Below are 57,671 nucleotides of genomic sequence, written 5' to 3'. Positions count from 1 at the left end.
TGTGGGTAGAGATTACGTCCCCTGATGATAATTAAATCTTTAGCTCGTCCAGTAATAAAGAGTTCGCCATTATGCAGAAAGCCTAAATCTCCAGTTCGTAAAAATGGCCCTGACGCTCCGTTAACTCCCGTGTCTTGGAGGTAAGCGTGGAAAGTTTGCTCTGTTTCTTCTGGTCGGTTCCAGTAACCATGACCAATACTCGGGCCTGATACCCAGATTTCTCCAACTTCATCGGGATCACAGCGAGTTAAAGTTTCTGGATTAGCAATTACAATATGCTGTTGTGGTACAACTTGACCACAACTAACTAATGCTATTGAATTTTCTTCATTGGTAGCTGCATCAATTATATGATTGCTTTCTAAAGCAGTTTTTTGTAAAGTCTTCGTTGTTACTAAAGCATTTTTGACACTACCAGTTACCATTAATGTAGCTTCTGCCATGCCATAGCATGGGTAAAAGGCTTCTGGACGAAAACCGCATTCAGCGAAGGTAGTTGCAAACCTCTCTAGAGTCTCCTGACGAATTGGTTCAGCGCCATTAAAAGCAACATTCCAACTACTTAAATCTAGGGTTGAACGTTGTTCTGGGGTAATTTTTTCAATACAAAGTTCATAAGCGAAGTTGGGAGCGCCACTAGTAGTCCCTCTATAACGAGAAATTGCTTCTAACCATCGATAGGGACGTTGGAGGAAAGCAGCAGGCGGCATCATGATACAAGGAAAACCGCCGTAAAGAGGTTGCAGCACTCCGCCAATCAGACCCATGTCATGATAAACAGGTAGCCAAGTGACAAACTTACTGCTGGAAGAATGTTCCATGTATTGGCGAGTCACGACAGCATTATGTAGTAGGTTGCCATGACTGAGCATTACACCTTTGGGTGTGCCGGTAGAGCCAGATGTGTATTGCAAAAATGCCAGTGTGTCTGTATTGATCAGAGGCTTTTGCCAACCCTCTTCTATACCAGGAGTGAGGTTGTCAGTGGCTAGCCAATGAATATGATCTATATCAAATTTATCGGCAAACAAAGATTGTACCTGAGACAAAATGCCACTTGTCGTTAGGATTATTGCGGCTTGTGCATCTTCTAGAATCGCTAAAATTCTGGGGGTGTTGCGTTGGTTGCGTGGTGGATAAGCCGGAACTGCTACTACATCGGCATACAGACACCCGAAAAAGGCGGCAAGATATTCTAAACCTGGGGGATAAAGTAGTAACGCACGCTCTCCACTTAAACCTAAGCTTTGCAGTTGAGATGCGATCGCTCGGCTACATCTATCTAGCTCTTGATAGGTCAGGCGATCGCTTTCTGTTTCCCCATCAGACAAGAATGTGTAACTCAGTTGTTTAGCCTGGCGGCTACTTCTATAACGTAAAAGTTCAACAACAGTAGAAAATTCGCAAATGCCTTCAAAGGCATTACTGCTTTGAGTATTCTGATGTTCAGGCATTGAGATGCACACCTAATTCTGGAATGTAACTGTCATAAGCGGTTTAGCTGAAAACTGTACTAGAGGTTTGTAGACTTCTTGACCAAAGTCAGATTCACGCACAGTCTTGGGTAATGGGCAAGTTTAGCGATCGCTAGAGTTCATAAATAAGAATCTTACACACAGTCTTGCAATTTATTCTCAATATTATCTATATCACATTAACGCAAATGATTCTCTTTTAATTTTTATTTTCACAGAGTTCTATTAAATTTTTATCCTAGTTACTCCCTCTTTTTCGTAAAACATCATTCTTCAGATAGATGCCTTATACTTGCTTTTGACCAATCAATTGCTTTGCTAGCCATAGCACGGCACGATAAGATCCATCAAAACTTTGAATTACCTCTAAAATCATTAATGTAAATATTTTGTCCTAATATATAGAAAGCGCAGTATAGTAATACACTTAAGATTAGCTAGAATACGTATATTAGCTTATCTAGGTTTATTGACATAAGTACTCAAAAAAATATATCTCTTTTAACTACTTTTTGATAATGTAATAGTCTAATCTTGATAAGACTAGTGCTAATAAATTTTAGTAAGCATCTAGAAAATCAATTATATCAGGGTGTTAACAGCTTATTAACCATGTGTGAGGAAATAGATGAAACCAGTGCTGTTACTTAAAAGCCTGTTACTGACAGGCTCATTTGCTTTATTGTTAGCAACTTCCGCTTGGGGTGAAGAAGTACAACTTCCTAAAAAACAGCAAGAAACAACTTCTAACGATCAAGAGGCGATTTCTAAACAAACTGCAAATCAACCCTATAGCCTCGCAAAAAGAGCATTAAAACACAGAACCAAAAGCACTCAAAAGCTAGTTCAAGCATCGGTAGTTGTACAAGTTACCGGAGTCAGACTCAACTCAGTCGATAAACAACTGGAGATAATTTTAGAAACGGCTCAAGGGGAACAGTTGCAACCTCTCAGCAAAAGTGAGGGGAATAATTTTATTGCAGATATCCCCAACGCTCAATTGCGTTTATCGACTGGTGAGGTATTCAGTCAAGAAAACCCATTTACAGGAATTACAGCAGTTACTGTAAGCAACTTAGATGCGAATACAATTCGGGTAACTGTAACGGGTAAAGCAAGTGCGCCAAAAGTAGAGCTATTTGATGATAATGAAGGCTTAATTTTTGGGGTGATACCAACTATATCCACTAGCCAAATACCACCAGCAGAACAACCAACCAGTGAGACTCCCCAAACCCAACCAACACCGTCAACAGAACAACCAACAACTGAAACGCCTTCAGAACCACCTACAGCCGAGACACCTGAGAATGAAGAACCAATTGAATTGGTTGTGACAGGTGAACAAGATAGATATCGTGTACCAGAAGCATCAGGGGCCACTAGAACCGATACCCCAATTCGTGATATTCCCCAATCGATTCAGGTAATTCCTAGACAGGTTTTAAAAGACCAACAAATTACTAGGCTCACAGACGCAATACGTAATGTTAGTGGTATTGTAGAAGGCGATTCTTTTGCAGGAACAGTTGATAATTTCAATATTAGAGGCTTTGATTTTAATTCAACTTTTCGAGATGGTTTTAGAGAACCTGGCGATACATTGCGAGAACTTGCCAATATTGAGCAGATAGAAGTCCTCAAAGGGCCTGCTTCTGTGTTATATGGCAATGCTGAACCAGGAGGAATCATTAACTTAGTCACGAAAAGACCTCTGAGTACGCCCTATTATTCGGCTGATTTCTCTGCGGGCAACTTTAGTTACTATCGTCCTAGTATTGATATTTCCGGCCCACTCAACCCAGATAAATCATTACTATATCGACTGAATGTTGCTTACGAGAATGGTAGTAGTTTCCGAGATTTTGTAGATAGTGAGCGTTCCTTCTTTGGACCTATATTTGACTTAAAGCTTAGTGATAAAACTAACTTATTAGTTAATGTAGATTATCTTAAAGATGAGCGCACATTTGACCAAGGTTTAGTTGCTTTTGGTCGAGGGATTGCTGATATTCCCACTAGCAGATTTTTAGGTGAACCAGGAGATAGGCGCGAAGTAGAAGAGGTAAATGTTGGCTATCGGCTAGAGCATCGTTTTAATGAAAATTTAACACTCCGCAATGCATTTCGATACACTTCAAATGATAGCTTTGATTACCGCGCTCAACCTTTAGACCTCGATGAGGGTACTGGTGAATTATCGCGTAACTTTCGATCCAACGATGACTACACTGAAAGGTACTCTTTACAAACAGATCTTGTTAGTAAATTTACGACGGGTTCAATCCAACACACACTTTTAGTTGGACTTGATCTCGCCAGACAAAAGAGTGATGGCTCACAGAGGCGGCTCCCTGGAGGATTAACTCCATCTATAAACATCTTTGACCCAGTTTACAACCTTATCTCAAGGCCAGGTCTTTCAGAACTAACAAATGTAGTTAGAGATGGTAACTCCAAAACAGAGACATTGGGCATCTATTTGCAAGACCAGATAGCATTTTCAGACAATTTTAAGCTGCTGATAGGTGGGCGTTTTGATACTGTGGATCAAAACCAGTTCAATAGGCTCTCTGAAACACGTACTATTCAGTACGATGAAGCCTTCACTCCCCGAATTGGTATTGTATATCAGCCAATTCAACCAATTTCACTCTATGCTAGTTATAGTCGCTCGTTTGCACCAAATTTTGCTCAAAGTGCTGATAACACATTTTTGGAGCCTGAACGCGGTACTCAATATGAAGTGGGCGTCAAGGTAGATTTAAATGATAAACTTTCAGCAACTTTAGCAGCTTACGAAATTACCAAAACCAATATTGGTACGGCTAATCCTAATGATCCTGATGGCTTTAGTCTGCCAATTGGAGAACAGAGAAGCAGAGGGATTGAACTAGATGTTGCTGGTGAAATTCTACCTGGGTGGAATATTATTGCTGCTTACGGTTATACAGATGCGATCGTTACTGAAAGCAATGATTTTCGAGTTGGTTCTAGAGTAGCCAAGGTACCGGAACACAAAGCTAGTTTATGGACAACTTATCAATTTCTCCAAGGTAATTTGACAGGTTTAGGCTTTGGTTTAGGTTTGTACTACCTTTCAGATAGAGTAGGTGGTGATCTCCCTACCCTTGATTCTGACGATACTTTTACATTACCTAGCTATCTGCGAACTGATGCCGCAATTTATTACAAGCGTGATAACTGGAGAGCCGCCATCAATATCGAAAACCTGTTTGGCACGAGGTATTTTGAGTCATTTAACTTTGGCAGAAATACAGTAATTCCAGGCGCACCGTTTACGGTGATAGGGACAATTTCGTTTGAATTTTAGTTAACACTATAGGAGCCACTACGTTTGTCGCCATATTTATAGACGCGTAGAGGCTTTCTATTGCTTCATTCACAGTGTGAAGAAGAAAGAGGCCAAAGTATGAAAATCAAGCTCCCTATCAAACTGTTTTTACTAGGAATTATTACTATTGCTTTACTTTGGGTAAGCCATATCTATCTTTTTCCAAATCAGCAAATTCAAGGTGACAATAACTCAGCTAGTTCTCAATTACCAGTAGCTACACGCGTAGTCAAACACGCTTTGGGTGAAACAAGAATTCCTGTCAAGCCACAGCGAATTATTGTATTAAATGATGTTGGTCTTTTAGATCCTGTTCTATCTCTGGGTGTCAAACCAATTGGTACAGTAAGTTATTTTCCACAGTACGAATTTTTATTCCGTGGTGTAACCAATGAAGAAGCAGCTGGTATTGAGATAGTTGGTGATGGAAATCAGCCTAATTTGGAAAGAGTTATTTTGCTCAAACCCGATTTAATTTTGATGCGTGAATACCAGAAAAGTTTCTATAAACAATTATCAGCGATTGCACCTACAGTTGTCGTAGATTTACCGGGTCTAAATTACTCTTTTAAAGAAAATCTCCGTTTTATTGCTCAAGTACTAGGTGAGAGTGAAAAGGCAGAAAAAGTCATCGCTCAATACTATGAACGAGTTAAAAAGTTGCAAAATTTAATGGGTGAGCGTCTAAAAAATATAGAAGTATCAGTGATTAATCTTTTTGGAGAAAATCTCATCGCTACATATTCAGATAATGAAACTTATAATCAAGTTTTCCAAGACATTGGTATCAGACTTATACCTACACTAGTAAACCAAAAGGAAGATACTTTAGTATCGAGTATTGAGGTATTAAAAAAGTACGATGCAGATATTTTATTTGTCATGAATGATACTCAGCAATTAACACAAACGTTTTTCAAAAATCCTCTTTTAACTACGCTCAAAGCAGCACAAAATAATCAAGTGTATGAAGTCCAAGTAAATAGATGGTGGACATTCGGTTTTTTTGGAGTCAATAAGCTACTTGATGACTTGTTTAAATATATGGTTCAGTCATCATCTTTGTAAATATTCAACGCTCAGAATCCGGTTCAAGAAGGATAGCTATGGTGAGTTCATAATAATTGTTGTCTAAGCTAAAATTTCTGTAGTTCGAGTTTATCCTAATAATATCAACATTTATTTACGTGATTCTTTCTGCGGAACTGTTTTGCAAGATGCTGGATTATCTCGTCCAGAATCTCAAAATTTAACGGCATCAAAAGCAAAAAATTTATTTAATAATCCGATTCAAATGTCCATCAGTAATGAATTAATCGAAAAAGCAGATGGTGATGTAATATTTATATGGACGGCTGAAAATAATGTCAAAGGCAATCAAACAGCGCAAAACAAATTAGATCAGCTTAAATTAAGTCCCCTGTGGAAAAATTTAAAAGCTGTAAAAGAAAATAAAGTTTATTTGGTTTCAAGTTACTGGATTGGGAGTGGTATGTTAGCTGCAAATGCAATTATTGATGATTTATTTAAGTATCTAATTAACACACCTTGATTTATTCGGAAGTAGTCCGAACGTCGCCAATTTAGTGTTTGAATAGTTGTTTAAATACTTTTTATAAAGTACTCAAGTATGAAATTTCATAGTTTATTTGTTTGTAAATCATGTAGTGCTGTTCTCGACCACGAAGAAGCAGACGATCGCGCCGAGGGAAATCAACTCTTACTGAAGCTGCTAGAGACTCAAAAAAATAATTTTGCTTACAGCACTCTCAATATAGAGCCTGTGGGATGTTTGTGGAGTTGCGTTAAAAAATATTCTTGTGCTGTTAGCTTTGTTTGTCCACAAAAATATACATACCATTTTGTGGATTTGACAGAAGAAAATATCACTGAGTTGTTGGAATTCAGCCTGCTTTATCAAGAAAGCCAAGATGGGTATGTTTTACCGCCGAAACTACCTGGGAAACTGCGATCACATTTGCTAGTACGCATCCCTCCTACACCTGAGGCGATCGCTTAGTTGATATAGTCAAAAATTTAACTCTTGACCTTTGCTAATAATTTGATCTAACTTTCCTTGCGCTGCTATTTTACCTGCCTTTAGTAGAATGATTTGGTCGGCGCGACGTAAAACAGAACGCCGATGGGAAACCACAAGACAAGTTGGTATCCAATTTTCTTCTTCACTTGTATTGTTAAATATTCTTGACCATAAAGCTAATTCTGTTTCTACATCCAATGCACTAGAAAGGTCATCAAAAACCATCAATTCCGGTTTACGAACGAACATTCTAGCAGCTGCTAAACGTTGCAATTGTCCACCAGATAGCCTAACTCCTTTTGCTCCTACTAAAGTTTCCATTTTTTCATTCATGGCGGCTAAATCTTGCTCAAACACAGACATTTTTAGCGCCTTTTCGATTTCATAATCATCTTTATCTAAACCCAATAAAAGATTTTCTCTGAGGCTATAACTAAAGAGTTGGGGGATTTGAGGAGTATAAGCACTATGAGGTGGTACAAAGAAATTAATAGGGTCTTCTACTAAACAGCCATTCCAATAAATAGCACCTGATTGCTTGGGTAATAATCCTAATAAAACTCGTAGTAGTGTAGTTTTACCAGAACCAATGCGACCAGTAATGACAGTCAAACTACCGCGCTCTAGCTGAAAGCTTATGTCTGTTATTCCTTGGTTAGTACCAGGATAGTGGTAAGTGAGGTTAGATATGGTTAACACTTGTAAGCGATCGCTCTTTTGCCTTTGTGGTTGTTCTAAGGGTGGCAGTGATTGTTTGCGATTGCGTAGGTTATTCAGATAAAGTGGGTTTTTGGCGACCAAAGTATCTGCTGTCACACCAGAAAGCAAAGCTGTCATCCGTTCAAAGGAGACTTCGGTTTGCTTGTACAATGCCATGAATCTCCCTAAAGAGTTGAAAAAGCCAGTGACAAAGGAAAGATTATAAATAAACAGAGCAAAGTCACCTACAGTCAGTTTACTAGTTTGACTCTGAATTAACACAGAAGCTAGCAGTAAAATTAAACCCGTCCCTAGATTTACCATGTTTTGAAATACTGAATCTAACATGGCATTTAATAAGCTATCTCTCACCATCACTTGGCGGCGTTTGTCGTTGAGAGTGCGAAAATGATGTAACATATCTTGTTCTGCACCAGCTACTTTAATCGCTTGCACCGAACTAAACATTTCGCCTAAAATTCCTGTCACCTTTTCTGTTGCTTGGCGACTAGCTTTGCGGTATCGTTTGATGTAAGTTTCTGCTTTTTGAATAATTGCGATCATCGCAACTAAAGGCAGAAAAACAAACAAAGTCATTTGGACATTAACACTTAATAAAATCACCAAGCAGAGAACAGCAAATATTCCTTCACCAAGTAGTTCCGATACCCATGCTACATTGTCTTCTATTTGTGTAGCATCATCACGAAAATAACTAATAATTTCACCTTGAGATACAGCTTTTTCCGCCTCACTGCTAACAATCATAGGTTGAGCATTAGGATTGTTTAACAAACGTTCTAAAAGATTGCGTCGCAGCAACGAACTCATGGTAAAACGGTGCTGAGTTTTGGTTAAGCGCCCTGCAAATATTGTCACAACATGTCCTAAATTCAAAGCCAACAACAATGCAATCCAAGCTAAAGGTGTTAACCCAAATTGTGCTTTCCCTGTTAGGCTATCAAAGAATTCTCGGATAATTAGCCCAGGAATTGCAGGCAAGCCCGTAATTAAAATCCAGAAGCAGGTGTCAATTATATAGAGTTTTGGCTGATAGCAAATTAGGTTCCATAATAATTTCCAGCCTTGTGGTTTTTTGTTTGTTGACAACATAATAATTCGTAATTTGTAATAGTCTATGGCAAGGCTTGCGCTTACGTAATTTGTTATTAGAAGAATGTTAGATAAATTGGCATATCCAGAATTAAACTAATAAATCTGTCAAACCAGTCTTGAGTAACTGAGCAAAGCGCGAATTAGAGTTTTGAATTAATTCTTCTCGCAAACCATATTCGCTTGCTCGACCTTTGTCTAAAATCAGAATTTGATTTGCTCTTTGCACGGTTGCTAATCGGTGAGCGATAATGATGCCGGTACGCCCAATTAGTAGCTGATCTATAGCTTTTTCAATGAGTTTTTCTGTTGTTGGATCGAGGCGTGAGGATGCTTCATCTAAAATTACTAGGCCAGGGTCTTTGAGAAAAACACGGGCAAATGCTAACAATTGCGCCTGTCCTGCTGATAAGCCGCTACTATCAGGCCCTAATTCAGTGTCTAAGTCTTTAGGTAATGAATGTAGCCATGCAGATAATCCCAGCATCTCTAAGGTTTGATAGATGCGTTCGTCGCTGATATTTTGGTTAAAAAAGGTGAGATTGTTGCGGACTGTGGTTTGGAATAACTGCACATTCTGAGTTACTAACCCGACATGCTTGGGTAAATCTGTTAAGGGAGTCTGGTTGATGGGTACATTCCCTAAGCAAATTGTGCCTGATTGTGCGTCATATAATCTCAGCAACAAGCGTGCTAAAGTGCTTTTACCGCTACCTGTACGTCCTAATAGTCCCAATACATGATTGGGCGGTAAATGGAAAGATATATCTTGCAGGATCAATTCTGGTTTTGTCTCTTGCTTTTTGATGCGTAGACTCGTGGAGGCTTGTCCTTGGACATCGCTATAGCTAAATGAGACATTTTCAAATGTAACAGAAAGTGCGCCATGAGGAAGTCGCTCTTTGCCTCCTGCACTCAGTTGTGATTGTACTTGAAATAAGTCTTGGATACGATAAATGCTGGCTTCTGCCTGTTGAAGCTCTTCTAACTGAGTGCGAATCTGCTCAATTGGTTCGCTAAGAAGAGTAGTGTAGTAAAAAAATATATATGCAGTTCCGATAGTGATCGCTTTTTGATTCCAAAGGTAAAGAGCTACAGCCAAAGCAATGACATTACCTAGCGTGAATATACCGTTGGTTGTAGTCCAGAGAATAGTATCAGCAAAGCGTGCTTTGTGATAAGTTGGTAGCCAACGGTGCAGAATTTTGTAAAAGCGATGCATAACATAAGTTTTCGCACCATTTGCTCTTATGTCTTCAATGCCTGTTAGTTGCTCACCCAAAAATCCGAAAAACTCTCCATTGACTTGGCGATAGCTTCCCCAATGAGGAACGGCAATGGAACGCAGACGAATTAGGATAGATAATGCTGTGAGGGCGAAAAATGAAATAGTTATACCAGCTCGCCAATCTTCGGCGAACATCACCACAATCACACCCAAAATTAGTAGCAAACTGCCTAAGATGTAAACGCTAAATTTCGAGAAAAATTTTGAAAGGTTCTGAATATCACCGTCCACTCGTTCCACTAATTCACCAGGTGTTGAAACTTTGTGAAAAGATAAATCGAGTTTCAGGCAATGTTCAACTAAATCAGCACGTAAGGCATTAGTAGCTGTCCAAGCAACGTTTTCACCGTAGTATGTAGCCACAATTGACATTAATTGCATCACTAAAGCTACACCGATAAATAGAAATGCGGCGGAGAACAAGTTTTGCACTGAACCGCCTGCTACAGCTGTATCAATGAAATTACGTAGAATTTGCGGGTTGAGGAGTTGCAAGCCGATACTAGCTAATAGAGCGATCGCAAACTTGGCAACGCGCCCCTTTTGGGGCTTGAGATAGTCTATCAATAAATTCCAAAACTGTTCTAGACCAATTTTCATAACGTCGCCAAATTTTAGCCAGGATTGTCCCGAAAGTTATAATTTAATCAAAACTAATTGAGAAACTTATGCAAAAGCAGTATACTATAAAAACGACTGTTAACCTAGCAATAATTCTTTTTAAGTAATTTAGTACTAATAAATTCCATTAAAATTATGATTTGCTGACTTTAGCAGTGCAAAATACCAAAAACTCATTTATAAAAATCCGAGCGACTGTTGAAACAATGAGCAACGGGCGATTCTTTTTAATGTTTTATGGTGTGTAGGTCAATTTGAATATGGTAATCAACCAGATCCGTAACAAATGCCGTTTCTGTTCCGAAGTTTCCCAAGCTAATGGTGAAGACCCTATCGGCTCTGCCATAGCAGTTGAACAATATTTAATTATTGAAGCTCCACAACCCTGGCCAGTTGAGATTTGGATTGAAACCGAACCAATGCCGCAAGGAGTGTTGGACGCATTGAATTTTGTTTGGGAACATGGTAGAACAATTCGGCAACTGGCGATCGCTCCAGATCAGGAGTACTCTATACCTGGTTACAAGCATGTATTTCACTACCATAGACCAGCAGGATTATTTGCTGAGTATGAGAAACAAGCATTTCTCGTACCCGATGCTGAGATTGGCGCTTTAGCACTAGCTTTAATAAAAGAACCAGAAAAGCTACCAGATTTTGAACAGTATCGGCAAAAAAGTAATCATCTTAGAGAATTACTTGTTTGCAACCACGGTAACGTTGATGCTGCTTGTAGCAGATTTGGTTATCCTCTTTATAAAAAATTGCGTTCTGAGTATGGTGCTGTAACTAATAGCAACTTGCGCGTTTGGCGATGTAGCCATTTTGGTGGTCACCAGTTTGCGCCTACCTTAGTTGATTTACCTCAAGGACGCTACTACGGTCATTTGCAGCCAGAAATTTTGGATTTATTGATATGGAATGACGGTTCCGTAAAAGAACTTTATCCTTATTATCGGGGATGGGGTGGTTTATCCAAGTTTGTGCAAATTGTAGAAAGAGAAATATGGATGCAAGCGGGCTGGAATTGGCTCAAATACCAAAAATCAGGTCGAGTTATTGCTCAGGATGAAATTAATCAAGAATGGGCAGATGTTCGGATTGATTTCACTACACCAGATGGAAGTAAAAGTGGTGCTTATGAAGCCAAGGTAGAAGTCAGTGGTTATATAATAACCGCGTTTTCTTCGGGAGAAAATGAACCCTTGGAAAAAATTAAGCAATATCGTGTTAGTCATCTAGTAGAAGTAGAGTAGCATTAAAAATTTGTTACGAAATCTACGTGTTTTTTACGATTTATCTCGGATTGCTATAGAACCCATTTGACATCTTTTATTCTATCGAAGTGCATTGACAGCAAAAGCCTTATGTGGCAGCTATGCTGTACTCTAGTTAACAGACCAAAAGTGGGAAATTCTTTTGTATCAACTCGATAATGGCTGTAATTAGGAAGACTTACTTAAGCATCTGCCCCCTAATCGACGTGTAGATTGGCATTATCAATAGTGACAAAAGAGGGTTATTTCCTAACAAGTCTATTAAAAAAACTCCTACAAACAAGCTGAATGGTAAATCAACGAAGTCAAAGCTCTATAAGCAATTCAGAATCATTTACTAACGCTCCAGTTTTATCAGTACAAGGCTTAGGTAGAAAAATCCAAAATCAATGGTTATGGCAAAATTTAAATTTTGAACTTCTACCAGGAGAACGGGTTGCTGTAGTTGGTGCTTCCGGTTGTGGTAAAAGTCAGCTGCTAAGAATGATCGCTAGTCTCGATCCAATACAAGCAGGATACATCTTTTTTCAAGGAAAATCTATCGATGCTTACTACACACCCAATTATCGCTCTCAAGTTGTTTATCTCCACCAGCGCCCTGCACTTTGGGAAGGAACTGTAGAAGATAATCTCCAACAAGTTTATCGTTTAGCAGCCCATCGACATCAAGTTTACAAACGCGAACTAATTCTTAATTATTTACAACTTTTACATAAACCTGCTGATTTTTTACAACGTCCTGTAAGTGCAATTTCTGGCGGTGAATCTCAAATTGTGGCTTTTCTGCGCGCTTTGCAACTTTCCCCTTTGGTGTTATTGCTTGATGAACCTACCGCCTCATTAGATGTCGCTACAGCCAATTGTTTAGAAGCTTTGGTTGCAGCTTGGCAAAAAGAAGACATCCAACGAGCATATCTTTGGACTAGTCATGATTCGGCGCAATTGCAGCGCATTACCCATCGTCAAATTAACTTAGAATCTAACGAATAATGGAAGATAATTATATTTCTATTAGTTATACGCAACTTGCGTTAGCAGCTTTATTTATTCTCATTAATATAGGTCTTTCATTTGCTCTGAATTTAGGGTTAACAAAAAGCCTTTTAATTGCTTCACTACGCATGGTAGTGCAATTATTATTGGTAGGATACTTATTACAATGGGTATTTACTCTTAGTAACCCAATATTAATTATAGCTTTAGCTTTAGCTATGACGATTATGGCGAGTATATCAAGTGTTAATCGAACTCGCCGACGGTTTGTCAGTATTTATTGGAATAATTTTATTTCGCTTTTTTGTGGTTCATTTTTAGTTACAGGCTTTACTGTTAGCGCCATTATTCAAGTACATCCTTGGTATGATCCCCAGTATATCATTCCTCTGTTAGGTATGATTTTGGGTAATGCTTTAACTGGTACATCTCTGACATTAGAACGTTTTATGGAGGATTTAATTAATCGTCGAGAACAAGTAGAAGCACTATTAACTTTAGGTGCAACTCGTTGGGAAGCTGCACATCAACCAATTAAAGAAGCATTAAGAATCGGGATGATTCCCACAATTAACTCAATGATGGTGATGGGGTTAGTTAGTCTACCAGGAATGATGACTGGTCAGATTTTGGCTGGTGCGAGTCCTACAGATGCTATCCGCTACCAAATTGTGATTATTTTTGCCCAAGCATCGGGAACTGCGATCGCCACTATAGGAGTTGTATTACTGGCGTTTTTATCCCTATTTAATCAAAAACATCAACTGACAGATGCTTTGTACAAGCAAAGCTAAACATAGTTTTTATGGCAAGTCTGCACAAATGGAACAAGTTTCTTCTCACCTATTTACACTCAAATAAAGAATATACCGTCATGCGATCGCCCCAGACACTTAGAAGTTTTTGGGCGATCGCAAGCGCTAAAAGTAGACTATTAACCTCAGAATATTTTGCGTTCTTCTAGATGGGCAAGAATATCTGAGCGATCGCGCCACACAGTCCGCAACTTTTTGTTAGCGAACATCTGTAACTGATCCTTAATGTGGGGCGATCCGGGTTGAGATGCGTTACCGTAGCTGGTGAGTGCCATTGCTCGTACAGGGTTAGAAAATTCAATTGCAGCCACATAGGAATCACCTGCAACGGCTTGGAACTGCCCATTTTCTGCGGGAGCAGAATTCAGTACCCGAAAAATTCCCAGGCTGCCATCTCCACCATTACCAGGCAAATCCACATCACCCAATCGTAGCCGAAAAACCTTGCCCCACGGTACATCAAGTGCCCCATAAGTCTTTTCTATCTCTGCTGCAACTGCTTGTAGAGTTGCAACTGCACTTTCAGGATTAGCTAAACCATCGGGTGTGGTACGTGGAGAATTTTCATTCCAGGGTTTACTAAACGTTTTATCTAAGTCCATCTGTTGCACCCAAAAGGCAAATAATACGGCCCCGCGACTATCTGCATTGGCTTGCCGATCCCAGGCTTCTAGGACATTGGCTGCTTTTTGTCCTAAACCCTGACCATATTTGCGTGCAGCCGGAATTAAATCATCCAAAATCCGATCAGCCAGTTCCATGCGAGTAGAGTGCTTGTATGCAACCATTTCATCAAAAGAGATTTTGTCATCCTCAGCCAACATCCTTACAGAACGTTGGGAGCGGAAACCCATGAAACGAGGTGCCATGTAAGGCGGGTAATTATCTGCTTTAATAGCGGCCGGAAATGTAGTTGTCCAAGGTGGATCATTTGCATTTTGCAACCATCCGCTCTCCGGGTCAACTATGCGTGGTAAATCTTTGTAAGGATGAATTTTTGTCCACAACGTTTTAGATGTATTTCCTGGGATTATGCCTTCCCAGTATGCAAAATCACCACTAGAGCGTACTGGAACTTGACCGTTGAATAGGTGCATAATATGCCCTTCTCGATCCGCATACATCACCGTAAACATTGGCAATTGCAAGCGCTGGAGTGTCTTTTCAAACTGGTTAAGGTTTTTTGCCCGTGCCATATCCCACCACTGCTGGAGTACACCTGGTCGGTCAAGACCTGCAACTCTCAGTGCCACGGCTTTACCATTTTTCTCGGCTACCACTGGCCCGTGGACGGAACTTTTCACTACTAATGGTTGCTCTTGCAAGGAGCCATCTTTTTGCTTCACCTTTAAGGAAAGAGTTTTTGTCTGGAAGTTACGAACTTTGTCATCAAAGCGGTACCCATTACCTGCAAGTGTGAGTTCATAAACATCCCAACCATCATAAGTATTAACGGTGTGAGTCCAACCTAAGTTGTTGTTAAAGGCGATCGCTAATACGGGAACACCTACAAGTGTTGCCCCATAAGCATCAATTCCTGGTGCGGTGATTTGGGCTTCATACCACAAAAATAAATCTGACCAAGGTAGGTGTGGGTTTGCTAACAACATGGCGTTCCCATTGGCAGAATGAGTTGGTCCGATCGCCCAACCATTAGATCCTGCTTGCAACTTTTCTTTGCTTAGGTCTAATACTTTTTCTGGATTAACCACAAAGGTGAAATTGAGTACCCGATGTAAGTGAGCCATGACATCTTCTGCCTTGACTGGTAGCACTATCTCAACTTGATCGTCAATTAACTTCGGATTTTGTTTTGCATAAGCATTGATCCCAGCAGCAAAAGCATCGAGATAACTACGAAAAGTTGGATTCTGTGCTTTGTACCAATTACTAGCGCGTTTTGGTACTCCCGTAGTCTGTACCCAACGATCTGACTCCAGGTATTCCTCTCCCCAATATTCGGCTGCGCGTCCCCGTGCTTGACCATAGAGACGCAAAAGTAAATTTCCATGACTCTGCATTTGTGCCCAGCCAAAGGCATAAAATGCACTTTGGTTATCTTTACCGTAGATGTGCGGCACACCGTATGTATCCCATAATATCTCTGTGGATTTTGTTGGTACAGCTATAGTGCGGCTTCCGACAAACAAAACCAGTATCAAGCTAAGTATTAAAGGTAAAACGCGTATTGATTTTCGTTTGTAAACCTTAAGTAAACTATCAATCCTCATGAACACCACCATTTACAGATGTAACGCTTGGTGACTGAAACTGCTTATTGGGCATTGGGCATTGGGTATTGGGTATTGGGCATTGATTATTTTCCTCTGCTTCCCAGTCCCCAGTAACCTCTTGGCACGCAAGTGACCTTGACAAAGCAGATTTAAGTTGATCTAACAATACCACCTTGTTGAGAAACTATATCAAAGCTATAACAGTATGCTTTATTCCGTTTAAAAAATGGGGAAAAGGCTACACGATCGTGTAATCTATATATTTATCAAGAAAGATTATCAACTCTAATGATTAAAAAGCTGTTAAATATTGAGAGTGCCTAGTGAAAAAACAACTAATCAGCAGAGCGTAGTATTTTCCAGTGACGGCAGAATCAAATGATAAAAGCAACTACACTCTCATCTAGAGAATTGAAAAAGCCACAAATTTCAGCCTTATTTGGTCTGGTTTTGGGACTATGTATGCTAGTAATTTGCTTGCTGTTCAGTGTGACGCTAGGTGCAGCAGAAATACCTCTAGGTAAGATTTTGACATCTTTTATAGCATTTGATGGTTCCTATGATCACTTAGTTATTCAGACTGTGAGATTACCGCGATCACTCATTGCTATCCTTGTAGGTTCAGCCCTTGCTGTATCGGGAGCATTGATGCAGGGTTTGACGCGAAACCCCTTAGCAGATCCAGGTATTTTGGGTATAGAGTCGGGAGCCGCCCTCTTTGTTGTAGTCGCAACTTTTATTTTTGGCAGCTCATCCCCTAGTATTTACGCCTTTGTAGCATTTCTGGGTGCGGGAGTAACAGCAGTGTTAGTTTACATCCTTGGTTCTGTGGGACGAGGAGGAGCCACCCCATTGAATCTAACAGTAGCAGGAGCGGCCTTAACTGCTTTAATTTCTTCTTTCACTACTGGTATCCTGATTGTCAGCCAACAAACACTCGAACAAGTTAGATTTTGGTTAGCTGGTTCATTATCTGGTCGAGATTTTAATTTATTCTTACAACTACTGCCTTTCGCCGGCATCGGATTAGTTATAGCTTTTGCCCTCGGCAGACAAATTACCACTATGAGTTTAGGTGAAGATGTCGCTAAAGGTTTGGGGCAACAGACAGCTTGGATCAAAATATTTACCGCTATCAGCGTAGTTTTACTAGCAGGAAGTTCCGTTGCCCTTGCAGGGCCAATCGGCTTCATTGGTTTAGTCGTTCCCCATATAGTGAGATTTTACATTAAAGCCGATTATCGTTGGATATTACCCTATTGTGCAGTTTTGGGGGCAATTTTGCTCCTAGTTGCAGATATTGCCGCCCGTGTATTGCTCAAACCACAGGAGTTACCTGTAGGTGTAATGACAGCAATAGTTGGCGCTCCTTTTTTTGTCTACCTGGCTAAGTCAAGGGTGAAAAAATGAAGGTTGATTGGCTAGTCATTCGTTCACAGGTGATATCTTTTCGAATCGACCGACGTGTACCAGTCGTATTGCTATGTTTGGTAGTAGCGATCGCAGTGGCGATGGTGATGAATGTCGGGCGGGGTGAATATCCAATCTCGCCTTTGGATATCGTGAAAACTATATTGAGTTTAGATACAGGAAACCCAGACCATCAATTCGTGATTCAAAATCTGCGTCTACCCCGCACCCTTGTGGCTTTTATGGTGGGAATGGCGCTGGCAATTTCAGGTACTATATTTCAAGGACTGACACGCAATCCATTGGCTGATCCCGGTATTATCGGCATCAACGCTGGAGCAAGTTTGGCGGCAGTTGTAGTAATTGTACTGTTTCCATCAGCACCAATTTACACTTTGCCTCTATCAGCCTTTGCTGGTGCTTTGCTAATGGCGATTTTAATTTACTCGCTGGCTTGGAATAACGGTAGTTCACCGATTTTATTAATTTTAATGGGTGTTGGTTTATCTGCGATCGCCAGTGCTATAACCACCCTGATGATTACCTTTGGCGAAATTTCTGACGTTAGTAATGCTTTGGTTTGGTTAGCTGGGAGCGTCTACGGACGTACTTGGGAGCAAGTATTTTCTCTATCACCTTGGTTAATTGTTTTTGTCCCAATGGCTTTGACATTGGCCAGGCATTTGAACGCTTTAAATTTGGGAGATGATGTTGCAAAAAGTTTAGGTAGTCGGGTGGAATGGCAACGTGGTTTACTCGTGCTGGTGGGTGTAGCCTTAGCAGGTGGAGGAGTCGCCACCGCCGGAAATATTGGTTTTATTGGTTTAATCGCACCTCATTTAGGACGACAGTTGGTAGGTGCAACCCATGAAAGCTTGATTCCTACTTCCGCACTCTTAGGGGGCATGATTGTTGTAATGGCAGACTTGCTAGGAAGAACGCTTTTTGCACCTATAGAAATTCCTTGTGGGGTAGTGACTGCTACTATCGGCGCACCTTACTTTCTCTATTTGTTAATTCGTAATCGAAAAAAATAGAGGACAAATCAATTCAAAATACCTTATGGAAAGCAAGCTACAAAATTCAAGATGATATTAACTATGAAAGGATTATCAACCAAGGGTCTGTCTTTAGCTTATGATGGTATGCCAATTGTTCGTGACCTGAATCTGTCAATTCCCGCCGGGCAAATTACTGCTTTAGTAGGTGCAAATGGTTGCGGTAAATCAACATTGCTGCGAGGTCTAGCTAGACTTCTCAGACCCAATGGCGGTACAGTCTATCTTGATGGACAATCTATTTTTAATCTTTCTACTAAAAACGTAGCAAAGCAATTAGCGATCTTACCGCAAGGTCCAGTTGCACCGGAAGGATTAACAGTCAGAGACTTGGTAGCACAAGGACGTTATCCTTATCAAAATTGGTTGCAGCAGTGGTCTGAAAAAGATGAAAAAATTGTCCAACAGGCACTAGAGATTACAACCTTGTTAGAGTTAGCCGAAAGAGGATTAGATACCTTGTCTGGTGGACAACAACAACGTGCCTGGATTGCAATGACACTAGCGCAAGATACAGATATTTTACTGTTGGATGAACCGACTACTTTTTTGGATTTGGCACATCAGATAGAAATTTTAGATTTGTTATATGAATTGAACCAGCATCAGGGACGGACTATTGTTATGGTGCTACATGATTTAAATCAGGCTTGTCGTTATGCTGATTACTTGGTTGCGGTAAAACAAGGCAGGATTTTAACAGCTGGAGAACCCAAGCAGGTAATGACTGAGCAAATGGTGCAAGAAGTTTTTGGCTTAGAGTGTCGTATTTTGACTGACCCAGTTGTGGGGACACCGATGTGTGTACCGATAGGACGCAAGGGAAGAGTTAATATGATTCGCAATTCATAAATTTAAATATTAATTCACAAGACTATAAATCATCTATACAGCACTTCTTACTGTTATGAGATACAGTAAAGAATGTGGATTAAATAACTTACAATTATGAAGGATATACCCGCATTTCTCACAAGCAGTAAAAGCGGCTTCACTTTCTTATTATGCAACTTAAGTGCCGATTAGCTTAGAGCATTGCATAACTGCTGGATACAATTTTTGCGGTAACTTTGTTTCAACACAGTAAAAGATGCCAAATTCTTTCTATAGAGTCTAATACAAACATATCAAGCTAAGTAATTGTTTTCCCAAAATGATGGAGCCGCTTTAAATGAAACGACGTGAAACACTAGCCGAATTGGTCGCAGGAACAGTAGTAGAATTTGAACAGCGCGAGGCTAGAACTGCAAAAACATCAGATGCAGCCACAGAAATTGAACAGTCAGAGGGTGTTTGAAAAGTCGGCTAGGTTGTAAAAAATATTTCTCAGTATACGCTGTAAATAGATAGGATACAGTACCGAATGGCACTAAGAAAAGCTCTAATTTATGCAGAATAAGCACTACAGGTTCTATTCTCTTGAACAGTGGAGCAGTGAAGAAATGGGTAGGCCCGGATTTCTCACAAGTGCGAAAAAATCATTGAGATGAGTAAAATTTAGGAAAAGATATTTTATACATCAGTGGATTAAATTCAGGAACCGAAGACAATCACGTATTATCCGAAGCTTTAAAGATAAATAAAAGACGAATAAAACGAGAAATACTGGAGTAAAAACTATGATTAGCAATAATTAGGTAGGCGAAAACAGGGTTAAATTCAGGAAACTCAACCCCAGCAAGCTAATCATTATGATGACAATTAAGTAAAAATTAACTAGGACAGGGTAAGAGAGATAAATAATTGTAGGCCAGAGCGAAAATTCCTTTATAGGGGCAAGAACTACTAATTGAAATTAAAATTTTTCGGCAGTTAACCGTGATAGTTGCTCCTAACTTCAGTAACTTTGTCCGAATAGTGCCAACAGTAGCATTTTGAAGTTATGTTTTGGCTAAACACTTCTCCAGTAAAGCATTTATTAAAATGTAGGCAACAGATGAAAACCACAACCGTAGTTGATTACCTGCAAATGTATGGGTACTTTTCCTATCACTTCTTAGTTCTAGTTTTTGCTCTTTGAGACAATTCTCTATATTGCCTCTTGGACAATATTTTTCTGTATAAAGTTTTCCTGGAGGAATTTTATTAGTGGAAAGTGAAGTTACTACAAAACGAGTATCTACCCCTTGATTGCTATATTCCACTTTGGCAACAACGCGACAATTTCGACTTCAAGAGCATAGAGTTTTATAGTTAAGTGATGAATACCAAACTGAGTTCTCCACAAATGCTGTAGCTGCCAGTTGCAAATCCGGTGTCGGTACAAATAAGGATTCAAAAAACTCAACTACTGATTTCAGTTTTTGTTCATAATTCAAGATAAGCACGGTATTTAATTGATTGTGAAAGCTGAATTAATCGACTGTTTTGCGCCAATCCAAACACATAATCAATCTCAATACTTCTCGGTTAAGGGGAAAAGGGGAAAGGGAAAAGGGAAAGAAAAAACCTTTAACCCTTACCCTTTACCCTTTACCCCAAACCCAATTCCGAGTTAAAAATGCTTAACCGAGAAGTATTGTAATCAATCTCTCTTTGTGATTCACACCATGCCATAATCTCTTCTCTAGAATAAGCACTATCTCCCCGAATCAGAATTTTCACTTCCCCCCAGCGTGATTAGACAACCTGCTTAGGTATCATGGATAAATGCAGGATAAATCAGTTACTTTTAACCTGCTATATTCGGTTTCCTCAGTTAAAAGCCATTGAAGGAATAAACTCTGAGCTTGAGAGGTAGATAAATGTTCTATGAATGACTCTCAAATACACAGTTGTTATCTTTCACTAGGAAGACGCGATGCCTACGGCGGGCTGCGCCTACGCACAACTGCTTCCGTAGGATGGTAAAAGTTGAAAGATTGTAATCGGCTTTGATCTGGTTGTCACAGCCACCGGATCTAGCATTAATGAAGCGGCTGGTGCTTTTGAAGAACTAGGTGCCAAGGTTGAAACCGTACAGGCGGATCTTGCCACATACAATGGAGTCGAAACCCTCTATAACCAAATTCAAGCTATTGGAAGACCAGTGGAAGCGATCGCTATTAATGCCGGAGTTGGGTTCAGTTAAGGGCTGGGCTACTGGTAAAAATTTTGGCTTTTTGAGACGCGATAAATCGCCGTCTCTACAAGTTTTTTGGTCTTATCTGAACTGTATTAAGTTAAAATTGAATAGCTAAATAGCAGTTAATACTTTGTAATGAATCCCTACGCTATCCTTAATCAGACCAAACTTCAGCGTGTTAGTGATGGCATAACCCGACCTCTACTAGAAAATTGCGGAACTGCCTCACATATCCTTATTTTAGTCTGGCCACAACTTGGGGATTTTGATAGTCTTGAATATGCGTGGTGGTTACAGCGCGAAGCTAAAAAATTGCCTCCTGAAAAACTCGCTATTCGTGCAGTCGGAATTGGCGATCGCGCCTCTGGAACAAAATTCTGTGAATATACAGGATTTCCAGCCGAAAATTTATTTGTCGAACCTAATGCACAACTACATCAACAACTCAAACTTTATTCAGGTCTGAATCTCCCTGTCCCTGGAATTTCCCCTACTCAGAAGGCTTGGCTAAATCTACTGTTCATGTGTGCAGGGTTTGGAAGTCCGGGAACGCTAAGAGAAGTTTTTCGAGGATACAGAGGCGATCGTCAAGCCCCTCAACTCATTGAAGATGATGAAATTATTCAAGCTACTCCTCTACCTGCCTTTCAAGGCTCGTTTTTCCAATTAGCTGGTGGAATTGGGTTTCAACGTCCCTTTGAATTGGCTACTCTACGGCTACGGAATATGGTGGAAGTTCTGAGCAATTGGCATACTTATGTACCTAATTCTGCCTACTTAACTCAGCGTGGTGGAACTTTTCTGTTTGATACCCAAGGTCAGTTACTTTACGAACATCGAGATCCAGGAATTTTGGGCTTTGCAGCTAATATGAGTCAGCCCCTATCATTTTTATCCCTTATCGAAACAGATAGCTTTACCTCAATTCATAATTCATAATTCATAATTGCTATTTCAATAAAATTTAACATAACAAAATTGTGAAATTGAACGCTTTTGTGTGCATTTGCCCCATAACAGATGTATATCATCTGCTCGCCTGTTGTAGTTAACTATCTTTAGATTTAATACAAGTACTTTCATTACTTTTGCGCTCTTCAAGTTTGTGAATTATGAACTATATGGTTAATCAATTTAAGTATTAAATAAAATCATTACCAATAGTTTAGGAAAAGCAAAGACGTGAAGCGTTTCAAAAAGCTATCCTCAATTGTGTTCTTGCTATTAGCCTTTATTTATCCACCTGGTTTAGCTGAAGCCAAGGATAACACTATCAATAATGTTCTTAATGAACAGGCACTTGACGCACAGACAAAATTAGTTGGAGAGCAAAGTGAAGAGCTTTTGTTAGCTCACCGACGGACTCGACGACGTTATCATAGACGGCAACGGACTGGAAAATATTATTATCAACGCCAGAGGAATCGAAGACATTATTATAGACGACGCTATCGCTCTGTAAATTATCATGGACAACCATATCGTCATGGAGAATGGGAACTTGTGCGCGATCGTCATGGACGATTAATATATGATTGGCAGCGTTAAATAGTAAACTTTACAGCCAATTTTGCCAGAGAATCTTTATGTGTAAATCCTAACTTAGGCAGACTTATTCGAGACAAAATAGTGGGTATTGCCCATGTATATTTTTAATCGTTAATTGTTCCATCAGGCATAACTGCACCACGCAGATTTGCACCCGTCAGATTTGCACTACTCATTTCTGCTCTGATCAAATTTGCCTTACTTAAATTAGCACCAGTCAAATCTGTCCTGGCAAGATAGGCATCAACTAAGTCTGTTTCCGTGAGGTTAGCCTGACGCAGGTTAGCCCGACTTAAATCAACTCTATTTAGCCTTGCAAAACTCAGGTTTACTCCACTCATCTGACATCTAGTCAGTCTAGCATCTGCCATAATTGCACCATACAAATTAACACCTGTAAGTTCGGCATCAATGAGGTTTGAACGTTCTAATCTAGCGTTCATCAGGTTAGCACCTTTCAAATTAGCACCACCGATGTTAGTATCTGCCAAAGATGCATTATGCAAAATCGCTTCACTCAAATTGGCATCACTCAAATCGGCATAACGTAGCGTTGCCTCACTCAAGTTAGCACCACTCAAATCAACTTTAGATAAGTCAACACCAGTTAAATCAGCGCCCCGTAGATCAGCCTTATGAAGATTAGCACCCCGTAGACTAGCAGAGTACATTCTCTTTTCTTCTCGCAGGTTAGCCCCACGCAGGCACGCGCCAGTTAAATTTGCACCACTCAAATCTGCACCACGTAAATCGGCATTCATCAAGTTAGTATCTAGCATATATGCCAAAGTTAAATTTGCATTACGCAAATCAGCACCCTGCAAAGTTGCACCATGTAAATTAGCATCATGCAAGTTGGCGCTGATTAAACTTGCCTGATTTAGGTTCGCACCACTTAGCTTTGTACAAACTAGGTTTGCCTGATTCAGAATTCCTCGACTTAGATAGCTAAAAATTAGGATGGCATTACCCAAATCTGCTTTATTCAAAGCTATGCCAATCAAGTCTGCACCAAACAAATTTATTCCATTTAAGTTGGCCTCAATGAACTTTGTTTCTCCATTCTCATAGCGCTTTATAAGTTCATTGGCATCCATATTTTTTCCTATCAATTACCACAAACATTTAAATTTTGCTCAAATTAACAATAATCAAAAATTACCATTATTATTTGGGAGGAGGTGCTATAAATTAACAGGTATTACCATCATCATTGAGTCCAGTTTTCTGATAAGGATTAACTGGTGTTTTTGTTTCTGGAGATGGAGCGTTGTTGAACGGATTATATCCATTGGTGCTGGGTGATATATCGCCATATAAAGCTCGCATAGATTGGACAATTGCACTAGCTGCTTGAATATTTTCATCCGGCTTCCCTAGAGATATAACAGCACTATTTAATTTAGATTCAAGCTCTCTAAAAGTTGGACAGATATTAAATAATTTCAGCAATAAATCATCAAGCTTTTGAGTCTTTAGTTTCAACCAGTCTTCTTCATTAAAAGTAAATTTTTTGTCAAGTGCAGAAAATAGAACTATTTTAGCCCTAAGTGGGTTAGTATACTTCATAATATTTTGCCGTAAATCAAACTGATTATATTGATATTTGATTTGGCTGTTTGGAGATTTCTCGATAGAATTTAATGATATTTGTTCATTTTTAAAAGGTTGATTTAATAATAGTCCTGTTGATTCTTCTTGATGAGATTTATTTAATAATATTCCTGTTGGCTCCTCAGACGTTATATATAGCTTCTGCATTTGATGAAAAATAACATTGGCAATTATGGCATATTCAGCTTGTTTGTTAAGAGTTTTTACAACTTCAGATAAACTATAATTTAAGTTGTTGGTAGTAGGATTTGATTTAAATAATTCTTGAATTAAATCTTGTAACTTAAACCTATCTAGCGTCTCTTCATCATTCTCCCAAGTATTTTTACAAGCCGAATATATTAATTTTTTAATCCGCTTTGAGCTTTCATGCTGTTCTAAATGTTTAGTTACTGCATCGAGACTAGATATAGTTTCCATCGGCAAATTTCCAGCACAAGTATTAAATAGGAACAAATGATAAAGCTAACCTTTTCAACGTGACTCGCAAAATCTTTTTCTCAGAACATTGTCTGTGTCAAAAGTGGCTCATAAGTTATTTATTTAACCGCAGAGGCACAGCAGAAAGTCTGAGAGCAGGCATCAGATTTTCTAAAATAGAAGAAGATATAGAAAAGAGATTTTGAGAGGAATTCACTTTCGGTAATTTCTAGTCACGTTGAAAGGGCTGGTCTTATGTTATACCCTTTTTATCTAGGTTGTGTAGTCTATTTGAGCCAGGTTCCCATCGCTTACACTGTCTTGTTATATTACATTTGCCAGCTAAGTGTTACTTGTATTAGTATTGGTTTACAAATTGTTGGATATATTGCTTGGACGAGCCATAGCTGACGATCGCCACATCAAGATCAGCATACTTGTAAAGGTTCAAGGCACGTTGGATTCCTCCAATAATCCAATCGGTTTGGTTGCCAAATGCTCCACCACCTAGAAGCGTAAGAAACAATCTGTTGTTTCCATTTCTGATCGAATTCAAGATTGCAGTACAAATAGTTGCTTCATAGGATGCCTCTAAAACAAGGCGTGCAAATTCCGTCCAAAGATTTGAGGAATGACGAGAGTAGCTAACTGGCAAAGCAGAGCAATAGGCTTGTGAGACGGTATGCTTGCAATCATTGAGCGTTACTTGCGTACTCCATTGAATGCCGATTCGTAACAACTCTCGCAATCCATCAAGTTCACTCTCGCTTGCTGCTCGAAGTCGATTTGAAATCTCAAGCAAACCGCTATGTGATGCCAAAGCATAACCGTTTCTCATTTCCCAAAGACGGCTTTTGGAATTTCCCAATGCTACTCCTATATCTGCAAGACAATCGATTTGATTTGTTGTTGATTGTCCGGTTTGCCCATTTACGGTTGCAAAGTAGTTTCGATAAATCGTTCCTGCACCAGCCGCGATCGCACAGGCTGGTCCCTGAGTAGGATCACTCTCATAAATCCCCACGCCACGCTCAGGCGTTACATTTGGAGATACCATTTCAAGCAGATTGAACTGGGAAGCTACTTGAAAAAGCGAATCAGCATTCGATTCATTGATGTGCAAATGCTGGACGTTGGCAACTATTTCGCGTACCGATATTTTTCCAACCTGATATCCACTCGCATGGACACGTTCTCTGAGTTCGGCTAAAGACGGTGTTTCCAACTGACCGCAAACCATTACTTTCCCATTCACACGAGATTTCAATACCTTACCGTCAACAGTGATATTTTGCCAAACCTGTTGTGGGGACTCTTCAGGAAAACCGGTCAATGTTTCAAACCACGTCATTGGATAAAATCAAACGACAGACATAACTATTTATTGTACGGAAAGTTTTCGTATAATTTTTTTGTTTTTGAAGGATTTGCCCAGCGATCGCTCTTATGACTAATATCCACGCAGAACTGCACCAAATAATGTACTAAATGCGACACGCCTTTTTATCAAAGAAAAAAGCTCTTGGTTGGGATAATAACTGTTGAGTGTTGACTTTCAAGTAGCCGTACTAGGCGTTTGAGGAACTGGCTTGATTAAGAAGTTCAATAGCATCTTGGTCGAGCTTTATATTGACAGCTTTGATGATATCGTTGAGTTGCTCAACCTTTGTTGCACTAACAATAGGGGCAGTAATACTGGGATTGGCAATGAGCCACGCCAGAGAAACTTGGGTGGGAGTGGAATTATAAGTCGTTGCCACCCGATCAATTGCCTCTAGAATTCGCAAGCCACGAGGGTTTAAATATCTTTTTACAGAATTACCACGGAGACTAATAGATAAATCTTTTTCTGAGCGATATTTACCAGAGAGAAAACCACTGCATAGAGAGGAATAGTTAATCACGCCAATTTCCTGTTCTTGGCAAATTTGTTGTAAATCCTGTTCATAACCATCTCGGTCATACAAGTTATAACGGGGCTGAAGGCTTTCGTAGCGAGGATAGCCATGCTGAAGGCTAATTTCTAATGCCTGCCCCAAACGCTCTGCACTATAGTTTGAAGCACCAATCGCACGTACTTTTCCCTGACGAATCAATTGTGCGTAGGTTTCAAGGGTTTCTTCAAGTGGAGTGTTTTCATCGTCGATATGCGATTGATATAGATCGATATAATCGGTTTGTAACCTCTGCAACGAGTCTTCCACAGCTTGTTGAATGTGTTTACGAGAAAGCCCTTGGCCTCTAACACCCATATCGTTACCAACCTTAGTTGCAATCACCACTTGGTCACGATTACCGCGCTGCTTGAGCCATTTTCCTAAAATTGTCTCAGACTCTCCACCTTGATTTCCTGGAACCCACTTGGAATAGACATCAGCTGTGTCAATAAAATTACCTCCAGCCTCTATGAAGCTATCTAAAATCTCAAATGAACTATTTTCATCAATAGTCCAGCCAAATACGTTGCCACCAAAAGATATTGGTGATACTTCTAGTTCTGAACGTCCAAGTTTACGCCTTTGTGTAATGACCATGAGTTTTTCTTAAGACAGTTTTAGAATTACTTGTGCTAACTCAAATTAAAAATACAGTATGCTATTAAAACTACTATAAAACTATTGATAAACCGTATTTTTAAGAGATGAACGTAGGTTATCACGGAAAATCATGTCAAATCAAGCCTTTTTATCGTTGAGCGTTCTTCAGCATACTTGTTGGGTTTTTGGAGACAGGGGAAAAACCTTATATATCAAGTCTTACACTCCTTTTCCTGTTACGCTTTTCTCTTTATCCGAGCAGTATTGCAATTCTACTTATTAAACATCTAAGGAATGGGGATTCACTCAAACTCCAGACAGTAGCTCATCGTAGACATCGCTCAATCACGTTACAATAACTATTTGTTACTAATTAAATGGTAATTTACTTATGAGTCAACTTGAAAACATTCAAGCTGAGTATGAAAAGTTTACTGAAGAATTTGAGAGTGTAATCATTAGCACCGTGAACGCCCAAGCAATACCAAATGCTAGTTATGCTCCCTTTGTAATGGATAATTCCAAAAACATCTATATTTATGTCAGTGGTCTTTCAACTCATACCAAAAATATCTATACCAATCCTCATGTAAGTGTCTTATTTATCGAGGATGAAGCCAAGAGTAATCTAATTTTTGCCCGTCGTCGTTTGAGTTTTGATTGTACGGCAACTTTGATAGAGCGTGAAACTGACAACTGGAATCAAATTGTTGAGCAATTTCAAGGGCGATTTGGTGAAATTATCGAGGTTTTGCGCGGCTTGTCTGACTTTCGGATTTTTCAGCTAATTCCTAGTGAAGGGCGTTTTGTAGTTGGTTTTGGGGCAGCTTATCATATTAGTGGCGATAACCTCCATCAACTTGTTCAGATCACAGGAGATAGTAATCAAAAGTAAAAAATGAATTATGAATTAGTTTGACTGTATACAAATTAAATATGAAATAGCTTAGGACAGAAAAATTTTACTTACTCTGATATTTATCGGTAAGCTTAAATTTATACCTTGTGATTTTGCCTTCGGGTAAAGTGCCATTAAACTATACTTTTTAATTTTATGCTTCAGTTTCAACCTCCTGGCTTTGGACATAAACTTATCCATACATCCTTGGGGGCAATGGTTTACTATACCCAAACGAATACACCTTGGGCGTTCGCTGACACTGAAGATTTACCTCCACTATTGTTTCTCCATAACTTTGGTGGTGGGGCATCTGCGTATGAATGGTCTAAAGTTTACCCGGCTTTTGCCTCTAATTACCACATTTTAGCTCCCGATCTAATCGGCTGGGGAGAATCGGCTCATCCAGTCCGGGATTATAAAATTAGGGATTATCTCAGCACGATCGCAGAGTTTATCATCGAAACTTGTCGTCAGCCGGTGACGGTGGTAGCCTCTTCTCTAACAGCCGCTTTTGCTATCCGTCTAGCTATTGTTCAACCCAATCTATTCAAAGCACTGTTTTTGGTGTCCCCATCTGGATTTGATGATTTTGGGCAGGGTGCTGGACGCAGACTTCCGCTTTCGGTAATCAATACGCCTCTGTTGGACAATTTTATTTATATGCTTGGTGCTGAAAATGAAATTGCAGTGCGAAATTTTTTACAAAGTTTTCTGTTTGCTAAGTCAGAACGAGTATCTCAAGAAATAGTGGATGCTTATTTAACCTCTGCACAACAACCTAATGCCAAATTTTCCGCCTTGGCATTTTTACGGGGCGATCTTTACTTTGATCTGAGTTTATATATTCAGCAACTGACAATTCCCACTGTGATGTTTTGGGGAGAGAAGGCACAATTTACCAATATCAAACTAGGACAACGCTTGGCAAATTTAAATCCAAGGGCAATTCAAGATTTTTATGCGATCGCAGATGCAGGAATATTACCTCATTTAGAAATACCAGAAGTTATCATTGGTCTATTGCAACGATATCTTGGGTAATTGGGGATTGGGGAATGGGGACTGGGGACTAGGGAAGACGAGGGAGATGAGGGAGATGAGGGAGACAAATGACAAATGACAAATGACAAATGACAAATGACAAATGACTACTTAGAGAGTAAATGTGCATTTAATGCTTTGGTGATGCGATCGCCAGAAGCTTCTAAATGGGCTAGGGTGTAAATATCAGGGCTTTCACTCAGTTGTTTGAGTCTGACATCAATAGCTTTTTGCAGTTGGCGCAATTCATACCAAGCCAATGTCCGACCATCTTCAGGTGTATCGGTAGTACCCAACATCATCTCTAGCAAAATATTCAGATATTCCCGTTGCAGTGAACGACGGATGCTAGAAATTGGCTTTGGTTCTCCTGGGGTTAAAACTTCTGCCCAGATGCCTGTTTGCAGGGTATCGAACAGTTCCGGGATAGAAAGTGCTTCCCCAGGCAGAGTTTTTAATTCTATATCTTGTAAACGATTGAGGCGATCGCTGTCTAATAGCGATCGCAGCACCGCACTTTGGAACTTCAAAATATTTTCGTGAATTGGATAATCAAGGCGGTTATTAGGTACAGAACTACCCCAATGTTCCCAGCGTGATGGTGCTAGTTTATTGAGCAATTGTGGTGAAAAACTGAAAGCATTCTCAGAAAACACATATTCTTGTAATTTTGTCAATGCCTGACGTTGTTTTAAAAGTGAAACAGGTACAAATGTCCAAGAAGCATTATCACTAGTATGGAGACGCAGAAACGATTGTCCACCAATATATTTGGAAAGCAAGGTGGCGTTCCGAAAATAATATTTAAGCACTCTATTGAATGAGACGCGCAGGTTACTATAGCTTTCTCCTTTTGATAGATAACCCTTATCAAGGCGCTGCCACATAACGCGGGCATTATCCATTTGCCACTGCGAATAAAGTAGCACATCACTACTCATATCCCAGACATTCGCCAAAGGATTAATGTCCCAGATATCCTCATCAGTTGCATAAGACAATTCTGGTTGAGGCGACGCTAATGCAATTTGCTCTAAAAAATTTTTTTCTGATTCTGGAATTATCCCCTCAAGCGCTGCTGATGGGCTTGTTTTATAACCATATTCAATTGCCCATTCGTCATAAGGCCCAACAACTCCTGGAAAATAGTCACCTTGCTGTACTCCCTGTGGTGCTATATTCACCGGTAGATAGTCCATCACCGAACCCACTAAGCCTTTAGTGTGAGTGATTTCAGTATTATTTAATTCTTCAGGTGTTAACATTGTGCTGCCATGAAAGTTATGGCGCAAACCGAGAGTATGCCCGACTTCGTGAGCAATGAGAGAACGCAAATATTGATGCACATACTCCTTCATCGTTTCACTACTGGCTGTAGTATTTGGCAAAATTGACAACGCCAGCTTCCCCATCGCGGCTTGATTTGAAGACTCCATACCATAGCAGGACTCAGAGTCCGCTAGAAGAGAATTATTAATTCCTGGCTTTTGGCTTCCCCAAAGGGCTTGACATGGGTTTTTGCCCACCAAAGATGGATTTACTTCCATCAATGCGTGATATTCTTGCTGAATTGATAGCACCATATTGGCATCTACCATAATGTCTGCATCCAATATTTCGCCAGTGAATGGGTTGACGCGCATTGGCCCTCTAGCAAAACCTGCATCCAAAGAGTTGAACCAGCGAATAGTATTGTAATGTACATCTGCCGGTTGCCAATCAGCATCATCTGGCATTTGCTGTACTTCAATAGCATTTTGAAATCCAGCTTTTTCAAATGCTTTGTTCCACATCAAAACACCTTCACGAATCGCATCGCGGTACTCTAGTGGCACAGCATTTTCAATCCAATACACAATTGGCTTTTTAGGTGGAGACAAGGGGACATTCGGATCGGATGGCTCTAAATGCCAACGATTGATATAACGTACAAATGATTCATGAGGATTCTTATTAGATAAATCTTGAAAAGCAGTAATAAAATATCCCACTCTGTCATCAGCAAGTCTGGGAATATAATCATTGTTTTCTCTAAGTTGAGAAAAACTGTAGTGTACCTTAAGAGTAAGTGCCCTACTATCAGGTACGGTAACTAAATTTGCTCCTTCTAATGATGAAAAACCATAAATAGAATCAATTTCTATATTTTCTGGAAAGCTGTTAACATTCCCAAAATATGACTTGTGTGCGTCCAAGCGGTAATCAGCCTGCAAAGAGTACTTCAAAATGGTAGTTAATCCAGGTAAATCCTGCATTAGCAGTTCATTTAGGTCGATCAGAATATTTTCATTCTGTGGATCAATATTGGCTATTTCGAGTGAATAAAGAACAGAGTCGCTAAATGAGCGAGCAAGCGATCGCTGTTCTGGACTACTTTCTGCACGAAATTTCACATTCCGCACCACAAAGTGCAATCTATTGTTTACTCGTTGGAAGTAAAAGACAAAATCAGAAAGAGGTAATCCACTATAAATTCCACTTTCCCCAACGCCCGATTCTAATGTCACTATAGCTAGATAGTTTTTATTTAGCTGTTCTGGTTTAATTTCTAAGTAAATTTTTCCCGAATTCTCAGTGCAATAAAGTGTGAAGAGTCCTTCTACTTTATTTATCCCTTTGACAACCTCATTAAATCGGCAAAAATTTTCCTTTCTATTCTTAGCAATATCGTTGTCAGTATTTGCTAAGTTTTCAACTGCTGGGAGCGCATTTACTTGCTGTGCATCAATATTTGAAAGTTGATTTGCTCCTGCATAATCACTACAGAAGAACAAGTTATACAGTAATACTATAAAGATTGCTAATTTCTTGATCCAGTATTTCATCCTTTGGCTTTCCAGCTGAAGCAGTTCTCGTATTGAGGAAAAAATGTGGATTAATTTGTCCTCTGCAAGCCCTTCAAATATCTAGGGATTACGGTATAAATCCACTCAGTCAGATAATATCTCTAGCCTAAAAGTCTTGTGACTATTGATTGTTCTTAGTAGCTCTTTAGGAATTCCCATCAATTATCTATCTCTTTAGATAGATAATTTTTATAACTAAAGATATATGTTTTTTTTAACTCTATCTGTATTAAAAACCAAATGTAGCATTAAAAATGTATTTAGTGCTACATTTGGCAGCCGAAGAAATCTTAAGCGAGATTTATAAACAAAGAGTAAAATCTCTAAAAAAGCTTTTATTAAACAGTTAAATGCTTTTTTTAGATGAATTAGGGAAATTTATGATTATCCTAACTGTCTAGTAGCGTTGTCAATTCTTTCTTTTCAATCGTCTTCAAAGCAGTAGCCCAACAAAAATCAGCTTTGTTACCTAGTTCACGTCCAATAGTTTTCGGTTAAGGGGGAAGGGGGAAGGGTTTGAATTTACCTTTCCCCAGACCAAAAGAGCGATTATTGGGTTTATCCGAAAAGTATTGAGTTCATGCCCTTTCGCCAGATTGAGGAAGATTGCTTTGATTCGTTTGGGGAGCCAGATGAGATAGAGTAGTCTAGCCAACCACAAGCTGATTTGGAATGATTTGCTGTCATTCTGTGTTGCAGCAAAAGCAAGTACACCAATTTCTTCTGGATAAGTGGTGTCAAAATCAAGCAATACATGAAAAATATCGTGGGTGAATAAATATCGCAGAGTAAATAGATTAGTTTGGTAATGTCTTTTAGTTATGGGCTGATATTTAAGGGGTTTAGTTGATTTTTAACCAAAAGTAGCCTTGACGATATTGACTTAATTAGTTCAAATAATATTCCACTACTGATTGCAATTTGGAGGCAAGCTTGGATAAAATTAAGTACAAAAATAATCAAATTTTAGAATATCAATATCAACAAATTTTAATGAATGTTTGTTAATTATAATTGCTTGAGTTTATAAAAGTTTTTTAGCATCATAATTTCCCTGATTAGATTGACAAAACTTGATAATAATTAGGTGTAGCCCTTTATCTTATTTGTCGTACAATACGGTTTAGTTAGCGTCAAAACCCTTAAATTGTGTAGATTTTATTGAGGAAGTAAACCCAACTTTTCTGGGGTTTTGTTGGGTTGCACTTTGCTTAACCCAACCTCCAATTTTTCTTGATATACTGAAATTTAGCCCTTTATCCTATTTGGAATAACAATTTAATTGCTTCAGCATCGGCTATCTCTCGCTTATTATGTAAACTCTCTAGCTAAAGGCAGTATTGCTGGTTGCTCTTGTACATAAATGAATACAAATATCTATTTGTCTAACAAACCACCTCCTCCGCAAGGTTTAAAAAAGATTTCTTTTTTCTAACTGAGTTATGCCTTTTGCTAGAAGGATAATTACCCTTTTATAGTTAATGTTTATTTGTACTCTAAAAACAAGTGAATTGGCATGATAAATTTAATTTCTAGAAAGATTGGTAACATCAGTTCCATGCTTAAAGGACTTCAGGTAACACGTTTTTTGGCTGTTGTCCTAGTTGGTTTTCTAGTGCTGACAACGAATGTTAATTATGAGCAGGGGCAGAATGATAAAGGCTTAAAGGAGAGAGTCCGCCAACAGGTAGAGCAAAATGATGCTGAAAGACCGAAAACAGTAGGGCAGTGGTTTAAGGATGCTCGTGAAACCGAAGATTCTCCTGGTGAACGACTTCAGAAGATTGGGCAACAGTCAGGAGAAGCCTTTAAAGAGTTTGGAGGTGGATACGTAAAGGGCGCTAAAGAAACTGCTAATGATGTAGGGAACAGTGCAGCACAGACAGGCAAAAATATCTCTAACCAAGTTCGACGCTAAGAGGTTTTTTTAAAAGTGTTTCACTGTAACTTTAGGCACTTTTAAATTCCTCTAATGCCCTTAAATAACGGATTCTAATACTTGGATAACGCCTTTACCCTTACTGGTAAAAGATTGTAGCGTTTTTCAGGTGCATAAAATATAGGTCTTTAGTAGGGGCGTGCAGCTAGCTGTACGCCCCTACTGCGTGTTACATCTCAAAAAATTGCTAATTTTGAGAAGCTTAGGTGGCGTAGCAATACTCCTCGCTTTGTGCATTTTTAACTCGGAGTGCATTTTTAACTCGGAATCGGGTTTGGGTTAAAGGTTTTTCTTTCCCTTTTCCCAAAACCCCAGAAGTATTGCACTCCAAAATCCAAATCAATACCAGATAAGAAATAACTTTAAGTAATATTTAGGCACTTTGCATAAATAAAGTGAACTATTAAGGCAGTCATTTATTATTTGCAAGTAGTAAAAAACACTTGATGTGTAAGCATCAGCAGCTTACCGTAGTAGAAAGAAAAGAGTTATTTTTGTTTATACCCACTTATCTAAATCTTATAAAATAATTAAGTATCTTTTTTTACCAAGAATTGAACATTTTAATAACAGTTAAGTAACTGTTGAATAACTGTTTTAAAACATGAAACAATGGGGAGATAGTTAAGGCAGTAAAGAAAAAAACAGATAGATGATTAGCAATATGAAGCAATCTAAGAGTACGCGAAAGCGAGGAATTGTCCTAACGATCGCTGGATTGAAGCGTTTACAAGCGGCGATTCTGGCTATGGAAAAGGTTCAAAACAATGGCAATCACTTCACTCTAGAAGATTTAGGCGATCGCATGAATGTTTCAACCAAAACCCTGAACCGATTATGGTCGTTGAATACAGGCGTGGATCAAAAAACCTTAAAATTGTGCTTTACCGCCTTTAACCTAGAATTACACAGGGAAGACTACACAATTTTGAGTGAACCGAATACTACTGTAGTCTCTCCAACTCGATTGTCGAGTTTAGATACCGGAGAAAAGAAATTATCCCCGCATTTATGCTTAGAACCCTTTGTTACCCAGCACCATAACCAACTCGAAAATCTTTGGTCATACCCAGATGGCCCCGTAGCTCTAGATTCCCCCTTCTATGTCGAACGTCCTCCCATTGAAGAACTAGTTTATCGAGAAATAATTCAACCAGGCTGTGTGATCCGAATTCGAGCGCCAAGAGAGATGGGAAAAACTTCTCTTGTGTTGCGGCTATTGGCTTTTGCCCAGATGCAAGGTTATCGCGCTGTGAACCTGAATTGCAAGCAAATGGATGCAACCTGTCTGACAGACTTAAACAAGTTTTTGCGTTCTTTTTGCTGGCAAATTGCAACAGAATTAGGCATAGACCCCAAGCTAGATGAAAACTGGGATGAGGAAATAGGCTGTAAGTTAAGTTGCAGTTTATACTTACAATCCTACTTACTAAAGCAGAGTAAAAGTCCAGTGGTTTTAGTGTTAAATGAAGTTGACCACTTTTTTGAATATCCTCAAATTGCTCAGGAGTTCTTTGGTTTGTTACGCTCTTGGTATGAAGAAGCGCGACAAGATGCTAACTTGCAGAAGCTTAGGCTACTGGTGGTTTATTCCACAGAAGTTTACGTCTCTCTGGATATCAACCGTTCCCCATTTAATATTGGACTACCAATCCGTCTGCCAGAATTTACTAAGCATCAAGTAGAGTATTTGGCCCAACGGCATGGGCTAGACTGGACTTCTCAGAACGAGGTTACGCAACTGATGTCTCTGGTGGGGGGACATCCAGCACTAATTCGGATTGCTCTGTATTATATATGCTGTCAAGGAATCACCTTAGAGGAAGTAATAGATGAGGCGATCGCTAACGGCGGTATCTACCGTTATCATTTATGGCGACACTGGGCAATTCTGCAAGAAAATTCCAGTTTGGTAAAGGCATATATTGAAGTTGTTAGCTCAAAGCAAAGCGTTTCTTTGAATCCCATTGATGCTCATAAACTCGAAAGCTTGGGATTAATCACTTATGAAGGCGATAGCATCCTACCGCGTTGCCAACTCTACCGCGCTTACTTTAAAAAACAACTAGGTGTTGCTGAATTTGAATATAAATCATTGCAAAAACGTGCTTGAAAAACTATCGGGTACATTTTCTCTCACGCTTCGATGCTTACCGAAATTATGGGCGGAGTTTTTCTTTGCTCAGATTTATCTGGAGCGTGAGCTTTTTTGTCTGGAATTAGCAACACCCAGAACTATCTACATTTTTAAATGATGGCAGATGGAAAAGATTTTAAACTAATTAACTAGCTGACCAATAAAGTTGATAATCCTCGATAAAAAATATTCCATTATTGGAAGACATTTTGAAAAAGAAGTAATAATCTCCTGGCTCCCAAATACTAAATTCTTGTTCTTGTTCTTGAACAGTAGCTGTCGAGCCACCGTTGGGAATAGTCATGCTAGCAGTTTGTGTTCTGTTCTGCGCTCTGATCAGAAAAACTTCCAGCAGGCAAAAACCCTGTAGTTCGGCAGAATAACGAATTTTGAAGCGGATTTTCCCTCCATTTCGGAGAGTATTTTGAATACAAAAATTTTCAGTTTGAATAGGATTACCAGACAGGTTAATATCTTTATCTTGTGTTAAGATATAGGTATGTTTTTGCTCTAACGAACTCACTAATTTTTCTCCCTAAAAAGAATCAAGTCTATTGAGATAATTGCATTTTTGACAAATAATTTTTACTGTCACGTTGTATTCTGCCGTCATCGCAAACAAAATGCAACGACAGATAAGACAGTTAAGAAAATAGTTAAAAAATTGATTGCAACAAACAAAAGTAATTGAAATTGGCAACAAATTTTAAACGTATAGACTACATCTAGGGCAAGGAGCAAGGTGTGGTATAGTCTCTTAATTTGAAAACTACTGTAAGTGTTAACTAAATAGTTGCGACCTCACCAAGATTGCCAAAACTCCATGTTGCCAGTCCTACCACTTGCGGTATCGACAGATTTGGCATTTTCTCTGACACTATTCTTGTCCACTGTTTGAGGTACTCATTTTTTAGCATTTGAGCCTCTGTTTCACTCTTTGAGTCTGCTTTTATTTTCTGACTTTGTGAATGAATACTCACACTCTTGTAAAAAACCTACACCTGTCAGGCAGGGGGCAAGGGGGAGATAAAAATTACCTCTTTTCCCTCTGCTCCCTGCCCCTGCTCCCTTGCCTCTTTATTTCCATTCGCCTTGTAGAGTGAAAGGTGCCCAGTAATAGGGTGCGGCATATTTTTGAGTGCGCCATATTTCTATTTGTGCTGTCCGTAAAGCTGCTGCTGGCTTTAATCCTTCTTGCAGCATCTTTTTGTAAAATACCTTCATAAGTTCAGATGTTGCCTGGTCATCTACACTCCACAGGCTAACTACGACTCGCGGGCTGCCTGCGTACATAAACCCTCTGGTTAACCCTACTAATCCTTCTCCCTTAACTTCTTCTCCCAGTCCGGTTTTACAGGCGCTGAGTACTACCAGTTCTGCTTGCAGGTTGAGGTTGAAGATATCGTGCAAGCGCAAAAAGCCATTTTGTGGCATTCCCTTGTCGTCAAATAGCGATAACACCACTCCTGATAATTCTGGATGCTTGCTGTTGAGAATGCCATGCGTAGCGAAATGGATGATGCGATATTGACTCAAATTTTCGCTGCTTGCAGTTGTACGACTAGCGTTAAAATCAAAAGCTTGCTTGCGATCGCTAATTGGTACAAGAGAAAGAATTTGCTCGGCTTCTTGACGTGTAAAGCGCAGACGTTCAAAGCTAATGTCTGAGTCTTGGGTGGATCTGGTTAAAGCCAGGTTGTCTAAATTGCTCTCTGGCGCAGTTGGACGAGATACTTGTGCTTTATTTTGGAGACGCTCATCATCACTGTTAAAAATCGGATCTGCCAATACAACTAAGGTTTTAGGAGCAGATTTACGTCCTTTGTGTTCGCTTCTGAGGATAGCTAATGTAGACGCTGAAGGGAGAGTAATGATTTCGTGATTGAGCAGTAATGGTTCATAATTGCGACTGCTACCTGTTGTGAGGGCAGCAAATGGCACATATTGCAAAGCACCATCGCTGGCGATCGCTAAACGTTTCTTTTGCAGTTGTTGGACTACTGGTGCAAGTATTTGTTGAGATAGAGCATCTAGAGACGGACTATGCTTTAGATACGGGGTAGTGATTTCTTGACGGAACTTTTGCACTGTAGCTTCAATATCTGCACGCTTGGGTAGTTCGTAACTGGTAATACTCTTATTAGTAACTGCCCAAAGATAACTGCGCTTTTCCCCCAAAGAATATTCTAAAAGCAGAGTGTTTTCATCAAGTACTTGCTGTTGAATTTGCACGAGTGAGAGAGGCTGAGGTTGAGTCAGCGCTGCATAACGCGGACTAGTGGCACGGATTTGTGCCTGGACTTGTTTATACTGTTCTAAAAGTACCTCGGTATCTTCTTCTAAAGCTTGCACCTGTGCTTCAGTATGCTTACCACTTAATAGTTGTATCCGACGTTTTTCTAAAACATCGAGTTGTTGCTGCAAGTTACGTTCTTGAGCAAGTAACTTTGGCTCTACACCTTGGCGAATATCTGCGTTGGCTTCTGCAAGTAGTTCCAAAAGACTGCGGGCGCGGGCGCGTTCGCTGGCTTGCAATGCCAAAGCATCATATCCTTGAGATGGTTGCTGTTTGTGTAACTGCATCAGCAAATCGACATAAAACTCATAATAATTCTGCACCGTGGCAAAATAGGAAGCGCGGAGTTCCTGAGAGTCAATTTTGATACGGAGGTCTTCAACAATTTTGATGACTTTCTCTATCTGAGTCAGGGCAGACTGAAAATTGCCTGCGTCGTGTTGAACAAAAGCGATGTTATAGAGTGTACGTGCTTCCCTTGCCTTGTTCCCTGTCTGTTGATATAGCAGCAAAGATTGGCTGTAATAATCTAGCGCCTTTTGGTGTTCTCCTAAATTTGAGTAAGCTTTGCCAATATTGTTTAGAGCAGTTGCTATCCCTCCTTTGTCTCCCGCCTGTTGGTATAAAGACAGGGCTTGGCTAAAGTATGAGAGTGCTTTTTGCTGTTCTGCTAACTCTAAATAAACTGTGCCAATATTGCTCAGAGCAGTTGGTATTCCTTCTTTCTCTGCGTCTTTAGCCTGTTGGTATAAAGACAGGGCTTGGCTGAAGTATGAGAGTGCTTTTTGCTTCTCTCCTAAATCTAAGTAAACTTTGCCAATGTTGTTCAGAGTAGTCGCTATCCCTGCCTTGTTTCCTACCTGTTGCTTGAGAAGCAGAGATTGGTTGTAGTAATCCAGCGCCTTTTGCTTTTCTCCCAGGAAATGGTAGACAGAGCCGATATTATTGAGACTAATAGCTTCACCATTTTTGTCTCCCACTTGTCGCCTTAAGGATATGGATTGGTTGTAGTAATCCAGCGCCTTTTGCTTTTCTGCTAACTCTGAGTAGATTTTGCCAATGTTATTTAGCGTAGTACCTTGGGCTTGCTTGTTCCCCACTTGTTCAGATAGAGGTAAGGATTGGTTGTAATAATCCAGCGCCTTCTGCTTTTCTCCTAAATTTGAGTAGATTTTGCCAATATAAACGAGGGTGTCAGCTTCTAAGGAGAGTAGGTTTTGCCTATTGGAGCGATCGCTCAGTTGACGATATAGTAAAAGTGCTTGCTCAAATTTTGCGATCGCTTTTAACAGAGATTCTCCTGTTCCTTGCTGATATAGTTGCTTCCCTTCTTGATATGCAAGTTTAGCAACAGCCAGAGTTGCATCTGGCGAACTTGTCTGCGTCATCTGTGCAACATTTACCGGCTGCTGTCTAGCAATCGCCACATTTGATTCTGAAAATAACAAAATGCTGCTAAAAAGAATAATACTGCGACCTGTTACCAAGGGCAGAAATTGCCATTGTCTTGAGTCACATACCTTAAATTGAGTCATATACATCTGCGGTTTCTATAGCTGATTAGATTTAGAATTCCCAAAATCAAGCAAAAAACCGTAGATTAACTCATTGTATGGCGATCTGGCAGCGATTTTCGCAAGTAAAAGCTACCTCACCTCAACACACGATTCTATATCCTCTATGGAGCAGATTATATATGAGTTGAGCCAAGACCAGGAGACACAATAGAAGATGTTCTAACTCTCTAATCAACCCGCTTAACTTCAAATCCCCGCAACCCTTCCGGTACTTCATACTCAACTACAACATCTTTAACCACAGCAGCAGGTGGCCCAGAGTGACACCAGCGAACCATATCATCTACAACCTCTCGCGCCCCTTCAAAGACTGCCTCTACTCGATTATCAGGGAGATTTCGCACCCAACCGGTTAATCCCAACTGGCTAGCTGTATCGACAGTGGAATAGCGATAACCCACTCCTTGGACTCGGCCAGAGATGAATACATGGGCGCGAATGATCTTTGGCAGTGCTGTAGAATTCTGCATAAACTGGTCTAATCTTTACGATTCCAGTTTACCTAGTTTGTGTATACACAATCTGTTTTTAACTCTAAGCGTCATACCTTGAAGGTGCGATCGCAATTATCCCTATCTTTGGGAGTGTAGCAGAGTAATGATAAAGTATTTTTCACTACTCTGCTAATTGTTGTGAATTTAATTAAGTAGTAGTCCGTTTTTCAACCTGGAATTTTGAATTGCTTATGTCTAACCTGCCACCACTCAATACAGCAACAATTTGGGCAATTCTTGACGATAAACTTGATGATGCCACAATCAACCAGTTGCTATGGCATTATTTAGGCTATCGCTATGATTCTTCAACTGCACAATGGGACACTAGCCAAGTTGCACCAGAATGGCAAGAGGATTACCCACAACCACCAAATTTCATAGAATCTCGCCCTGCAACAGTGAAGTTAACTCGTTCCATCCCTGCTGAAAACAAACAAATGCTAAAAGAAAAGCTGGGTTTCAAAGGGTACAAAATTGGTGAATTTGGGCCACGGCAAACTCGCAGAGCAACGGCGGCTAATTGGTTTTTAAGTTATTTACAACAAACTAACGGCAAAATTGAATAATCTGATACAGCAGATATTTAGACAAAAACATATTTTTTTTACTAAATATCTGCTATTTAAAAAAAAATCATAAAAAGTCATTAGCTTATTTATATAAATTTTGTAGCTTGATTAATAGTATTTAAACTTTAGTAGTTTTTTAGGTTAAAAATAAATGCGATAAACAGTCAAAAATCGCCAAAAAATAGTAATTTTTATAAAATATTTATAAACTCATCCTCAAGAGAGAAGCGCTGGTTAAATAATTATTTCTCTAGACCGATTTGTAAATTCAATTAAGCATCAGAGAATACGTCTATCAACCCTTGATATTACAAACACTTCTATGGCAAAGCCAATTGAATTTAATTTATTTGCACCATACAACAAAGGAGCCGCATTAATTGGTTCTTTTTCTGATTGGCAAGAAATACCAATGGAAAAAGGAGATGATGGCTATTTTCGTACAAGTGTTGAACTAGAAGACGGCGTTTATAAATATAAATTTCGCATCCAGTCAAATTCATGGTTTTTTGAACCAGAACAATGGGTTGATGTTACAGACCCTTATGCAACTGATATAGATGAACTGAGTGGAAAAGATGATAGTGTTATCCATGTAAAAGATGGTGAAAGAATTACTGATACTTATGTCTGGCAACATGATGATAAACCTTTACCTGCTGACAAAGAATTAGTAATTTATGAATTACACGTTGGTGACTTTTCTGGTGGCGAGGATGATCCTTATGCACGAGGTAAATACAAACATGTCATTGAAAAGTTAGATTATTTGTGTGAACTAGGAGTCAATGCTATTGAGTTGATGCCACTTAAAGAATATCCTGGTGATTATAGTTGGGGTTATAATCCTCGCCACTTTTTTGCAACAGAATCAAGCTATGGTTCTACTGCTGAGTTAAAAAAATTGATTGATGAGTGTCATGGTAGAGGAATTCGTGTGATTATTGACGGTATTTATAACCACTCAGAAGCATCTGCTCCCCTAACACAAATTGACCACGATTATTGGTATCATCATGAACCCCGTGACCCTGATAATAACTGGGGGCCTGAGTTTAATTACGAACATTATGATGAAAAATTAGAGATTCATCCAGCGCGGAAATTTATTGGTGAAACAATTCGTTTCTGGATTCAGGAATATCATCTTGATGGTATTCGTTATGATGCAGCACGGCAAATTGCTAATTACGACTTCATGCACTGGATTGTTCAGGAAGCTAAAAAAACTGCTGGTGCAAAGCCTTTTTACAACGTTGCTGAACACATTCCTGAAACTACCAGCATTACCAATGTAGACGGGCCAATGGATGGTTGCTGGCATGATAGTTTCTATCACTGCATTCTAGAACATATCTGCGGTGATACATTTGATTTAGAGCGTCTCAAAGATGTCATTGACTGCAAACGCCAAGGCTTCTTGGGTGCTACGAATGTAGTAAATTACCTCACCAACCATGACCATAACCACATTATGGTTGAATTGGGGAACCGTGAGATTTTTGACGAAGAAGCCTTTAGACGGGCTAAATTAGGAGTTGCCATCCTAATGACTGCTGTTGGCGTACCTTTGATTTGGATGGGAGAGGAATTTGGTGAGTACAAACCCAAACAACCTGAATCATCAAAAATTGATTGGACTCTGTTAGGTAACGATCTCAATCGTAGTTTATTTGAATCATACAAAGGCTTAACCAACCTGCGTAAAAGTAATCACGCCCTCTACACAGAAAATATTGACTTTATCCACGAAAATCCAGAGGCAAAAGTATTAGCTTATACTCGTTGGAATGATGAAGGTTCTCGTGTAGTCGTAATCGCAAATTTCTCAGAAAACTTCCTAGCTGGCTATCATGTTCCTAATTTTCCTAGTGCTGGTACATGGCACGAATGGACAGGCAATTATGATGTCGAATCTGGTGATGATGGTATACTAACTGACTTAGGGCCATACGAAGCCAAAGTGTTTGTATGGCAGTAATTATATACACTAATACTGAGTCAGTAATCCAATAGCAAAAAGAAAGGGGGGAAATATTCTCCCCTTTTTAAGTTATTACATTTCCGGAATACAGTGTAATTAGAAATTTGTCAAGCACAAAATAAGCTATTTTAAAATTTCATTGGTTTGTGTTACACTTTTGAGTTGAAGTGCGTATATAAAATTGCCAAAGCATCCCCATGCACAACAAATTATTTAATACTAATATCGACAACGCTAACATTGAGAACGATCGCATTTTATTAACTCCCAATGAAATAAAATCAAAATTACCTTTAACACAATTAGCTGAACAAAGAGTTTTAGCATACAGGCAGGAAATAGAAGATATCCTGGATTTTCAGGATCGGAGAAAGTTTATAGTAGTTGGCCCATGCTCAATCCACGACCCAAAAGCAGCGCTCGAATATTCTGAAAGGTTGAAAGCCTTGTCTGAGACAGTTCAGGATAAGCTGCTACTAATAATGCGTGTATACTTTGAAAAGCCAAGAACAACCGTCGGTTGGAAAGGATTAATTAACGATCCAGATATGGATGATTCTTTCCATGTAGAGAATGGTTTATTAATTGCACGCGATCTATTATTAAAAATTACAGAATTGGGATTACCTGCGGGTACAGAAGCACTAGATCCGATCATACCTCAATACATTAGTGAACTGATTACATGGTCTGCTATTGGGGCACGCACGACCGAATCACAAACTCACCGTGAAATGGCAAGTGGACTTTCGATGCCTGTGGGTTTTAAAAACGGTACTGATGGCAATATTCAAGTAGCTTTGAATGCCCTACAATCAGCTAGAAACCCGCATAATTTTCTGGGAATTAATCAAAACGGACAAGTCAGCGTCTTTCAAACTAAAGGGAATGGCTATGGTCACGTAATTTTAAGAGGTGGTAGTCAACCCAACTTTGATGCAGCAAATGTCAAATTAGTAGAAGATAAATTAAAACAGGCGAATTTACCACCAAGAATTGTTATCGACTGTAGCCACGGAAATACTAATAAAAATTACAAATTACAAGGTGCTGTTTTAGAAAATATTATTCAGCAAATAGTAGATGGTAATACATCAATAGTTGGCATGATGCTGGAATCACATTTGTATGAAGGTAGTCAACCAATTACTGGTAAAGAAGAATTAAAATATGGAGTTTCTGTAACTGATAAATGTATTAGTTGGGAAGAAACCGAAAAAATTATTTTGGCTGCTTACGAAAAACTTAAGTAAATACCATAATTGGGATTTTCACAGGGTTTGAATCTTAATCACCAACGCTTGTAGTAATAACGTGTAAAACTTTACACGTTATTTAGTGTCTATCAGAAACGGCTATGAACACAATAACTTTTTTGCTTTCCTCGTTTTTCCTATAGATGCTGTTTCATATCTATTGGTATTGTGATATCAGTCTATTATTATTTGCTGTAAGAATAAATCTCGGTTTTCCAGCCAGATATAACCCAATACGGTTCAGTTAAGAAAAATAGTAGATTGCGTTGAGGAATAGCGAAACCCAAGCTACACCACTTTTAGTTTTTACCCTTAACTAAACCGTATTTAGGTATAATCTGGCTTATCTAATCTTTTACAACTCCAAAATATTGTTAACTGCTTCACCTACTATTATCTGAAAAGTACTTGTAGATAAAATCATCTTTCAGACTATTGATAGACTCTCATCTCAGTATAAAGATAGAAACAATACTTTTAGCCAATCATGTAATATCAATTTTAATCCTAATAATTGCTGTGTTTCTTTAAATTTTATTTAAGTGATGTTACACAACAAATGTAGGTAGCGGTAAATATTACCCCGTTTCTCCTGCGGGGTTTTTCTTTGAGTTACCGATGTCTACAGAGAGTTACCTTAGCCAAGCAAATCTACTAAGCCTGTAATACCTTAAACCACTTATTCAAAACTGTGCTGATGGTTTTCTTAATCTGATGATTACGGCTCCACTTCTGGAATGCTATTTCATACTCTTCGCCTTTGATTTGAAAAGTATTCCATATATCCAGCCCTACAGGTAATCCGCAGAATAGCAAAATGTACAGCGACCAAGAAATTCCGCCACCAGTTAGTAAATTTAACAGTATAAAAAAGCCATTAAAAATTGCATAATTCCCTAGACGCTTCTGAAATCTTCTAATCCGGTAAGCGTCAAAAGCTTTTCGCTGTTGGACTTGACCTTGTTGTACTAACCAGTCGCGCTCGGCTAATTTTAAAGAATCAGGTGAAATTTCTAACTCAGCAGCAATTTCTAATATCTGCTCATAAGAAAATTCTGTATTTTTGTCATTAGCTTGACGAGCGATCGCTAAGTGTAGAATTTGTTGGACATCTTCTTGGCTATAAGAGCGGATGCTTTGGGGTTCAAACGCCGTCATAATTCTTTCTCTTATTATTACTTTTAATAGAAATTTGCTGCACGATAGATTTTAAGCAGCTATGCCAGTACTATTTCCATTATCTCTACATTAGCAAATATGGATGTTGTCGTGCGTCTAATGTGTTGATATACTACTCAGGACTCAGGACTAGTAGTCTGCCAACCCAAAAATGCGCTTGTGAGGTCTAGGGAAAGGGGAAAGGGTAAGGGATTTAAAACCTTTCCCCCTTACCCTTTACCCCGCCAAGTTACGAAAGCGAACTACTAGTAAACTGTGGTTGTCGATAGGGTTGGCACTCTCCAGGCTGGAGCGTCTTTGTGAGGAGCAGGGTAGCCACGAACGATTCTTTAATCTTAAGACATAAGTTGCTCAAACCTTGCTGGCGCTAAGTTGAGTAGAGAACTCATCTCTTCCACTTTCCTCTCAATATAAAGACTCTCCAAATATCCGAATCCGATCGGATGCACCAGAGCATAATATCGAAAGAACAAGCATTAACAAGGATGTAACTCAATGGTTGAAGAAAATGGATCGATTCGTACCCTATCGGTTGATATTGGTGGTAGTGGCGTTAAGGCTATGGTTTTAGATATTACGGGAAGTCCTGTAACAGAAAGAGCGCGTTTAGATACACCTCAACCTGCTACACCAGATGTTGTAATTAATGCAATTGTTGTGTTAGCTGCTGCTCAAGGTGAATTTCATCGTGTTTCGGTGGGTTTTCCTGGCGTGGTTCGATGTGGAGTCACGGAAACGGCAGTAAACTTACATCCAGATTGGATTGGATTTGATTTGGAAACAGCATTATTAAAACACTTAAACAAGCCTGTACGGGTGATTAATGATGCAGACATGCAGGGGTTTGGTGCGATCGCAGGTAAAGGTGTAGAACTGGTGATTACTCTCGGTACAGGGTTTGGTTCAGCTTTATTTGTAGACGGGAAGTTAGTACCAAATATGGAAATGGGACATCATCCATTTCGCAAAGGAGAGACCTTTGAGCAGCAGTTAGGGCGTGCAGAGTTAGAAAAAATTGGTGATAAAAGATGGAATAGGCGTTTAGAAAAGGCGATCGCATCCTTACAACATCTGTTCAATTATGATTACCTTTACATTGGCGGTGGTGAAGCTGTAAGAGTGAATTTTCAGCTACCTTTAAATGTAAAACTCATCCCTAATATTACTGGTTTATTAGGTGGTATTGCTTTGTGGCGAGATGAAAAAAGGTAAAAAGTTTTTCAACATCCACAACTAAGCGTACTAAGCAATGTCTAAGGGCGAGCTATACCTACGCGCTCATAAGGTGCATCCTTTCTTAACATTTAAAAATGTTATAAAAATTAACACACGTTAAGCAGAGAATTGTATACACATTATTTACATTGCTACCATGTAACTTTGTCATGCAGTAATCTCAACTCTAGTTTAAATTCAAGACCGTACAACAACGTTGTGCGGTTTCATCTTCTTGAGGTCGAAGTATGTGTTTTCTGAGAATAGGGCGAAGGAGCCATATAAATTCAATTACAAAGCAAATATTTAGGAAACATAGCTGAATATTTCCAGATTAAAGTTGACAAAACTAGATAATGGTGTGACGACCAGCATGTATCCTGCGATATAAAAGTGAATGATAAAAAGTTGATAACCCCCTCTAAAGGAGGACAAATTGTTTAAAATCAAGAGTTTATCATTATTGTCAAATCTTGCATTGATAAATGCTTAAAAAACAGACTCAGAGAATTCACAGGATTTTTGCTGGTAGTATAAATATGCTAAAAGTAGCATCAGCATATCAAGCATGAGCCAAAGGTAACGAGAAAAATTTCTTTGATGGCATTCCCAGAGAATCATATAGTATGTTATTGTCTAAACCGTTGATTTAAATAGCATATCTTAGAAGTTCGTGGCTTGATTGAAGATAAAAAAGGCACAAAAATAATAATATTAGTCTCATTAGATGAAATCGGAGGTGAGCAAATATGAGCATGATAATATTATCTGAAAAATTAGTACATGACTTTTTTATTTAGTCAGTATGTATTATCCTGAACAGCAGCAATGTTGTTAGTTAAAAGAAATATTGGTTAAAGTAAAATGAACTACAATGACTGAAATTGGCCTGATGATGACGGGCGTATTAACCATAAGACAAGCATTTGGAACCAATTTGCCACGACAGCAATTAGTTCAGATGGAAAATGACGAAAAGCAGTCAAAACAGAATGAGTCGGAGATAACTGCTCAAGTCACACCACCTGAATTTATACAGACAGATGAGATTTCCCAGGCTTCTCCCTCAGCGATCGCACTAGAGAAAGGACATATACTTCAGAAAATCAGCAAAAATAATCAGTTCCTAGCTTCTTCTAACTTAGGTAAGTCTAAAAAGCATTCTCAGTCTGTAGGCCAAGTCCGCATCAAGGCTACAGGACGTTTCCAGAGGTTTAGTAGCCAACCGATGCCGACTCTTTATTTCGGTAGCTCTGGTCTTGCTGTCAGAGTCTTACAACGGCTATTAGTGGCTAACGGTTATGCCGTAAGAGTGGATGGGATTTATGGCGCACTGACAGAAACTGCTGTCAAAGCCTTTCAAAACCAGCAGAATTTAGGAACGGATGGAATAGTTGGTCAGCGAACTTGGCGGGCTTTGACAACTTAGTCATTTGTCCTTGACCATAACAAATGACTAATGACAAATGGCAAATTACCGATACTTATGCTGCTCTAATAGTTGTTGCGCTCTTGGCTTATAAATTAAATAGAACAAAGCCTCAAGATAACGTAACAAATCTTCCCGATTCTCCTTCGAGGTAAAGTTCCAGAAGCCATAAATCCGTGCTAATGATAACAGCTTGGTAGTGTGAATTTTCCAAGTATAGGTGCTGTAGACTCGATCAATTCCTCGCTGCGAAATTTCATTCCAATAGTTAGGATTCTGTTCGCATTTAGTAATGAAGTCCACAATTTTTGTGGCTGTCTCATCTAAATTTGTTGGGTTAATCAAAAAGCCATTAACTTTATCTTGAATAATCTCTAGTGGCCCACCAAACTGTGTCGCAAAAGTTGGTAATCCTGAAACCATCGACTCTAAAATTGTCAAACCAAAAGCTTCAAATAAAGCTGGTTGTACAAAAATTCCCTGATGATCGGCAATAACTCGGTAAATTTCACCAGAATCGGTTTTAGTTAGGCGCACACCCAGCCAACGAATCTTCCCGTGGAGATTGTACTCCTCAATGATTTGGTAGAGTTTGATAATTTCGTCACGTTCTTCGTTGTCGCCTGATTCTTCGACGCGCAATTTACCCGCCACCAAAATTAAATTGCAATGCTCTTGTAATTCTTTACTTTGACCATAACATTCAGCTAAACCTGTGAGGTTTTTGATGTGGTCAAGACGCGCCATTGAGAAGAGAGGGCGCTTGTTAGGATCGTCGAGTTTGCCAAATATTTGCGTGGGGTCTTCCAGAGTAAAGAGTGTTTCTGCAAGACGTTGGCGATCGCTCTCGACTCTATCTTTACTCCGTGTGTAGGGGAAGTAATTATTTTCGTTTACTCCAGGCGGTACAACATTAAATTTGGGACTAAATAATTCAATGCCATTGGTTACATGATACAACTCCGGCATCGTGAAGCACTTATAAGACTCGTACTGTCCCACACTATCCGGTGTTCCCACAATTTCTTGGTAGGTGCTACTGATCACAAAATTGGCAGCATTCATCGCAATCAAGTCAGCTGTGAATTGCAATGAAAAATGATATTTATCCTCTAATTCTTGCCAGTAGAGGTTACTGAACAAGTATTTAGATTTTTCCAAAGCATGGGCAACATTGCATTGAGTAACTTTCAGCCGTCGCGCCAGTAAGAATGCTACTAAATTCCCATCAGTATAGTTGCCAACTATTAAGTCAGGTGTGCCTTGAAATTCTGCCCGTAGTTCTCTTTCTGAGTCAATGGCGAAAGTTTCTAGATAAGGCCAAAACTCAAACCGGGAAATCCAGTTTTGAGTCATGTTAGGATTAAAATCCCGTAAAGGCACTCGCAAAATCCAGGCATTTTCGGTACCGTGGACTTTTTCTAGCCGTTGATTACAAAGAGTGCCATCACTATTGGGAATCAAGCGGGTAAGAATAATTACCTTTGGCTCGACATTCAATTTCTCTAAACCAGCTAGCAACACATCTTCTTGTAGCTGCTTCTCTAGGCTCTTAGCCTGGTCAAGGACGTAAACAACCTGACCGCCAGTATCGGGACGACCCAATACTCCCTCTTGCCCAAACCAGCCGTGAGCCGACACCAAGACGATTCTAAAAATCATCGGGATACGAGAAATGAAGGCTTCTAGGGTCTGGGGGTCGGCAGAATCAATCAATTCATCGAGAATATTTAAAGTTTCCCGCACACGTGCTGCGGTGTTACCCCAACCCGGCTCAAAACCCATTGACTGCAATTGGAACCGGAATTGTTCGTAGGGTTCATCTTCGGGGCGATTATTAACAAAGCCGATAGCTTTCTTAACTTGCTCGGAAAGTTGCTGCTGCGATTGAATGCGATCGTTGACTAGCAGTTGGACACCGTTGTAATGGTGCAGACGCAAGAAATTTAATAGGCTGTCCAGCAATTGCTTGGAGTCTTGAAATATTTTGCTAGATAGATAGCGGTTGAGAAATTGTACCCCTTTACCAATATTTTTGGGGTCGCGGATGATTGGGGTATAGTCGTAAAATGGGCCAAAGTCCAATTCTAGCAAGTCGCCGTCGTTGGGATGAAATTTGTTCACCAAGCGATCGCGCAAATCCAGCAAATCCTGTACGGTCATCGGCTCAATGCTCAAGTCTGATGTCAACCAATAAACTTCTTGGCTAGCAATCTTTGAACGGATGATGAAACAGAAGTTGGAATCTTCTTGAATAATTTCCTGAGTATAGTAAATCAGTTTGCCTAACTCAGAGGTAGTGTAATAAGCCTCTGGTTTCTGGGACTTTGAGCAATACTCACTATATACATTGAGTATGTCGTTCCGCAGCAAGTACTTCTTTTCTTGTTGGCGTAATTCACTAAGAAAGGAACGCAAATCACTTCTTTCTTCACTATCTAAGACTGCTTGAAGCAATTCAGACATGGCAACTCCACTAGATAACGATGTTTGCATTGTTGATTTTCAAGACGAGACCAAATAAGCCTCTGCCTTTGGTTAGACCAGATATAAACGCGAAATAATCCAGATAAAAATGATTTATCTGTGTACCTACAAGTATTAAATTATCAATAGGTACTTAAATCAGGTTCTACTTTACTTAAAGTATCTATGACTCAGTATTTTTGGCTCTCACTAAAGGAATACAATTTTTATTTCTTTTGACAGATGTTATGAAAAAACTTCATGCTAAATTAGGCGCAATTTCTTGTGCCTTAAAATTAATAATTTAATCTTTACTATATAATTTATTCGCGTATATCTGATGATTATCAGATTGATATATCAAGATTTAGATAAAAACTTCTGTAACACTTGTAAATCAATGCTTTTTTTAGTTTCCCTAGGATGCTAATATTCATTTTTTTAGTAGTGTAGATGATATATTATGCAATTTTGCTCGTTGCTAATATTCTGAGAATTTAGATATAGATAATTCTATTGCTATTATCTATATCTAAATATATGAAACAAAAATTAATAATTTCTTTTTAACATAAACTATAATAAATTTAAATCAATTTTTGTTTAAATATAGACTAATCATTATTTGCATTAGTTATAGTTTAAGCAAAAGTTGTTTAAGTAGGGTCTGTTTATATGGCTACTAATACACCTAAGTTAATAGCTTCTGACCACAGTATAGGCAACATTTTGATTATCTCCTTGCTGGCCTTTTGTGGACTGACTTTTATCATCCTTCTAGGAATTTTCTAACGGCTAAATGTGCGTTCAAAAACTTCTGAGGCTTAGATTCCTGATTTTTCTAAAAAGTCAGGAATCTTATTAATATAAATAGTTAATTTATCCGAGATTGACGAAAAAGGATTATCAAACTTTCTGCACTATCGACGTTGCTTAGATATGTACTTCTGCAAAGAAGCAACCTCTTGTAGAAGAGAAGTGAACATTGCACACTTAATTTTCTTTTAGCAAGTAGATTTGCTTATATACATCAAAACATTTATAAGATATTCTTATAAACTATGGCAGATTTGCGACCCTTCCAAGTTCATTAACTTGTAGGTGACAGTTACTTGCTAAAGTAATGGTTATGAATTCTCACAACCGCAACCCATCTCTTATAAGAACTTATGGATAGTTATGAAATTATATAGGGCGAACGACGGGACTCGAACCCGCGAATGGTGGTACCACAAACCACTGCCTTAACCACTTGGCTACGCTCGCCATTCAACAATTTGAATTATAGCAATAATTTGGCAAACGATCAAGAGTTTGTGTTCAAGGAACGGACTCAGCTGATTTAGAGTCTCTGAAATCTAACGATTACAATGTATTTTACTTGGCAAACATGAAACCCCTAACCATCATTGCATATACTGGAGCAGCAGCAGGACTCGCCGCCTTGGGTGTGACAATGGCAAAGACTAATCCCAGTCAGGTTGAATATGAAGAATATGCAGTGCAACGGTTGACAGAATACTTAAAAACCGATGTATGCAAAAAAACTACGAATATTATAGAAAATTTAATCCATTTTAATTGTGATAAATTGGTTGACTCAGCTAACCCACAAATCCAAGGAATTATTGCCAGGACTACAGAAAGACAAAATTATATGATTTTTAGCATTTACCGTACAGATTTAAAAATAAATTCTTGGATACCTTCTTACAAATTTGAAACGGTGGGAGCTTTTGATCAGTTTTATACTTACACTGCCGAAGAACAATAGCGCAATCAGAAGTGGAAGAATATAAAAGTGATTTAGAATACTTATATTTAGTAATTTATAATAGTTTCAATAATCACCAGAGTAATTATTACCACCAGCTTAATATTAAGTAAAATATGAACATTAGTCACTGAGAGTTCAAGCTTTGCCGATGTCATCTGCCTACTTGCTAGTATCTCACGGAAGTCGCGATCCGCGCCCAGAAGTTGCTATGCAGCAATTAGCAAAGCTGGTATGCAACAAATTACCAAACAACTACAACCCATCAAGTAGTGAACATCTGGTTGGCATAGCAGCTTTAGAAATGAGTCCTCAGCCTTTACATGAGCAGATTCAAAAATTTGCCAAGAGCGCTTTTGGCGATGCCGGGGTTGGGCTACACCAACTATCTCAAAACGAGAATCACCTCAAAATTGTACCGCTATTTCTGTTGCCGGGAATACATGTGATGACAGATATTCCCGCCGAAGTAGCACTAGCACAACAGGCTATTGGTCAAGATATCATGATTGAGTTGCAGCCACATTTAGGCTCTCACCCCAATTTAGAGAAATTACTGGCCAAGCAAATATCTAGTATAAAAGCAGAAGCATGGATTCTGTTAGCTCATGGTAGCCGTCGCCCAGGTTCCAAAGAAACTGTGGAAGCAATGGCGGCGAGTTTGTCAGCAGTTGCTGCTTATTGGGCTGGGCCTCCTAGTTTAGAATCACGGGTGAAAGAGTTGGTAGCCGATGGTTATAGGGAAATTGCAATTTTGCCATACTTTTTATTCGCAGGTGGAATAACTGATGCGATCGCGGCCTCCATAGAGGAGCTAAAATTACAATTTTCTGCGGTGAATTTCCAGTTGGCGCAGCCACTGGGAGCAAGTGCAGAATTAGCCGAGCTTATTTGGGATTTAACGGATAGATGAACCGCACAGAAAAACAGGAGAACAAGTATTTGGGAAAGGTTTATTTAGTGGGTGCGGGGCCAGGAGATCCAGGATTAATAACCCTGAAGGCGAAAGGTTTGTTGGAATGTGCAGATGTAGTTATCTATGATGCCTTAGTGAGTCCGGCAATTCTGGCAATGATTAATCCCCAAGCCGAACAAATTAATGCTGGTAAGCGTAGGGGGAAACATTCGCTGTTCCAGGAAGAAACAACTCAATTGCTGATTGATAAAGCGCAGGATCATGCAATTGTAGTGCGGTTAAAGGGTGGCGATCCGTTTATCTTTGGTCGCGGTGGCGAAGAGATGGAAGAATTAGTCAACGCTGGGATATCAACTGAAGTTGTGCCCGGTATCACATCGGGTATTGCAGCCGCAGCTTATGCAGGTATTCCATTGACTCATCGGCTGTATAGCTCATCAGTGACATTTGTAACTGGTCATGAAGCGGCGGGTAAGTATAAACCGAAAGTGAATTGGGATGCGATCGCACACGGTTCCGAAACCATTGTAATTTATATGGGAATTCACAATCTGCCTTATATTGTGGAACAGTTAAGTGCAGCTGGGTTGGATGTAGAAACGCCCATTGCTTTAGTGCGCTGGGGTACGCGCCCAGAACAAGAAGAATTGATTGGAACCTTAAAGACAATTGTAGAACAGGTAGAGCAAACTGGATTTGGTGCGCCTGCGATCGCAGTCATTGGACAAGTAGTAAATATGCACAGCATTTTGTCTAGTTGTCGTCCAATTTGATGGCTGGCGCAAACGTGAAATGAAGTGTTTTTAAGTTTCTCGAATCCAAAATGCCAATCCTCCTCCACGGCCACGAGCTGCAATGAAATCTTCCGTCACTAAAAAGAAGGCAAAGAAGGGTAATTGAGCTATGGGCTGGTTATAGAAATCTTCTGTTTGAACTTTACCAGAACGAATTGGTCTGTTATAAACAACACGACCAAGCAGACTGATAAGCATCTGGTTAAAATCAAACGCCAATAAATTTTTCTTACCTGTATATTGCACTGGCCCCGTGAGCTTCAATAAAAGTTGCCCCAATTCAACCTGATTACAAATTTCGCCTCTATCTGAATCCTGTTCTAAAGTGGCATTAAAGGAAACATGGATTTTTATAAACTTGGGTACATACAAACCCTTGCCTAATACAATTCCTCCATGTTCTCTGGCTTTCTTAGTGCCAGTGGCAAAACAAAGTTGCCATTTACCTAGAAGAGACTCAAAGGGATAAGTTAAGCGTTCCTGCTTGGCAGATTTTTCTGCTTGTAGCAACGCATTTATTAATATTTCAGTATTAGGGCGTATATTTTTCTGTTGTCGATATGCAACCGCAGCCTGTGATAGCACGGTAACAAAGTCAAATTTGGCTACAGGTGTCAAATTAGCTGTCATAATAATTTAACTATTTCTTTGCTTTTTTGATAAATTGTAACCTTATGAAGAGTAGAGAGTACAGAATCGAGAAGGGGTATTTTTATAATCGGTTGTTAGATTTTTCGCGATTGAGAGTCTTCCATAGGGTAGGTTAATTATTAGTCCCCTAGGTGTAACTGGTTTTTGAGTAGGGTTACGGCCAGATGTGCCTACCGCTACCTCCCCTAGGAAAGCTCTTGTTAATGACCAAATTCTGTGACAATGGTTAACAATCTGACAATTCATGCAATATGGAAAAGTTAATGCGGAACCTAACGCCCCAACTTTTGTAGAGAATGGGGAAAATTCAAAGTCTCTCAAAATGAGGAGAGAGGAATGAAAGTAAGGTTTTCCAAATTTTGTGAAAAGTCAGAGTTAACAATAAGCCGGAATCTGAATCTAAGGTACTCATGAGCCAGAGTTCTCAAAACAGCCCTTTGCCACGCAAACCTGTTCAATCATATTTCCATTGGTTATACGCTTTCTGGAAATTCTCTCGCCCTCACACGATTATTGGTACAAGTCTGAGTGTGTTGAGTTTGTATTTAATTGCTATTGCTATTAGTAATAATACTGGTTCTTTATTCACTACTCCCGCCTCCCTAAGCCCTGCCTTCGGCGCATGGATTGCTTGTCTATGTGGCAATGTTTACATCGTAGGGTTGAATCAATTAGAAGATGTTGATATTGACAAGATTAATAAACCTCATTTACCGTTGGCATCAGGTGAGTTTTCTCAACAGACGGGGCAATTAATTGTCGCGTCTACTGGGATTTTGGCGCTAGTTGTGGCGTGGCTAACTGGGCCATTCTTATTTGGTATGGTGACAATTAGTTTGGCCATTGGTACTGCTTACTCTTTACCACCAATTCGTTTAAAACAGTTTCCCTTTTGGGCGGCGCTGTGTATTTTTTCGGTACGCGGCACGATTGTTAATTTAGGATTGTATTTGCACTATAGTTGGGCACTCAAACAAAGCCAAACAATTCCGCCTGTGGTGTGGGTGCTGACATTGTTTATTTTGGTGTTTACCTTGGCGATCGCAATCTTTAAAGATATCCCTGATATAGAAGGTGATCGCCTCTACAATATTACTACTTTCACGATTAAACTCGGGCCCCAAGCTGTGTTTAATCTAGCTCTTTGGGTGATAACTGTCTGTTATCTAGGGATAATTCTGGTTGGGGTGCTACACGTGGCCTCAATTAACCCCATCTTTATGGTAATTGCCCATTGCGGGCTGTTAGTTTGGATGTGGTGGCGGAGTTTGGCGGTAGACTTACAAGATAAAAGTGCGATCGCTCAATTCTACCAATTTATCTGGAAACTCTTTTTTATAGAATATCTGATTTTTCCTATCGCCTGCTTTTTGGCTTAGACAATGCTAGAAACCTTTCCTACCAGTTCTATTATCGCTGCGATCGCAGTTATTTTGAGTTTGTCGATCCTAGGGTATTTCGCTTGGAAAACTTTGATTACTTCAGACTTGTTTCAAAAAGGAATCAATCTTGCTCAAGCAAAAGATTACCAAGGTGCAGAAGCAGCATTTCGCAAAGTGATTTCCCTCAACTCTACTAATGATGTAGTGCGCTTGTTTTTGGGAGATGTTTTAAACCAGCAAGGCCAAGTAGAGGAAGCAACAGAATTATTCCGGGAAGTTATTCGCCGCAGTCCAAAAAATCCCGATGCTTACTTGCGTCTGGCGAATATTTTTATGCAGCAAGAGCAAGAAGAAGAAGCTAAAACTAACCTGCTACAAGCTAAAGATTTATTGCAAAAACAACGCCAACCCGAAAAAGCTAACAAAATCACTCAAGTGTTAGATAAAATGAGTATTAAGTCAAGTCAATCTTAAGTTGAGTGAGAATTGCAGAAATTAAATTTTCCTGTTGCGTCTCCTAATTTTTTACCATTCCCATCATTATTATGGTGAGAATGGTTTTATTTTGGAATTACCAGTGTTTTTTGTAATTATGTCCGCAATTTTCGTAAGTTTGATCGTTCCCTTCATAGCACTTAGAATGACATCTACATAAATTGCCTCGACAGCGTATAGTTTTGGGTAAGTCCTATCACAATCTGAGGGAAAATACCAATCTTTCAAAAGTTCACAGTATTGATGCAAAAACCCTTTACAACTCTCTTATATTTGCGCTCTTTATGTTCTACCCTGTGGGTACTCCTTCGGAGAACTCTTAGAGTAGCCGCTCCGCGTCTATGCGGTTCATTTACTCATTCTCTTATTCCTATCTTCAGACAAGATAAAAGTAAATTTCAAACGTGCAAAAAACTTGGGCTAATTAAAGGCATTTAGTAGTAGATTTTATAGATTCAAAATAATCCAATATTTATGTCAGACTTTATATCAGAATTGTGGACTATTTTTTTTACATCAGGATCATTTATTCCACATGGACATTGCTATCTATGGCAAACGAATTTAGTTTGGTTACATATATTATCTGACGCGTTCATTGCACTAGCTTATTATTCGATTCCAGCTACCCTATTTTAACGTGAGTTCGACGGATAGAAAAGCGCAAAAAGCTTGCTATGTATGAATTTGCTTAACTGAGCATACAAAAAGGCGATCGCTACGATTGATTGAGAAGTGGCAAAAAAGTCACAAAAAAATGCCGAG

44 protein-coding genes, 1 tRNA gene and 1 pseudogene (1 of these 46 running past the window's edge) are annotated in these 57,671 nt (G+C 39.3%); 27 read left to right on the top strand and 19 right to left on the bottom strand.

Annotated features, from left to right (window positions below; all coding sequences use genetic code 11):
* Positions 1–1,454, bottom strand: the 5' end (the start) of a protein-coding gene (locus tag IQ274_RS27500) for a non-ribosomal peptide synthetase (protein ID WP_194144069.1). Its footprint begins 3,892 nt before the window's first position; only the first 1,454 of its 5,346 coding nucleotides appear in the window; it begins with the start codon at positions 1,452–1,454; the stop codon falls past the left edge of the window.
* Positions 1,455–2,103: 649 nt separating this feature from the next.
* Between IQ274_RS27500 and IQ274_RS27495 the strand changes: the two genes are divergently transcribed.
* The 4 genes from IQ274_RS27495 (at position 2,104) to IQ274_RS27480 (ending at position 6,850) form a co-directional block, all read left to right on the top strand.
* Positions 2,104–4,809, top strand: coding sequence for a TonB-dependent receptor (locus tag IQ274_RS27495; RefSeq protein ID WP_163926807.1), 2,706 nt, complete (start codon positions 2,104–2,106; stop codon positions 4,807–4,809).
* Positions 4,810–4,908: 99 nt separating this feature from the next.
* Complete coding sequence (locus IQ274_RS27490; RefSeq protein WP_163926808.1) at positions 4,909–5,898, top strand: iron-siderophore ABC transporter substrate-binding protein; 990 nt, start codon at positions 4,909–4,911, stop codon at positions 5,896–5,898.
* Between the two features lie 142 nt (positions 5,899–6,040).
* A complete protein-coding gene (locus tag IQ274_RS27485) occupies positions 6,041–6,382 on the top strand; it encodes an ABC transporter substrate-binding protein (protein ID WP_228058393.1) in 342 nt (113 codons plus the stop codon).
* Between the two features lie 78 nt (positions 6,383–6,460).
* The gene (locus IQ274_RS27480; RefSeq protein ID WP_194144068.1) at positions 6,461–6,850 is read left to right on the top strand and encodes a DUF1636 domain-containing protein; all 390 of its coding nucleotides are present in this window, start codon (positions 6,461–6,463) and stop codon (positions 6,848–6,850) included.
* 9 nt (positions 6,851–6,859) lie between these two features.
* Here IQ274_RS27480 and IQ274_RS27475 read toward each other — a convergent pair whose 3' ends face one another.
* Together IQ274_RS27475 and IQ274_RS27470 are read right to left on the bottom strand one after the other, a co-directional pair.
* Positions 6,860–8,683: an ATP-binding cassette domain-containing protein gene (locus IQ274_RS27475; protein WP_194144067.1), complete on the bottom strand. Its 1,824-nt coding sequence runs from the start codon at positions 8,681–8,683 to the stop codon at positions 6,860–6,862.
* A 91-nt stretch (positions 8,684–8,774) separates the two neighbouring features.
* The gene (locus tag IQ274_RS27470) at positions 8,775–10,571 is read right to left on the bottom strand and encodes an ABC transporter ATP-binding protein (protein ID WP_194144066.1); all 1,797 of its coding nucleotides are present in this window, start codon (positions 10,569–10,571) and stop codon (positions 8,775–8,777) included.
* A gap of 281 nt (positions 10,572–10,852) precedes the next feature.
* On the opposite strand from IQ274_RS27470, the gene IQ274_RS27465 reads away from it, so the two are divergent.
* From IQ274_RS27465 to IQ274_RS27455, 3 genes are all read left to right on the top strand, one after another.
* Positions 10,853–11,848 carry a sucrase ferredoxin gene (locus IQ274_RS27465; RefSeq protein ID WP_194144065.1) on the top strand — a complete coding sequence of 332 codons (996 nt, stop codon included), beginning with the start codon at positions 10,853–10,855 and terminating at the stop codon, positions 11,846–11,848.
* A gap of 309 nt (positions 11,849–12,157) precedes the next feature.
* Positions 12,158–12,859: an ABC transporter ATP-binding protein gene (locus IQ274_RS27460; RefSeq protein ID WP_194144064.1), complete on the top strand. Its 702-nt coding sequence runs from the start codon at positions 12,158–12,160 to the stop codon at positions 12,857–12,859.
* Entirely contained in the window at positions 12,859–13,656 is a 798-nt protein-coding gene (locus IQ274_RS27455; protein ID WP_194144063.1) for an ABC transporter permease, read from the top strand. Before IQ274_RS27460 ends, IQ274_RS27455 begins: the two co-directional genes overlap by 1 nt.
* A 146-nt stretch (positions 13,657–13,802) precedes the next feature.
* On the opposite strand, the gene IQ274_RS27450 is transcribed toward IQ274_RS27455, so the two are convergent.
* A complete protein-coding gene (locus tag IQ274_RS27450; RefSeq protein WP_194144062.1) occupies positions 13,803–15,908 on the bottom strand; it encodes an acylase in 2,106 nt (701 codons plus the stop codon).
* Between the two features lie 381 nt (positions 15,909–16,289).
* On the opposite strand from IQ274_RS27450, the gene IQ274_RS27445 reads away from it, so the two are divergent.
* From IQ274_RS27445 to IQ274_RS37505, 4 genes are all read left to right on the top strand, one after another.
* Positions 16,290–17,321 (top strand): FecCD family ABC transporter permease, encoded by a 1,032-nt coding sequence (locus IQ274_RS27445; protein ID WP_163926815.1) that lies wholly within the window; start codon positions 16,290–16,292, stop codon positions 17,319–17,321.
* Complete coding sequence (locus tag IQ274_RS27440; protein WP_194144061.1) at positions 17,318–18,358, top strand: FecCD family ABC transporter permease; 1,041 nt, start codon at positions 17,318–17,320, stop codon at positions 18,356–18,358. The genes IQ274_RS27445 and IQ274_RS27440 overlap by 4 nt, the downstream gene beginning before the upstream one ends.
* A 63-nt stretch (positions 18,359–18,421) precedes the next feature.
* Complete coding sequence (locus IQ274_RS27435; RefSeq protein ID WP_163926817.1) at positions 18,422–19,231, top strand: ABC transporter ATP-binding protein; 810 nt, start codon at positions 18,422–18,424, stop codon at positions 19,229–19,231.
* Between the two features lie 319 nt (positions 19,232–19,550).
* A complete protein-coding gene (locus IQ274_RS37505) occupies positions 19,551–19,676 on the top strand; it encodes a hypothetical protein (protein WP_265578572.1) in 126 nt (41 codons plus the stop codon).
* Between the two features lie 415 nt (positions 19,677–20,091).
* Here IQ274_RS37505 and IQ274_RS38105 read toward each other — a convergent pair.
* Both IQ274_RS38105 and IQ274_RS36780 read right to left on the bottom strand, forming a co-directional pair.
* Positions 20,092–20,779 (bottom strand): annotated as a pseudogene (locus IQ274_RS38105) (transposase); the annotation flags it as partial.
* Positions 20,780–20,851: 72 nt separating this feature from the next.
* The gene (locus IQ274_RS36780) at positions 20,852–20,983 is read right to left on the bottom strand and encodes a hypothetical protein (RefSeq protein WP_322745352.1); all 132 of its coding nucleotides are present in this window, start codon (positions 20,981–20,983) and stop codon (positions 20,852–20,854) included.
* A 595-nt stretch (positions 20,984–21,578) separates the two neighbouring features.
* Between IQ274_RS36780 and IQ274_RS27420 the strand changes: the two genes are divergently transcribed.
* Together IQ274_RS27420 and IQ274_RS27415 are read left to right on the top strand one after the other, a co-directional pair.
* Positions 21,579–22,382 carry a peroxiredoxin-like family protein gene (locus tag IQ274_RS27420; RefSeq protein WP_194144060.1) on the top strand — a complete coding sequence of 268 codons (804 nt, stop codon included), beginning with the start codon at positions 21,579–21,581 and terminating at the stop codon, positions 22,380–22,382.
* Between the two features lie 243 nt (positions 22,383–22,625).
* Complete coding sequence (locus tag IQ274_RS27415) at positions 22,626–22,991, top strand: hypothetical protein (RefSeq protein WP_163926819.1); 366 nt, start codon at positions 22,626–22,628, stop codon at positions 22,989–22,991.
* Between the two features lie 104 nt (positions 22,992–23,095).
* On the opposite strand, the gene IQ274_RS27410 is transcribed toward IQ274_RS27415, so the two are convergent.
* The 4 genes from IQ274_RS27410 to IQ274_RS27395 form a co-directional block, all read right to left on the bottom strand.
* Complete coding sequence (locus IQ274_RS27410) at positions 23,096–24,088, bottom strand: pentapeptide repeat-containing protein (RefSeq protein ID WP_194144059.1); 993 nt, start codon at positions 24,086–24,088, stop codon at positions 23,096–23,098.
* 94 nt (positions 24,089–24,182) lie between these two features.
* On the bottom strand, positions 24,183–25,025 hold the full coding sequence (locus IQ274_RS27405) for a hypothetical protein (RefSeq protein WP_194144058.1): 843 nt from the start codon (positions 25,023–25,025) through the stop codon (positions 24,183–24,185).
* Positions 25,026–25,383: 358 nt separating this feature from the next.
* Positions 25,384–26,376: a hypothetical protein gene (locus IQ274_RS27400; RefSeq protein WP_194144057.1), complete on the bottom strand. Its 993-nt coding sequence runs from the start codon at positions 26,374–26,376 to the stop codon at positions 25,384–25,386.
* A gap of 217 nt (positions 26,377–26,593) precedes the next feature.
* On the bottom strand, positions 26,594–27,559 hold the full coding sequence (locus IQ274_RS27395; RefSeq protein ID WP_194144056.1) for an aldo/keto reductase: 966 nt from the start codon (positions 27,557–27,559) through the stop codon (positions 26,594–26,596).
* Between the two features lie 394 nt (positions 27,560–27,953).
* On the opposite strand from IQ274_RS27395, the gene IQ274_RS27390 reads away from it, so the two are divergent.
* On the top strand, positions 27,954–28,457 hold the full coding sequence (locus IQ274_RS27390; RefSeq protein WP_194144055.1) for a HugZ family protein: 504 nt from the start codon (positions 27,954–27,956) through the stop codon (positions 28,455–28,457).
* A 159-nt stretch (positions 28,458–28,616) separates the two neighbouring features.
* Positions 28,617–29,504 carry an alpha/beta fold hydrolase gene (locus IQ274_RS27385; RefSeq protein ID WP_194144054.1) on the top strand — a complete coding sequence of 296 codons (888 nt, stop codon included), beginning with the start codon at positions 28,617–28,619 and terminating at the stop codon, positions 29,502–29,504.
* Positions 29,505–29,611: 107 nt separating this feature from the next.
* Here the strand turns inward: IQ274_RS27385 and IQ274_RS27380 are convergent, their stop codons facing one another.
* Complete coding sequence (locus tag IQ274_RS27380) at positions 29,612–32,329, bottom strand: zinc-dependent metalloprotease (RefSeq protein ID WP_194144053.1); 2,718 nt, start codon at positions 32,327–32,329, stop codon at positions 29,612–29,614.
* Between the two features lie 1,537 nt (positions 32,330–33,866).
* On the opposite strand from IQ274_RS27380, the gene IQ274_RS27375 reads away from it, so the two are divergent.
* Both IQ274_RS27375 and IQ274_RS27370 read left to right on the top strand, forming a co-directional pair.
* Positions 33,867–34,268, top strand: a complete 402-nt coding sequence (locus IQ274_RS27375) for a hypothetical protein (protein WP_163926826.1) — start codon at positions 33,867–33,869, stop codon at positions 34,266–34,268.
* 685 nt (positions 34,269–34,953) lie between these two features.
* Positions 34,954–36,402 (top strand): AAA-like domain-containing protein, encoded by a 1,449-nt coding sequence (locus tag IQ274_RS27370; RefSeq protein WP_194144052.1) that lies wholly within the window; start codon positions 34,954–34,956, stop codon positions 36,400–36,402.
* A gap of 169 nt (positions 36,403–36,571) precedes the next feature.
* Here IQ274_RS27370 and IQ274_RS27365 read toward each other — a convergent pair whose 3' ends face one another.
* The 4 genes from IQ274_RS27365 to IQ274_RS27355 all read right to left on the bottom strand — a co-directional run bounded on the left by IQ274_RS27365 (position 36,572) and on the right by IQ274_RS27355 (position 40,769).
* A complete protein-coding gene (locus tag IQ274_RS27365; RefSeq protein WP_194144051.1) occupies positions 36,572–36,949 on the bottom strand; it encodes a hypothetical protein in 378 nt (125 codons plus the stop codon).
* Between the two features lie 262 nt (positions 36,950–37,211).
* Entirely contained in the window at positions 37,212–37,343 is a 132-nt protein-coding gene (locus tag IQ274_RS37500) for a hypothetical protein (RefSeq protein WP_265578571.1), read from the bottom strand.
* Positions 37,344–37,503: 160 nt separating this feature from the next.
* On the bottom strand, positions 37,504–40,257 hold the full coding sequence (locus IQ274_RS27360) for a CHAT domain-containing protein (protein WP_194144050.1): 2,754 nt from the start codon (positions 40,255–40,257) through the stop codon (positions 37,504–37,506).
* 209 nt (positions 40,258–40,466) lie between these two features.
* The gene (locus tag IQ274_RS27355; RefSeq protein WP_163926830.1) at positions 40,467–40,769 is read right to left on the bottom strand and encodes an acylphosphatase; all 303 of its coding nucleotides are present in this window, start codon (positions 40,767–40,769) and stop codon (positions 40,467–40,469) included.
* A 215-nt stretch (positions 40,770–40,984) separates the two neighbouring features.
* Here IQ274_RS27355 and IQ274_RS27350 point away from each other — a divergent pair, with 215 nt between their 5' ends.
* From IQ274_RS27350 to IQ274_RS27340, 3 genes are all read left to right on the top strand, one after another.
* The gene (locus IQ274_RS27350) at positions 40,985–41,362 is read left to right on the top strand and encodes a DUF1823 family protein (RefSeq protein WP_194144049.1); all 378 of its coding nucleotides are present in this window, start codon (positions 40,985–40,987) and stop codon (positions 41,360–41,362) included.
* Positions 41,363–41,687: 325 nt separating this feature from the next.
* The gene (locus tag IQ274_RS27345; RefSeq protein WP_163926832.1) at positions 41,688–43,346 is read left to right on the top strand and encodes an alpha-amylase family glycosyl hydrolase; all 1,659 of its coding nucleotides are present in this window, start codon (positions 41,688–41,690) and stop codon (positions 43,344–43,346) included.
* Between the two features lie 200 nt (positions 43,347–43,546).
* Positions 43,547–44,602 carry a 3-deoxy-7-phosphoheptulonate synthase gene (locus tag IQ274_RS27340; RefSeq protein ID WP_163926833.1) on the top strand — a complete coding sequence of 352 codons (1,056 nt, stop codon included), beginning with the start codon at positions 43,547–43,549 and terminating at the stop codon, positions 44,600–44,602.
* A gap of 657 nt (positions 44,603–45,259) precedes the next feature.
* Here the strand turns inward: IQ274_RS27340 and IQ274_RS27335 are convergent.
* Positions 45,260–45,763, bottom strand: coding sequence for a 2TM domain-containing protein (locus IQ274_RS27335; RefSeq protein ID WP_163926834.1), 504 nt, complete (start codon positions 45,761–45,763; stop codon positions 45,260–45,262).
* Between the two features lie 516 nt (positions 45,764–46,279).
* Between IQ274_RS27335 and IQ274_RS27330 the strand changes: the two genes are divergently transcribed.
* The gene (locus IQ274_RS27330; protein WP_114085806.1) at positions 46,280–46,996 is read left to right on the top strand and encodes an ROK family protein; all 717 of its coding nucleotides are present in this window, start codon (positions 46,280–46,282) and stop codon (positions 46,994–46,996) included.
* Positions 46,997–47,873: 877 nt separating this feature from the next.
* Positions 47,874–48,428 carry a peptidoglycan-binding domain-containing protein gene (locus IQ274_RS27325; protein ID WP_163926835.1) on the top strand — a complete coding sequence of 185 codons (555 nt, stop codon included), beginning with the start codon at positions 47,874–47,876 and terminating at the stop codon, positions 48,426–48,428.
* 45 nt (positions 48,429–48,473) lie between these two features.
* On the opposite strand, the gene IQ274_RS27320 is transcribed toward IQ274_RS27325, so the two are convergent.
* Entirely contained in the window at positions 48,474–50,894 is a 2,421-nt protein-coding gene (locus tag IQ274_RS27320; protein ID WP_163926841.1) for a sucrose synthase, read from the bottom strand.
* A 1,193-nt stretch (positions 50,895–52,087) separates the two neighbouring features.
* Positions 52,088–52,160, bottom strand: a tRNA-His gene (locus IQ274_RS27315).
* A gap of 124 nt (positions 52,161–52,284) precedes the next feature.
* On the opposite strand from IQ274_RS27315, the gene IQ274_RS27310 reads away from it, so the two are divergent.
* The 3 genes from IQ274_RS27310 to cobA all read left to right on the top strand — a co-directional run bounded on the left by IQ274_RS27310 (position 52,285) and on the right by cobA (position 54,357).
* The gene (locus tag IQ274_RS27310; protein ID WP_174711474.1) at positions 52,285–52,668 is read left to right on the top strand and encodes a DUF4359 domain-containing protein; all 384 of its coding nucleotides are present in this window, start codon (positions 52,285–52,287) and stop codon (positions 52,666–52,668) included.
* 151 nt (positions 52,669–52,819) lie between these two features.
* Positions 52,820–53,581: a sirohydrochlorin chelatase gene (locus IQ274_RS27305; RefSeq protein WP_163931058.1), complete on the top strand. Its 762-nt coding sequence runs from the start codon at positions 52,820–52,822 to the stop codon at positions 53,579–53,581.
* Positions 53,578–54,357, top strand: coding sequence for a uroporphyrinogen-III C-methyltransferase (gene cobA / locus IQ274_RS27300; protein WP_163931060.1), 780 nt, complete (start codon positions 53,578–53,580; stop codon positions 54,355–54,357). The genes IQ274_RS27305 and cobA overlap by 4 nt, the downstream gene beginning before the upstream one ends.
* Positions 54,358–54,387: 30 nt before the next feature.
* Here the strand turns inward: cobA and IQ274_RS27295 are convergent, their stop codons facing one another.
* A complete protein-coding gene (locus IQ274_RS27295; RefSeq protein WP_163931062.1) occupies positions 54,388–55,008 on the bottom strand; it encodes a hypothetical protein in 621 nt (206 codons plus the stop codon).
* Positions 55,009–55,439: 431 nt separating this feature from the next.
* Between IQ274_RS27295 and IQ274_RS27290 the strand changes: the two genes are divergently transcribed.
* A complete protein-coding gene (locus tag IQ274_RS27290) occupies positions 55,440–56,408 on the top strand; it encodes a homogentisate phytyltransferase (protein ID WP_163931064.1) in 969 nt (322 codons plus the stop codon).
* A 3-nt stretch (positions 56,409–56,411) separates the two neighbouring features.
* Positions 56,412–56,885, top strand: a complete 474-nt coding sequence (locus IQ274_RS27285) for a tetratricopeptide repeat protein (RefSeq protein ID WP_163931066.1) — start codon at positions 56,412–56,414, stop codon at positions 56,883–56,885.
* Positions 56,886–57,671: the final 786 nt, after the last annotated feature.

Origin of the sequence: Nostoc sp. LEGE 12447 (assembly GCF_015206985.1) — a bacterium.
GTDB lineage: Bacteria > Cyanobacteriota > Cyanobacteriia > Cyanobacteriales > Nostocaceae > Nostoc.
The sequence above is the reverse complement of the archived record's forward strand: the minus strand, read 5'-3'. Positions and strand labels throughout refer to the sequence as shown.

What these genes read in the sequence shown, in the direction of transcription:
- IQ274_RS27495 (WP_163926807.1), top strand. Translation starts at nt 2,104, where the DNA reads ATGAAACCAGTGCTGTTACTTAAAAGCCTGTTACTGACAGGCTCATTT.
- IQ274_RS27490 (WP_163926808.1), top strand. Translation starts at nt 4,909, where the DNA reads ATGAAAATCAAGCTCCCTATCAAACTGTTTTTACTAGGAATTATTACT.
- IQ274_RS27480 (WP_194144068.1), top strand. Translation starts at nt 6,461, where the DNA reads ATGAAATTTCATAGTTTATTTGTTTGTAAATCATGTAGTGCTGTTCTC.
- IQ274_RS27475 (WP_194144067.1), bottom strand. Translation starts at nt 8,683, where the DNA reads ATGTTGTCAACAAACAAAAAACCACAAGGCTGGAAATTATTATGGAAC.
- IQ274_RS27470 (WP_194144066.1), bottom strand. Translation starts at nt 10,571, where the DNA reads ATGAAAATTGGTCTAGAACAGTTTTGGAATTTATTGATAGACTATCTC.
- IQ274_RS27465 (WP_194144065.1), top strand. Translation starts at nt 10,853, where the DNA reads ATGGTAATCAACCAGATCCGTAACAAATGCCGTTTCTGTTCCGAAGTT.
- IQ274_RS27460 (WP_194144064.1), top strand. Translation starts at nt 12,158, where the DNA reads ATGGTAAATCAACGAAGTCAAAGCTCTATAAGCAATTCAGAATCATTT.
- IQ274_RS27455 (WP_194144063.1), top strand. Translation starts at nt 12,859, where the DNA reads ATGGAAGATAATTATATTTCTATTAGTTATACGCAACTTGCGTTAGCA.
- IQ274_RS27450 (WP_194144062.1), bottom strand. Translation starts at nt 15,908, where the DNA reads ATGAGGATTGATAGTTTACTTAAGGTTTACAAACGAAAATCAATACGC.
- IQ274_RS27445 (WP_163926815.1), top strand. Translation starts at nt 16,290, where the DNA reads ATGATAAAAGCAACTACACTCTCATCTAGAGAATTGAAAAAGCCACAA.
- IQ274_RS27440 (WP_194144061.1), top strand. Translation starts at nt 17,318, where the DNA reads ATGAAGGTTGATTGGCTAGTCATTCGTTCACAGGTGATATCTTTTCGA.
- IQ274_RS27435 (WP_163926817.1), top strand. Translation starts at nt 18,422, where the DNA reads ATGAAAGGATTATCAACCAAGGGTCTGTCTTTAGCTTATGATGGTATG.
- IQ274_RS37505 (WP_265578572.1), top strand. Translation starts at nt 19,551, where the DNA reads ATGAAACGACGTGAAACACTAGCCGAATTGGTCGCAGGAACAGTAGTA.
- IQ274_RS27420 (WP_194144060.1), top strand. Translation starts at nt 21,579, where the DNA reads ATGAATCCCTACGCTATCCTTAATCAGACCAAACTTCAGCGTGTTAGT.
- IQ274_RS27410 (WP_194144059.1), bottom strand. Translation starts at nt 24,088, where the DNA reads ATGGATGCCAATGAACTTATAAAGCGCTATGAGAATGGAGAAACAAAG.
- IQ274_RS27405 (WP_194144058.1), bottom strand. Translation starts at nt 25,025, where the DNA reads ATGGAAACTATATCTAGTCTCGATGCAGTAACTAAACATTTAGAACAG.
- IQ274_RS27400 (WP_194144057.1), bottom strand. Translation starts at nt 26,376, where the DNA reads ATGACGTGGTTTGAAACATTGACCGGTTTTCCTGAAGAGTCCCCACAA.
- IQ274_RS27395 (WP_194144056.1), bottom strand. Translation starts at nt 27,559, where the DNA reads ATGGTCATTACACAAAGGCGTAAACTTGGACGTTCAGAACTAGAAGTA.
- IQ274_RS27390 (WP_194144055.1), top strand. Translation starts at nt 27,954, where the DNA reads ATGAGTCAACTTGAAAACATTCAAGCTGAGTATGAAAAGTTTACTGAA.
- IQ274_RS27385 (WP_194144054.1), top strand. Translation starts at nt 28,617, where the DNA reads ATGCTTCAGTTTCAACCTCCTGGCTTTGGACATAAACTTATCCATACA.
- IQ274_RS27380 (WP_194144053.1), bottom strand. Translation starts at nt 32,329, where the DNA reads ATGAAATACTGGATCAAGAAATTAGCAATCTTTATAGTATTACTGTAT.
- IQ274_RS27375 (WP_163926826.1), top strand. Translation starts at nt 33,867, where the DNA reads ATGATAAATTTAATTTCTAGAAAGATTGGTAACATCAGTTCCATGCTT.
- IQ274_RS27370 (WP_194144052.1), top strand. Translation starts at nt 34,954, where the DNA reads ATGAAGCAATCTAAGAGTACGCGAAAGCGAGGAATTGTCCTAACGATC.
- IQ274_RS37500 (WP_265578571.1), bottom strand. Translation starts at nt 37,343, where the DNA reads ATGCTAAAAAATGAGTACCTCAAACAGTGGACAAGAATAGTGTCAGAG.
- IQ274_RS27360 (WP_194144050.1), bottom strand. Translation starts at nt 40,257, where the DNA reads ATGACTCAATTTAAGGTATGTGACTCAAGACAATGGCAATTTCTGCCC.
- IQ274_RS27355 (WP_163926830.1), bottom strand. Translation starts at nt 40,769, where the DNA reads ATGCAGAATTCTACAGCACTGCCAAAGATCATTCGCGCCCATGTATTC.
- IQ274_RS27350 (WP_194144049.1), top strand. Translation starts at nt 40,985, where the DNA reads ATGTCTAACCTGCCACCACTCAATACAGCAACAATTTGGGCAATTCTT.
- IQ274_RS27345 (WP_163926832.1), top strand. Translation starts at nt 41,688, where the DNA reads ATGGCAAAGCCAATTGAATTTAATTTATTTGCACCATACAACAAAGGA.
- IQ274_RS27340 (WP_163926833.1), top strand. Translation starts at nt 43,547, where the DNA reads ATGCACAACAAATTATTTAATACTAATATCGACAACGCTAACATTGAG.
- IQ274_RS27335 (WP_163926834.1), bottom strand. Translation starts at nt 45,763, where the DNA reads ATGACGGCGTTTGAACCCCAAAGCATCCGCTCTTATAGCCAAGAAGAT.
- IQ274_RS27330 (WP_114085806.1), top strand. Translation starts at nt 46,280, where the DNA reads ATGGTTGAAGAAAATGGATCGATTCGTACCCTATCGGTTGATATTGGT.
- IQ274_RS27325 (WP_163926835.1), top strand. Translation starts at nt 47,874, where the DNA reads ATGACTGAAATTGGCCTGATGATGACGGGCGTATTAACCATAAGACAA.
- IQ274_RS27320 (WP_163926841.1), bottom strand. Translation starts at nt 50,894, where the DNA reads ATGTCTGAATTGCTTCAAGCAGTCTTAGATAGTGAAGAAAGAAGTGAT.
- IQ274_RS27310 (WP_174711474.1), top strand. Translation starts at nt 52,285, where the DNA reads ATGAAACCCCTAACCATCATTGCATATACTGGAGCAGCAGCAGGACTC.
- IQ274_RS27305 (WP_163931058.1), top strand. Translation starts at nt 52,820, where the DNA reads ATGTCATCTGCCTACTTGCTAGTATCTCACGGAAGTCGCGATCCGCGC.
- cobA (WP_163931060.1), top strand. Translation starts at nt 53,578, where the DNA reads ATGAACCGCACAGAAAAACAGGAGAACAAGTATTTGGGAAAGGTTTAT.
- IQ274_RS27295 (WP_163931062.1), bottom strand. Translation starts at nt 55,008, where the DNA reads ATGACAGCTAATTTGACACCTGTAGCCAAATTTGACTTTGTTACCGTG.
- IQ274_RS27290 (WP_163931064.1), top strand. Translation starts at nt 55,440, where the DNA reads ATGAGCCAGAGTTCTCAAAACAGCCCTTTGCCACGCAAACCTGTTCAA.
- IQ274_RS27285 (WP_163931066.1), top strand. Translation starts at nt 56,412, where the DNA reads ATGCTAGAAACCTTTCCTACCAGTTCTATTATCGCTGCGATCGCAGTT.